The sequence below is a fragment of the Vibrio lamellibrachiae genome, from assembly GCF_050337265.1.
GTDB lineage: Bacteria > Pseudomonadota > Gammaproteobacteria > Enterobacterales > Vibrionaceae > Vibrio > Vibrio kyushuensis.
This window is the reverse complement of record NZ_JAKJSU010000004.1, coordinates 807,399-865,069: the sequence shown is the minus strand read 5'-3', so window position 1 is coordinate 865,069 and position 57,671 is coordinate 807,399. Positions and strand designations below refer to the sequence as shown.

The window sequence follows — 57,671 nt, the reverse complement described above, 5'->3', positions numbered from 1 at the left end:
GCCTTACTCTGCTTTATATTATGAAAGCTCCAAAAATTGATGCCCAAAGTATTCTCCCTAATGCGAAGAGCATCAAAATTCATAGGTATCTTTAGAAGCGGTAATCTAGTGAGACAGATAGCTCACTATGACTTGGAATAGAAAGCTCTGTTGTTTCGCCTTCAGACCAGTTCGTTGCATGTGAGTAAGATTCGAACATATGACGATATTGTAAATCAAGTGACATATTATTCATGATCTTGTATTGAGTACCGACTTGAAGGCCGTAAGTGAAATCACTTTCGCTGCCTTTGTGAGAAAACTCAGTTTGATCACCTGACGTTGGCTTTTCTACGATAAAACCATTCGCTTTGTTATTTACAATACCTGCAGTTGCTCCGGCGAAGATAGACAGTTTATCACCTACGGAGTAGATGTAGTCATATGAAATGAGGTATTCAGTTTGAGCAAGCTCTAGTTGAACATCAATGTTTTCCGGCACATCAGATAAGCGATTGCGGTATACATTTGAATCACCCATGTGATTGATAGTTGTAGTTACACGATGATTCTCAGTTAAATATGCACCGGCTCGAATGTGAAAAGATGCACCATTAGCATTTTCAGTCGCTGTGCCGAACTCTGAGTCGTTTAATTCAATTTTTGCATCGTGGTAACCTGCACCACCACCGATGAAGAACTCTGTTGCAAATGCGGCTGGAGACGTTGCTAAAGCGATAGAAAGTGTAAGTAATACTTTTTTCATTAATATATCCAATTAAACAGGGAGAATGAGAAAGTATTATTGTGATTTAAAACGAAGAGTTCTAATTTGGAATTTGCAACTCGTTAATAAGTACGACTTATTACAGTGCGTTCATTTAATAAGTGAATTTAAATGATATTAAGTGACACGTTCAAGGAAAGTGATGTTTAATAAAGCTTCATCGGTCGTTTTTCCGCAAATATCAGGGCAAGCCTGAAAAATATGACACACCTTAGGGCGTTCCGCTTTACCAAAAAGCTTACAGAGGTTGTCATCGTTTAGCTGAATACAGCGCTGTCCTGCCGGCTTCCCGTTTGGCATTCCAGGAATAGCAGACGATATACTCGGTGCTATACAGCAAGCACCACAACCAAGACGACAATCCATACTAATAACACCAATAATTAACGGATGCGGATAATAGCAAACAATACTCGCCTCGGCACCTTTTGGTTCTAATCTAGCGTTGTACATGGTTTCCAGCTACAGACGCACATATAATTATGTGTGCCACAAACAACAGACCTCTATAGACATAAGCCTTTAAGCTTGTCGAAGTAATCAGGGAATGTTTTAGACGTGCATTTAGGATCGTTGATGGTAACCGCAGTACTACTTAGTGCAATGAGAGAAAAGCACATTGCAATTCGGTGATCATCATAGGTGTCTATACTGGCATGTTTGAAGATGTCGAGTGGCTGCACAATAATGTAGTCATGTCCTTCCTCTACGTTAGCACCCACTTTTCTTAATTCCGTTGCAACTGCAGACAAACGGTCGGTTTCTTTCACTCGCCAGTTGTATATGTTGCGAATGGTTGTCGTACCTTCAGCAAACAGAGCGATGATTGCGATACTCATGGCAGCGTCAGGGATGTGGTTATAATCCATGTCGATTCCCATTAATGTATTGCGGCGACAGGCTATATAGTTATCTCCCCATTCAATTTCTGCACCCATTCTCTCAAGCGCATCGGCAAATTGAATATCACCTTGGATACTGTGTTTTCCGATACCCGTGACTGTCACCTCGCCGCCTTTAATCGCTGCTGCAGCAAGGAAGTAAGAAGCCGATGACGCATCACCTTCGACATGAAACTCCTTAGGTGATTGATATTTCTGACCTCCTTTTATCGTAAAGGCCTGATAGTCGTGGTTTTCAACTTCAACGCCAAACTGCTTCATCATTTGAATGGTAATATCGATATAGGGCTTGGAAACCAGATCACCAATAATCTTAATTTGGCTGTCATTTGTTGCTAATGGTAACGCCATTAGAACCGCAGTTAAAAACTGGCTGGAGATAGTGCCATCAATTGAAATGTTACCGCCGACTAAACCTGTCCCTTTAATCTTTAAAGGAGGGTACTGCTCGCTTTCTAGGTATTCGATTTCAGCGCCAGCTTCACTTAATGCATCAACAAGGTGACCAATAGGTCTCTCTTTCATTCGAGGGTCACCCGTTAGGGTAAACTCGCCTTTACCTAAACATAATATTCCGGCTAGTGATCGCATTGATGTACCTGAATTACCGAGAAAAACCTCCGTTGGTGTAGGTGATGTAAATGGCTTGCCTAAACCATGAATAGTACACGCTGTGTTGTCTTGTGATAGCTGGTAGCTAACGCCAAATTGGGACAAGGCTTTGAGCATATGCCTTGTGTCATCACTGTCTAATAAATTGGTTAATTGGGTTGTACCTTCGGCAAGAGAAGCCAATATCAGTACTCTGTTAGAGATGCTTTTTGAACCTGGTAAATTGATTGTCCCAGATACTTTTTCGATAGGTTGCAACGTTAATTGTTCCATGATGATTATGTAATCCTTTATTGATAAGCAGGTTCCAAAGCGGTGAACCATCAAATATGGGTTACTCAAATTTTACTGCGCAGATATGACGTTTGTATTTGGGATTTATTAATGCTGAATAGTAAGGCATGTAGAGAATTAAAGATTAAGCTTGAAGTTTACTAGCAGCAACGGTATAAAACGCATCCGTTTTGAATCGAAGATAAAAGCTATGACTTCTCCATTTTGGCAATCAAAAACTCTCCAAGAAATGACCGAGCAAGAGTGGGAATCTCTTTGTGATGGTTGTGGTAAGTGTTGCTTACATAAGCTTATGGATGAAGACAGTGATGAGGTGTATTACACCAACGTAGCGTGTAGTTTACTAAACGATAAAACGTGTTCATGTAAAGACTATCCAAATCGTTTTAAGTCAGGCGAAGAGTGCCTGAAATTGACTCGCGATAAAATTGAAGAGTTTCATTGGTTACCGGATACATGTGCGTATCGTCTGTTGGCTGAAAATAACCCACTTCCAGTATGGCACCCGTTGATTACTGGTTCTAAATCCGAGATGCATGCAGCCGGTGAAAGTGTACGTAATAAAGTCGTGTACGAAATAGATGTTCAAGATTGGGAAGACCACATCTTAAATCATCCTTCTAGATGATTTCATTAAATCTATGCTTTGAGTAGACGTGAAAAATGGCAAACCAAGAATAGGTCTGTTGTTGAATGTTTGGCATAGCCGTTAGCGAAAAGCTGTTATGCCAACATTAAAATGATGCCGCCAATGGTTGCCGCTGCGGAAAGATATTGCCCCGCCGAGTACGACCCATCTGACTCTTCTTTGATTTTATCTGGATGATCCATTCCCAATGCACCGTGGGCAAAAGACTCAACCTTAGAGGTGGTTGTTTTGTCTGAATCAATTCCTTCTTTTTCTAAATCCTTAAGCGCAGCAAGTAACGCCTTGCCTTCATCCGACAAAGTTACTTTATTCTGTTCAACTTTCAGAGGGGCAGGGCCGTTCTCTGACGTTGCTTGGCTTCCTTGAGGCTTGACCTGTTGGGCTTGAGACAGCTGAGCTGGCCCCATTCCTACTGGTGTCATACATATCTCCTTTACACGCTACTGTCACTATATCGACCACGATATGAAAAACTTGTGTAAATTTATCCATAATTTGTATAACTAAAAGCTAAGCAAAATCCGAGCCTATTTTTTAGGAATGGTTTTCGTCAGGTAGGAACGTTGAGAAGTGATTGAAGGTTGCGATGCAGAGTCAATTTTGACGCTGCATCTTAGTCATTGAATATTTATTTAATTATAGCTTTTTGTACACGCGAAGCATGAAATCAGCCTCACAATTGAATACTACTAATGCAGCCAGTTCAGCTTTTAGTTCTTCGTCTGCTTTCCATGCAAATGGTGTCATTTGAAGTAGCTGTAAGGAATCGCCTTTTGCCAGCTCCATCGTGTAGTTGAGCTGTTCTTGGTGGACTAATTCAAACCCTTCTAATTCTTCAAGTTCTTCACTGTGAAGGTGGACCTCAGAATAGATTTTTTCTCTTAACTGATAGAGGTGTCTTCCTGCCGGTGTTACCGTGATAACTTTACCATCGTCGGTTAAACAGCGAGCTAATTCATCGGCTTTACACGGCGCATATATTCTTAAAATAGCGTCGAGAGAGTTGTCTGAAAAAGGTAGGCGATGACTAGACGCGACGCTAAAGTCACACTGAGGGTATTGCTTCGCCGCATAACGAATTGCGACCTTTGATATGTCTAACCCGTAGACTTCGGCATTGGCGACTTTTGACTTAAGTGTAGAGGCAACTTGATCGGTGTAATACCCTTCACCACAGCCAATGTCGAGTAATTGAGCTTGGTCTGATTCTATGTGGTCTTTACATAGATTTGCTATAGCTTGACGCATAGGGTCGTAATAACCCGCTTGTAGGAAGGCGCGACGTGCTTGCATCATCTCTTTATTGTCGCCCGGGTCTTTCGAACGTTTATGGTGAGCTGGCATCAAATTCACATAGCCTTCTTTGGCTAAATCGAACTGATGGTTGCTGCCACACTTGAAAGTGCGTTCCGAAAGTATAAGGGGCTGGTGGCAAAGTGGGCATTGGTAAGCCATAAAGACCTCAAAAGAGTAGTGAAGGCGGTAAGTCTATCGGTTATAGATACAAATAAAAAGAGCAGCGATTGCTGCTCTTATAGTAACAAAGAGAATCCCTATTATTTTGCAGAGATTGACGTCACGAGTTGATGACTTTCATTTGGTTGTAGTGTCTTTCCGGACTCAATAGTTGGCGCGTGTAGAGTCGACTCAACACATAGAAATCCTAGATAACCGTCGTCTGACATATCACCCATTGCCGTTGCACCTTCCGCCCACGGATTCCATAATACCGCTGAGTTATGACCTTCATTTTCAACTGAGATTGTACGTTGAAGTTTGATGTCTTTAACGTCAATAGATGTTGTTGGGCGAGTGTAAACGCGGTCGATGGTATCTGTTAGAACGAGCTCAGAATCACCAAGGCATATCTTGTTTGCTTGCAGGCTATCGATGTATTCGTCACCCATGCCCGTTGTAGAGGACTCGCGAACATCGCCTAGGTTCAAGTAGGTATGTAGTGCGCCAGAGAATGTCCAAGCATGGTCGTCAGTGTTGGTCACATCAAGCGTTACTTTTAATGTGTCTGAGATTTCAACATTAAGTCTCGCTTTGAATTGGTGTGGCCAAACATTCAGCGTTGCTTCACTTGTTGCTAGACCTAAGCTAACAATCACGCCGTTGTCATTCTCACGGTGCTCAACAAGCGCCCACTCACTTGAACGTGCAAAGCCATGTGCAGGTGCTGCGATACGACCAAACCAAGGCCAACAGACAGGAATACCGCCTCTTAGCGCCGCCTTGCCATCAAAGGTTGCTTTGTCACTCATCCATATAAGCTCTTCTTGCCCTTGAGGCTTGAAGGAAACGACGTGACCACCATGTAGAGCAATGCCAGCAGTTGCTTTTTCGTGGATGACTCGAACAATTCTAACGCCATCTTTCTCAACAATAGTGACGTTGTCTGAAAGTACGGTTAACGCGGGTAATGATAATAAGTCCATCGATATGTCCTCAATTTGAGAAATTACAGTCCAATACTCAATGACGGAAAATGTAAGAGTTTTAAAGAAAGTATTGGGTTGGAATCTGGGGTAGACAAAATTTAGATAACAAAAAGGCGACTCAAGAGCCGCCTTTTTTACGTCTTATGTTTCAAACACAAGTATCGCTAATTGTTTACAAATCTAATTACTTAGAGATGTGTGCAACTAGGTCAAGAACTTTGTTTGAGTAACCGATTTCGTTGTCGTACCAAGATACAACTTTAACGAATGTGTCAGTTAGAGCAACACCAGCTTTAGCATCGAATACTGAAGTTTGAACTTCACCGATGAAATCTTGTGATACTACTTGGTCTTCAGTGTAACCTAGAACACCTTTAAGCTCGCCTTCAGATGCTTCTTTCATAGCAGCACAGATTGCTTCGTAAGAAGCTGGAGTCTTAAGGTTAACAGTTAGGTCAACTACAGAAACGTTAGCAGTTGGTACGCGGAAAGCCATACCAGTTAGTTTGCCGTTTAGCTCTGGAAGTACAACGCCTACTGCTTTAGCAGCACCAGTTGATGATGGGATGATGTTTTGAGAAGCACCACGGCCACCGCGCCAGTCTTTAGCTGAAGGACCATCTACAGTTTTTTGAGTTGCTGTAGTAGCGTGAACTGTAGTCATAAGACCAGATTCGATACCGAACTTGTCGTTAAGAACTTTAGCAACAGGCGCTAGACAGTTAGTAGTACAAGAAGCGTTAGAAACAACATCTTCACCAGCGTAAGTGTCTTGGTTAACACCCATAACGATCATTGGAGTTGCGTCTTTAGAAGGACCAGTAAGAACAACTTTCTTAGCACCAGCAGTGATGTGCTTACGTGCAGTCTCGTCAGTTAGGAAAAGACCAGTTGCTTCAGCAACAACGTCTACGTCGATTGCATCCCACTTAAGATCTTCAGGGTTACGCTCAGCAGTTACACGAACTGTTTTACCGTTAACGATTAGGTTTCCGCCTTCAACTTCAACAGTACCGTTGAAACGTCCGTGAGTTGAATCGTACTTAAGCATGTATGCCATGTACTCAACATCGATAAGGTCGTTGATACCAACAACTTCGATGTCATTGCGCTCTTGCGCTGCACGGAATACAAAACGACCGATACGGCCAAAACCATTAATACCTACTTTGATAGTCATTATAGTTGCTCCACAACTTAATTTCTGAATAAAGATAACTGGTAGTAAAATTACAAAATCCAGTTTGCATCTGCAACTGATAATCAGGCTTTACTTGTTTAATGTCAAAAAAAACTGTCGCTTTTTTTCACATTTTGTCGCAAATGATGGTTTTTTGTACTTAATTACAGATTGTATGTAACTCAGCTATCGAAAAATGTTTTAAAATATTAAAGCGATCTATTAATTCGTAACGCTCTTGTTACGGCAAGAAAGTATGTGCTACAACAGTCTGGTTTCGCAAGTCTTTCGAAAAAAAAGTTTGTATAAAATATGAGAGTAAGAGAAGTTTTTTATGAATAACGAGAACAAAAAAATTGTTAACAAGTCAGATGAGGACTGGCGCGAGCAGTTGTCTGATGACGAATTTGGTGTCTGTCGCTTAGGTGGAACAGAAGCCCCTTTCAGCGGTGCTTTGCTACATAATAAAGATACAGGTATATATCATTGTACTTGCTGTGAAAAAGCATTATTTAACTCTGACAGCAAATACGATTCAGGTTGTGGCTGGCCAAGCTTTGATGCCCCTGTCAGTGCAGAGGCTATTCGTTATATTGAAGACCTGAGTCACGGTATGAAGCGTGTGGAGATACGATGTAGCCAGTGTGAAAGCCATTTAGGGCATGTTTTTGAAGATGGCCCTGTGACAACCGGTGAACGTTACTGTGTGAATTCAGTGTCGTTAATTTTCAACAAAAGTAATAAAAGCGGTGAATAGTCACCGCTTTCTGTTTCATTGTTACATAATTTTAAATTGGTTGGTTTATTTCAAATTTTGAGGAATTACGTTTCTATTGAACGATCCTGAGCTAATAGAATCTTCGACTGAATCTGCAATATCATCCAATTCTTGGTATTTATCTTTTGTAAAACCGTATAAAAGCTGTATTTCTTGATCGGAAGCGATAGGGACATCAAAATCTTTAGCCACCATAGCCCAGATGTAGGCACGTTCTTTGTTTTGAACTCGATAATGGGTGCTGGCAAGAGTTTTGAGAATTTCGGTGTTCACAGAACCTGATCGGGTAAGTTCAAGTGATCGTTTTAGTAGGTCGATGGTTTTTAAATGATCTCGGCTAGTATAAAAAGTCGCGAGCGCATATTGCATTTCGGCTGTGTCTAATTGGGGGGAGCCTTCTAGTTGCAAAAACTCTCTGCGAGCTTGCTCATCGCCAACCTGGCTCCATAAGAAATAGAGCGTTTCAGGAGAACGAGACTGCTTCAGCTCTTCAACAATACGTTCGAGTTCGTCACCCGAATGAATTAATGCATTAAATCGGCGTTGCTTGAGCCCACTTTGATCAATGGGTTGTATTTGTGCGGCAAGCTCTAAACATCTTCTATATAGCCTTGCAAATTCGTATTCTTGAATAACATTGATATCGCTTGGATCTTTGAACACTTCGTAGCGGTGCCAAATCAAATCTGTTCTTGGAAGGCGGCATTGACCATCGTTCATGTTAAGTAGCTCACAACGAAGTGCGGGTGTACTTTCACACAGTTGATCAGTGTTTTTAGTGATTTCGAAACATCCAGACAAAGAGAGCGTTGCAAAGATGGTAATTGTTATTTTAGATAAATTCATACGTTCGCTTGTGATCGATTACTCTTATTCTTCTAACTAACCTTGACTCAATTGATGAGCGTTATATTTTGGTACAGCCTCATAACGTAAGGATAGAACATGGATGCTGAAATATTAATTGATGCTATTACACCTGAAGTTTATCAGCGATTAATTTATGCTGTTGAAACTGGAAAGTGGCCAGAAGGTGGTCGTCTTTCTCAATCCCAACGAGATTCTTGTATGCAAGCAGTGATGCTCTATCAATCTAAGCATAATGTAGACGCGCCACATATGACAGTCGCAGCGGGCGGTGAGATCAGCTTCAAGTCAAAGTCTGAACTAAAAAAGCAGTTTAAAAAGAACGAAAGTGACATTTTACGTGTAAACCCTAACGAAGAGCAGGGCATAGGCGCCAAGTAAACGGAACAACAGTTGTCGGAACTGAAAAAACAAAAAAAGCTATCTTAGTGAAGTACTAAGATAGCTTTTTAAATTTTTAGGTATTGATAGAGCAAGTAGGCTTTAGTTTAAGCTCAAACTACAGACTCATCTCACCGTGTAGTACTTTTTGCATCTGCTCTTTGACTTCTTCATATGACAGCCCTTGGCTAAGCAAGTAATGTAACTTCGCTAGCGCCGCTTCAGGGGTCATATCAAAACCACTGATAACACCAGCATCTTGCAGTGCGCAGCCAGTCGCATAGCCGCCCATGTTTACTTTTCCGGCTAAACACTGAGTTAAGTTAACGACAATAACACCACGTTCTGATGCTTCTTTTAGGTGCGCCAATAACTCAGGGTTTTGCGGCGCATTACCTACGCCAAAGGTCAGCAAAATCATCGCATTAACGGGTTGAAGCAATGTGTTTCGGATCACTTCGTGTGAGATTCCAGGATACATTGTGATCACACCAATAGGTTGTGGCGTAATGTTATGCACCTTAAAAGCCCCTTCAGGTTTCTGGTCTACCGTTACATCGTTACTGACCTTAATGCTGATCCCTGCTTCAAGCAGTGGTTGCATATTTGGGGAAGTGAACGCGCTAAAACCATCTGCGTGAGATTTGGTGCTACGATTTCCTCTCATCAGTTGGTTATTGAAGAAAAGAGTGACTTCGTTGATTGGGTAGTTTGCCGCAATATGCAGTGCATTGAGCAGGTTAGCTTGGCCATCTGATCGCAACTGAGCCAACGGTATTTGTGAACCTGTCACGATCACTGGCTTTCCTAGGTTTTCCAGCATGAACGACAGCGCCGACGCGGTGTAAGCCATTGTGTCGGTACCATGTAAGATGACGAAGCCGTCGTACTTATCATAGTTGGTTCGAATATCATCAGCGATCTGTTGCCAATCCATTGGAGTCATATCAGACGAGTCAATTAGCGGGTCATACTCATGGATAGTGTATTCCGGCATTTCTGGGCGATGAAACTCAGGCATACCTGCAAGTTGTTTTTCCATAAAACCGGCCACAGGTATAAAACCGTGATCAGATTTTTGCATACCGATAGTACCGCCTGTGTAGGCGATATAGATGTGTTTTCTCGTCATGATGAAAACCGTTTAGTAATTTGGGAACAGGCGGCGATTATAGACCGTTGCATTCCATTAATTCTACGCATATATGCACAATTTATTGGTTAAACTTGGTTATTTTTACTCTGGTTCGGTTAAGAGTGCTAAGGCAGCGTCGAAATCAAAATTATTGATCTCTTTTTTAAGCGCTGTGAACTTAGCACTGTCAACTCCCAGTTCACTGTGATATGACATATTGTTGATAAGGTCAATAGCATCAGCATCTGCGTCTTTTAGAACCTGGATCAGATTGGATTTCTGTTGTTTAGCTTGATCGATTGATACATTAACAGGCTGATCTTGCGTAGTTTCATCGGTTTGAATTGCATTTAAATAGTGAGAAAGCTGTAAGTGCACATCGTTAAACTCTGTGAGCAATTCAGCTTTTAATTCCTCAACTTTTGCAAAGTCTAGAACGTGAATAGCACTCTCTAAATTACAACATATTTGATGCAGCGTTCGAGCGCCGATATTTCCGACAACGCCTTTTAATGTATGTAAATAGCGCTCTTCAATGGACTGGCTATCAATTTGTTCTGCGACGTCTCTCGGTAAATAGTGGTCTACAAATTGGCTTAGTAATGTGTGATACAGCGCGGTTTGATCATTGCAACGCTTTAGCCCATTTTTCCAGTCGATACTGGTTAAGTTTGTTAATGGGTCGACTGACGAGGCATCAGCATCACTATCGGAAGGTTTTGCTTGCTCAACTTGCTCTAGGTTAGTCACAATTTCATCAGAAGTAGTAGGGCTAGCTGGCGTAATCCATTTACGCATAATTGCGAACATGTCGTGTATATCAATAGGTTTCGAGATAAAGTCATTCATGCCAGAATCGATAACTTTTATTCGATCGCCTGCCATATTACTTGCTGTCATTGCGATAATCGGCAATTTCACCAAACCTAGATCAGATCTGATTTTGTACGTCGCTTGATAGCCATCGACTATAGGCATTTGGCAATCCATCAAAACGCCATCAAATGTTTGAATTTCTAATAAATCTAGTGCTTCTTGCCCATTATTGGCGATAGCGTAAGTGATGTTAGCGGTAGAGAGTAACTCACAAGCCAGCGTTTGGTTCATCAAATTGTCTTCAACTAATAAAACGTGGCTCCCTGCTAGCCTTGATAGGTTATTTTGGTGGATTTGTTCTTCGTTCTCTTTCGCGGTGGTTACTTGATCCTCTGGGCTCCATATTTTTGCAAACGCATTAAATAACTGGGTTGTGTTCGTGGGCTTATTTAGAATCTTTTCGACCGATAAATCTAGTCGTAAGAGTTCAGCCTTAATATCGTCTCGCTCATACGCGGTGATCATGATGATAGGAGGGACAGTGAAAGCATTATCGTTAGCATTGAGTTTTTCAATCAGCGCAACACCACTCTCTTCAGGCATTTTCCAATCCAATAATATCGCATCAAAAGCGTTGTTTGTTTTGTCAGCGTCTATGATAGCGGCCATTGCTGTATCTACACTATTGGCGCAGCTCGAGTTGATTTCTAATCGTTCTAGTTGTTTGGTTGCAATTTTCCGAGCTGAGTCGCTGTCGTCAACAACGAGAATTCGTTTATCGTGGAATTGACGGATGTTATCCTTGCTGGCTGAATTTGTTTGAGTACTGGGTTTCACGAATATCCAGAAGGTGAAGGTTGAGCCGATATTTGGTTCACTCATTACTTCAATTCCTCCACCCATCAATTCACTCAGTTGTTTGGATATAGCAAGACCTAGCCCAGTACCGCCATATTGACGAGTAATAGAGGTATCGGCTTGTTGGAAAGAGTGAAACAGTGCTTCTTGTTGCTCCTGATTCATCCCTATCCCAGTATCTCGAATAGAGAACTGGAGTATAGTATGTGCCGGTGTTTGTTCTTTTACACAAGCGGAAAGCTCGACTTCACCTTGTTTGGTAAACTTCACCGCATTGCTTCCTAGGTTAAGCAGTATTTGCCCTAGCCTGAGTGGATCACTGACAATATGCTCTGGGAAATTAGGGGCAATATCGATACTAAGTTCAAGCCCTGTTTCCTTCGCTTTTAAACCGATAATATTAGAAAAATCGTCGATAACCGTTTGCACTCTAAAATCGACTTGTTCTATTTCCAACTTTCCCGCCTCGATTTTGGAAAAATCAAGAATATCATTAATAATGCCAAGCAGTGATTTCGCTGATCGATGAACAATTTTTATATGGCTTTTCTGTTTTGGTTTTAACTCGTTAGACTCCAATGCGAGATAACTCATTCCTATAATCGCATTCATTGGTGTTCTAATCTCATGGCTCATGTTCGCTAGAAAATCAGATTTACTTTGATCTGCAAGCTCCGCCTTATCGCGTGCTTCTGTCAATTTATTATTGAGGGATACGAGAGTGATCTGAGAGCGGTGCACTAGATAAGCCAATAGAAATAGGCTGACTAAAAAGGCGATGCCACTAATAGCAAGAAGCTGTGATGATGTTTTCGTCTTATTCATTAACACTGCTCTCGCAGTGCGTACTTTACTTAATGAACGATCAGTCGCCAGTATGTTATAGACCATATCATTACCAACTTCGGTAGCCTGCTCTCTGACATCAACCATTCTCGCAAAGTTACTTTTATAGAAGCGTATATCTTCTACAACGCTTTTAAACACTAAGGATTCATCTTGCTCAATGAGGAGTTTTTTGATTCGTAGTGCCGTATAGAGCGCATCATCAATCAGCCCTTTAACTTGATTGGATAATACTTTTTGGGCTTCACCAGAACGTGCCATTAAAAAGTCTCTATCAAGTTGTCTAGCGTTGCCGATGGTTGTCGTTAAACTATCAACCTCTTGTGACAGTACAAGCCGAGCGTTTAATATGTCCTGTATTGTTTTAATTTGTCGCTGGTAGATCGCAAATTGAAACTCTTTGTCATAGCGTAAATCGATGGCATTGCTCTCGAGTTCTAACAAATTGTCCTCAAGTGCCCTAATATCATTTTGCGATAGACTTCCGCTCTCTCTTTTACTAATCAGAGTATTTAACATATCAAAATGGAGTTCAGTAATAATCTGCATCTCTTCAATGATCATTTTATTCTTCGGTGTTGGAGAGAGCTTAATTAGTGACTCTAGCTGGTGGATAATTCTACTTTCTTGGTTTTGCAATAATTGGCTATCAATAGCTTTATTACTATTCAAGTAAATGGCATCGCGAATCTCGAGCTCTTTGGAAAGAATGAGCAATTCATGGGAAATATTAACTGACTTTGAGGCTCTATCCATTAAAATACGGTAACGTTCAATCTCACCTTTATCGTAACGAATATATTTGATTTGCAACTCTTTAAGGGCATTAGTACTAGAGGTCGCCTTTCGTGCCGCTCTTACCATGTACCGGTGCATCTGCTCGCTGTTGAGGCGTAAACTAGTATATTGAGAAAAACCTTTTTGGAATGTTTTTAGTCGCTCATTCAGTGCTGCAATAATCTCCTGTGAAGCAATACTGTTGCCGCCCTTATTTTCGAGCAACTTTATAGACTCTTTTATTGCTTCTGTTGCATTGTTAGCGGCACTTAGGTCAAGATCACGAGTGAAGACCAGTTCATTGATCCGAGCGTCATCCAATAGACTCTCTAGCAGGCTCGCCCCATTGTATCGATCCATGGTTTTAAACAGAGTGTTTAACGTTCCCCAACCAAAAGCCCCTATGGCAATGAGTGCCATACCTAAAACAACAAACCCTATTAAAACTCGGTTGTTTTTGTCTTTTAGCTTGAGCCAAATTGATGATGGGCGATCTTGGGTTGATTCCATCGAATAATTTTCCTTAATCGAGTAACGCATTACGCTCTTCTAATATCTCTGGTAGGCACCTGATAAATGCTTGAACAACAGCAGGGTCAAAGTGTTTCCCTGACTCTTCTTTTATCAGGTCTGTCGCCCGTTCTATACTCCACGCCTTTTTGTAAGGGCGACAACTTGTCAGTGCATCAAACACATCGGCGACCGCGACGATGCGAGCTGATAGTGGAATGTCTTCTGCTTCGAGTTGGTGTGGATAACCACTGCCATCCCATTTTTCATGATGAAAAAGTGCCACTTCACGCGCTAAAATAAGCAATTCACTGCTGTCGATACCAATAATATCAGCGCCTATTTTCGAGTGTGTTTGCATTATTTTACGCTCTTCATCGGTCAACTTTCCAGGTTTTCCTAAAATGGACTCAGGAATGCCAATCTTACCCACATCATGCATTGGCGCTGCTTGATAGAGAAGCTGACACCATCGCTCGGGGGCATTGAGTTGTTTGGCGATCAATCTGGCAAATCGAGCCATACGAATAACATGTAAGCCAGTTTCATTGTCTTTAAATTCAGCGGCTCTACCTAATCGCTTAATGATTTTTAGCTGTGTTTGCTTGAGCTCACTAGTACGCGTGTCGACTTGTTGCTCCAAATCACGCTGATGATTAAGTAGGGATAAATGAGTTTTGACTCGAGCTTTAAGGATAGGCGGGCTGATGGGTTTGGTAATGTAGTCCACTGCGCCTAGATTAAACCCTTTTTCTTCGTCTATGGTTTCACTTTTAGCGGTGACAAAGATTATAGGGATCATTTGTGTCAGTGGGTTGGCTTTTAAAATGCCACACACATCAAAACCATCGAGATTGGGCATCATGATATCAAGGAGAATAAGGTCTGGCTTGATTTTACCATTCGCAATTTCAATCGCTTTATGACCATTAGGCGCGACAAGCACTTTATAGTCAGGTGAGAGTAACTCCTTGAGCAGCAATAGGTTTTGAGGAGAGTCGTCAACGATTAGTATTGTGGTGCAATTATCCATGCGTAGCCTTGTTTCACATCCAGTTGTAATGAATCTTATGCTATTTATAGATTGATAGGGAAGATGTCGCTCACAAAGCGGTCAAAAAGCGCTTAAGAATCATTCTTTTAGGACGCTTTCTAAAATGTGATATGGTCTGGCCATTAAGCGTTTGTTTATTGAAAACTGCCCTGAAAGAGGCTAATGATCTGCAAGTTAGTATTGTCAGGCTATAGGGGTAAATACAGCGAGATTGTAGTGGTGTTAAGCTCATCATCAACCGCCATTTCGATCTTTCCTTTTTGAATCTCTGTCATAAGCTTCATGATATAGGTACCAAAACCAAGATTATGATTAGCATCTGATGTGGCGTATTTTTGCCAAAATATGTCCCTCATCTCTTGCGATACCGCGCCAGTGTTTTCGATTTGTATACAGCAATAGCGTTTATGGTTCGATAACTTCAGTGACACTCTAGATCGAGTAGAGGCGGCGTGGCATGCATTTTTGAGGATATTGAAGATGATGATCTGTGCGAGTTTCTGGTCGCCTCGAACTGAAAATTGATTGTCGATATCTTCATCAGGCTCACTGTAGATAAGAAGGCTTTTATTTTTGTATACCTCTTGCATGATAGATAACGGCGTAGCGAGCAGTGAGTGCAAAGAGAAGCGTTTTCTTTCTGGTGTATATTGACCCATCTCGATTTGTTCTAACGCTTTTGACTGGTCGAGAACAAGCGCAGTTTGGCAGGTCAGAGATTGCAGAATACCTACTTTATCTCTAACGTACTCGTTAATTTTTCTATCAAATGACATATCGTTCAGCATTTTTGACGAGACTTCGAGTGGGCGCCTTAATTCATCAAACAACATTTGATTAGCGTGCTGTTTTGATTTGGACTCTTGCAGCATCTGATCATATTCATGTTGTAAAGATTTACGAAGGTTAATGCCTGCTAACAATGATTTAATGCGAAGCTTTAATATGGTGGGTTGAATAGGTTTCTTTATGTAATCAACTGCTCCATATTCTAATCCCTTTATTTCGTCATCTTGCTGGCTTAAAGCTGTAACAAAAATAACGGGAATATGCTCTGTCATCGGATTTTCACGAATTCTTTTTAACACTTCAAACCCATCCATTTCAGGCATCAGTATATCAAGCAAAATTAGATCAGGTGGGGTATCTTCCGCGCACAGCTTAAGTGCTCGTTTGCCATTTTTAGCAAATATAACGTGATAATCATCTTTCAGCAGGCCGCGAATTAGAGTGAGGTTCTCAGTCGTATCATCAACAATTAGAATTTTGTTGGTATTTTCTTTTATTACTGATTTTTGTTCGATACTTGTTGCATTAGCCGTAATTTTATCTAATCCATCCTTATCAAATGAGGGTAAAACACAGGGGTGATAAGATTGTTTTTCAAGATAGATAAGCTTTTGTTTCAAAATGGCAGCGCTAAAAGGTTTAACCAACAGCTCTGATACCCCAGCTTGAATTATCGTTTTAATAGTATCCTTGTTAGCTTCGCTAGTAACCATAAGGAATGATATTCCATTAATATCATTTGAACCTCTTACAATATTTAGTAGTTGAATGCCATTAATTTTTTGTAGTTCTAAACCAGATACTATCAATGAAATAGGGTATTCCTTCAATACCTCTATGGCTTTTTGGCCATTACTGGCCTGAATTACATCCCCGTAGCCAAATTGCCTCAGTTGTTCGCTGAGCATTTTTCTCATAAGTTCTGTTTCTTCTACTACAAGTACACTTAATGACTTTATCTTCATCGAAACTCACCGATAGAATATTGAGCTACTCTAAACAGACTAGAAAAGTTCGTTCAGATTTAATGTGATGGTGTTCAAAAAAAGAACCCATAGTTATCCCAATTTTTCATGATTATATTGTTGAGAGAAAGTGACAAGTTTATCAAGTGCTTCTTCAAATTCAAAACTATCAACTAATACCTTTAAAGAATTAAATTCTTTCATGGAGATATTTAGGTCAGAATTATTTATTATACCATTAAATAAGTATAATACATCTACATTATTTTCCTTAAGAAGATTTTTAACTGTAATTATATCTTTGTTGTAATGTTTACCATCCAAAACACTATGGTTATTGCTATTTGAAATTGATTCTAATATTGACTTGTTTACTAGTTCTAAAGCGTTTCCAATTTCTTCATAAAGTAAATGTAATTGTTTTTCCTCGTTTGGTGGATTTAAATCAATACCTTCAATTAAGTAATTCAATTTACTCATCCCAAGGTTATCTGACAATCCACGGATTGTATGAAAGATAAGTGAGTCCTTAGTATAAACTTCACTCATGAATCTAGATTTACTATAATTCTCATTGAGAAAACGGTTAAGCAATCGTATATAAAGATGACTATCTTGATTTAGGTGAACTAACCCCTTCCTAATGTCAAATTGCCCTGTGGATTCAAGGTTTTCAAATATAGTTGATGTCTTGTAAAGTGAAGATATGTTTGGACATATGTTATTAACCCTAATTGGATCTTTTATTTGATTGTGACGCAATACCCACTTCTCTAGGGTTGAGAACATAGAATTGATCTCAATTGGTTTATTTATTACGTCACACATACCAGAATTTTTTGCTCGCTCTAATTCATCGTCCATCATATTTGCTGTAAGTGCGATAATCGGAGCGTCAATAAACGGCATAGTATCCCGAATTAGTTTGGTCGCTTCATAGCCATCTAGAACAGGCATTTGACAGTCCATAAGTATACAATGAAATATATTTCCTACAGTTCCTAATTTTTCAATGGCCTCTCTTCCATTACTAACTACTTCGACGTTAATTGAGCACAAACTCATCAATTCAATAGATATCTCCTGGTTTATTATGTTGTCTTCAACTAATAAAACTCTCTTATTTTTTAAATTACCTTTGTATTTATCAATAATAATCATCGGGTCTAAATTATTAGTAGTTTCTTGACTGAAATTGTGATCCTGTTCGCTATGACATACTTCCCTGATTTTTGTTTTTTCATCACTAATAATTGGATTGGATTTTCCTATTTTTATTCCGAGGCAAAATGAAAATTCAGATCCGTGATTTACTTTGCTCTTAAGTTTAATTTCTCCTCCCATTATTCTAATTATACTCGAAGATATTGATAACCCTAGACCAGTTCCACCATAAATTCTATTAGTGGATGATTCTGCTTGCGTAAAAGAGTTAAATATTTTTTCTTTCTGGTCATTAGATATTCCTATGCCAGTATCGGAAATTGAAAACTCTATCATCGCAATCTTTTCAATTACTTCAATTAGGCTAATCTTTATGATGACTTTTCCATAGTCAGTGAACTTAATAGCATTTGAAGCTAGGTTTATAATTACTTGTTTCAATCTTATTTCATCAAGTGTTAAAGTATCAGGTATGTTGTTATCAAAATAAAATTCTAACAATATATTTTTGTCATTGGATTGAACTTCTAATATGGTTCTTATGTCACTAATTAAATTACTTAACCTGTAATCTATTTCATTCAAGTTGAATTTATTTGATTCAATTTTTGAAATATCTAGTATGTCATTAATAATAGATAAAAGATAATTTGATGAACTGTCTATGTTTTTTAGGTAGTGAGCTTGCTTATTATCGGTTTTTGTGATGGATAATAGCTGGGTCATTCCTATTATTGCGTTCATTGGTGTTCTGATCTCATGACTCATTGTCGCAAGAAACCTAGATTTATGTATATTTGATTTCTGCGCTTTTTCATTAGCACGACGCAATCTCTTGCTTATAGAGCTTATTCTATATTGATTTTTGATCATGATATATGAAAGCCAAATTATTAGAATGAAAAATATCAAACTGCTATACGCTGTATAATTGGCAGTTTTTTTTGATTCTAGCATTTCATTAAATCTATTTTTTCTTAGATATGATAGTTTCTCACCTACCATGACTGCAGTCTTGACCATTTCTTGAGATATTGAATCTAATTCATCTGATATTTCTGAAACTTTATCAAATTTAACTAGGTATAAATTTGAATCTGAAAGGACTGATTTAGATGTCGTTATCGTTTGATCGACTTCTCTTAATCTACTATATATATAATTTGCACGATTGATTGCTGATCCCAATATTTGTTCCAAAAGTGTTTTGTATTTATCTCGATCTGTGATAGGTCTCGATGAAAAAAAACCGATATGAAGCTCTTTAGATTTTAATATATCCTCTAATAGTAATGTAACCAGATCATTAAGTAGGTCAAGTTCTGACTTTTTTATTGCATCCAGTTCTATATTACTAAGTAACGATTCAATAACTAATTGTTTGCTATCTTTATACGCCAATAGATTTGATATTATATTGTCTAATGAGTTAAACGAGTTTAACAAATTTGAGTTATTGTCAGATAAGGTGAATACTTTTTCCATTTCTATAGTGGAATCTTCAATGATTTCACGTAAATCTCGATCGTTAGCTGTATTTTTTATATTTAGAACATCTATTTCAACCCAAGAAGTTAGTACCTTATATTCTGATTGTAAACTATCAATACTGCTTGTGTTTATAGTAAGGTGATTATTTAATAGTGAATTTTTTATTTTGTTTAAATTTTCAATTAATTTATCTGATAAATCAATATCGCTTCTATGGTTGTTGATTTTATTCTGAAGATGTTTGATATTAAAAGTGACGACGTCTGTTGATTTTGATATGGTTTCCTTTAATTTCTTGGAGCTAGAGTGTAATCTATTAGCTACTATGGACATTTTTTGTCTTTGGTCATTTACATAATTGGTAAGGTGTACATAACTAACAAAGCTTGCTCTATACTGCGTAATCCAATTTACAATTTCAGACGTTCCCATTCCATCCTTTAATCTATTTTCATGAAAATAAATGGCAATATCTTTAGCGTTGTCTATATGCCTTATAGTAGTTTCTGAATATTTTTCTATATGATCTCTACTATATATTAGCTCATTTAATCTTGCAGCATCAATTGTTAGTAAGAGATTTCCCGCGACGGAATACCTGTCAATTGAAGTAAATAAACGATAGTTACTTACCATTGATAGCGGCGTTATTATTATCAATGATATTATAACGAAAATAAATGTAACTATTATCTTTCTAGAGTACAAGTATGGTTGGGTATTGTTTATTTTCATGGCTATTTTCTTGTACTGGTTAATAATATAGTGCAAATTAAACGTCATTTATTTAATTGTTTTTAATTAAATATATTATTAATTAAAGCATTACTTGATACTAGTGTGTATATTTTAATTTCCTTTGTTTTTTTCTCTCTCCATTCATTTTGGTACAGTCCTGATATCTCTTTATAGCACTTCGGGCAGCATTCATGCTTGGTTATAAAGTGTGATTTTGGAGTCTGGTTGAAGTATAATTTATGCTTTTTGCACCAAAGTATAACTTTGGTCCTACTATTTATATAAATTAAGTTTTCGTATCCAAACTTGTCTCCCCATCTATCAATAGATTTAGATATGAATATTTTATCAGTATGCTTTCTTATTGACATTATGATTAACCTTATAGACAAAATTAGCTCAATATATTTACGATGGTCGTATCAAAGTATATTTAATTCAACTCTTCGATTTTTTATTTTTCCTTCTGTCGTTAGATTGGTAGATTTAGGAAAATGTTCACCATAAATCAAGGAGGAAATTCTATTTGGTTGAATGCCATAATTTATAAAATATAATTTGGTAGAGTCAACTCTTTGTTTTGAAAGTCGATAGTTATGCTCCATGCTACCAATGTTATCAGTATAGCCACTTATTATGATCTCACTTTTTACATTTGTCCTTAATATGTTTGCTATTTCTTTTAATATACTGAAGTGTTCCGTTAGTATACTGAATTGATTAATATCAAATTGTATCGATGAACTTGATTTTATATATTCATTTGGCATACTTAATCCTTATTAAACAATTCTTTATAGCTTAATATAACTGGTTATCTCTGTTTTATGAGTCTAATGAGATAGGTATCTAAGCATTTATCTGGTTTATTTTATTTTAATCTGATGGTGTAGTTTAAATTCCGGAGATGAGGACTGCCGGAATTTAAACCTATTTTAATATTTATCTGGTTTGTTATTATAATTAATTTATTTTATCTGATTCAACTTCTTGTTTCGGTAATAATATGTGATCAATATTCGTAGTGTCTATACCATACTCTTCGTCAGTATTGCCCCAGGTTATATATGTACCATCGTATTTTAGAGCAAAGAAACCTCCTTCTGTGGATTCAATCTCAGCTATATTATTCAACTGGTCTCGAACTGAACTAGAATCTCCGCCCCCAGTACTATTTCCCCAAGTTACAGCAGTTCTATTTTCTTTAATTGCCGTATAACCGATTGGACTTGGAAAGATCTCTGTAATATTTTCTAACTGATCCGCAACGTGGCCAGACTCTCCGCCAATATCAGGTCTTCCCCAGGTATAAACAGTCCCATCAGTTCTTATTGCCGCCCAAGTATTTGAGTTCGAAGCGACTGACAAGGTATTTGAGACAGTAAATTCATAGCTTGGCATCCATAATCCCCACGATACGGCATCCTTATTTTTTCTTATTACAGTGAACGATCCTGCATTAGAGTGTATTGATTTAACATTGATTACGGCATTATCACCACCATATGCGAAGTTCCCCCAAGTATAGGCAGTACCACCGGAAGTTAATGCCATTACTGCCCCTTCATTTACAGTAATATCTATGACGTTTTCTACGCCGGCTGGTAAATTATTATGGTCCCCACCTAGGGTAAGATCTCCCCAAGGCACAACCGAGCCATCTTCTTTCAAAGCAACAAAAGTTTTTCCATTAACATTTGAAAAGATCGAATTTACTTGTGTAAGTTTATGATCGACGAAAACTGTAGAAGAACCATGATCGGAGGAGCCCCAAGCAACGACTGAACCGTCCTTTTTTAGGGCAGCAAATGCACCCGCATTTGCTACTATGTCAATTACATTACTAAGCTTATCGCTAACATGATCGCTATATCCACCGTAATTTGGATTACCCCATGTGATGACGGTTCCATCATTTTTTAGAGCCACCATAGCCGACTTATTGGAGTATATCGTTCTTACATCTGTAAGCTGAGATTGTACGCTAGATGAGTCCCCACCTGAGTCCGAATCTCCCCAGGTTTCTACGGTAGAGTCATTTTTGATTACAGCAAAAACAGAATTGTTATTTGAATGTATTGACTTGACGTTTACAATGAATTTTTCAGGATTGTCAAAGCCGCCTCTATTTTCTTTTCCCCAAGCAACGACGGTACCATCTGATCTTAAAGCTGCAAAAGCGCTGTCAGTAGAGACTAAGTCAGTAATTATTGAATTTGGTGTATAGTACTTAATAAGTGGTGATGTCATTTGCGGGTGTTCTACGATTAACTTCACTACTTTGTTATAAGAATTTTGGTTAATTGAGAATTCGGCCATATTCACAACATAGTCTGTATTCGGGTCAAATATACCATCATTATTGCTGTCAGATATCCAAGTGTAAGTGAACTCATCTGTAGTACAAGTTGAGCAAATTACTTCGAGCTCTCCTGCTGTCGCCTCTGTACCATACCAAATACTATTTTTGTTTACCGAGTAGACACCGTCGTCTTTTTTTGGTGGTGGCGTATTAGTAGGTGAAGTATCTGAACCACCACAGGCAGTAAGGAGCATTGATGTTATTGTTGTAAATGTTAGAGTTTTGTAATTCATCGCACGATATCGCTATACAGTAAAAGTGTAGGGAATATCTTAAATTTTATATAACTGTCTATTGTATCAATTGTGTATCACTGTCCGATCAAATAGTTTTGGACACTGAGTCAAGTGAGTACAATCACTAACGAGATGAATAATGACAACTCAGAAAACACGTATCAAGCATGCCCCTTAATTTAAAGAAGAAGCATTCAAACTAACCGAAAAGTGGGCGTCGCTGTGGCGGAAAACAGCTACCCTTATATGAATATCAAATCGATGGATGGCGAAAAGCTGTCAAAAAAACACGAAAACCAGCGATGAAGAAAAAGAACTCGCCATTGAAAATGCCAATCTTAAACGATTATTAGCTAGGCAAGCCGAAGAGTTCGACTTTGAAAAAAAGGCCGATACCTACTTCGCGTGAAATCTCTACTAGATTGCTATGAGTTTATGCTCGAACACCTGGAGCGATATAAGATTGTCTGTATGGCTAAGGTGTTTGGGGTTTCGAGAAGTGGGTTTTATTATTGGGTCGATAATCGCAATAAAGTCACTCTACGTAACGAGCACCGCGGCAACTGGTAGTAAAGGTCGTGAGGTTTTTGATGTTTAAAAAGAACGTGATGGTGTAAGGCGTATTCAAAAAGAGCTTGAAGAAAATGGTAACAAACACGATGTAAAAACCATGGCGGCTAGCATGAGGCTACGGGACTTTGTGGCGAAGGCCGCTCGTAAGTACAAATGTACAACAGATTAGTAGGCATAAGCTTCTCATTACCCCTAACTTGCTTGGGTAAGATTTCAATGTAACTGCACAAAATCAAAAATGTGCTGGAGACATAAACTATCTTGCAGCAAGTGAAGGCGGGATGTACTTCGACGTAATTATTGATCTTTATTCTAGATAAGTCATAGGTTGGTCTATGAGTACAAGAATGACATCAACTTTGGTTTGTGAAGTGCTCTCAATGGGTCTGCCAGCAGGTTTACCTGCGGGTGTGATTATTCACAACGTCGTGGTAATTAATACTGTTTTAGGGATTACCGAGAGTTGATAGCAGCTACTAAACTAGAGCAAAGTATGAGTAGGAAAGGAAATTGTTGGACAACACTTGTATCGAAAGCTTCTTCCACTCAATGAAAATTGAAGCTATCCCATATGAGCCTGTTATGACGCTAGAAGAGATCAGCCGACCGTTTTTGGAATACATAGAAGTTGATTTATAATCGAACAAGAAGGCACAGGGCTCTTGGGTATCTAAGCCAAGCTAACTTGGAAAAAAAACATGTCGCTTAACAAAGTATCCAGTCTAATGAGTACAGATCTCTTGTCTCTATCTCGACTCGAAGAGTGAGATTTATTAATAAGTTAAAATCGGCTATTTTGATGTGTATATCCGTAATTGGCGATAATAATGAGACTTTTATCCCAGTTCATTAATGTTCATTCCGGATTGATTGCATTGCCCATCATTACTTAACTACAACTTGTGTTTTCCGGTTAATTCACTTGATACAGTGTGAAAATCCGTAGAACGGAATTATCCATATATTAGTTAGGTCGAATTTAATATGAAAATTGACAATAAGATAATGATTGTTTCTGTAGTTATGTTGTTCGGTTCTGTATCGAATATAGCAATGGCAAACGTGAGTGAAACTATAGGAGGCGGTGTCGAAAAAATAGAAATAATAAATGATAACAATAATATTAGGTATATAAATGCTAATTATTGGTTAGATGGCAAAGAAGAACCGCCCACTTTACTTAAAATTAAATCTGATGTTCTTAAGTCAGGGTATAGCTATTTAGTTGATTTTACTAATATCTATAATGAAGATGAAAGGTATAATTTAAAAGAATTACTAAAAGGTAGACTTGGTTTTTCAGTTTCCAGCGATATGTTTATCATTAGTGAATATAAAAATGAACTAATGTATACAATTATAGACAATGAAATAGACATGGGGGTTGGTTTACTGGAAGAAAAGTACCCACAATTTAATAAAATTCGCAATAGTAATTTATTTATGGGAGCAAGTGATTCACGAAAAAAAGAAATCAACCAAAACAGTGTTGAGTTAGTTAGAGAGCGAGTAATTTCCAATGAATCTGGAACAAACGTATTACCACACATATCATTCTATTTGAATGTAAACCGTTTAATTACAGAGGATGAGTGCACATTTAGAAATTCTTATTTTTGGGGGGAGGAGAGTCGTAACTTTTGTGATAATCCTAATATTTCTTTGATCTTTAGAGTTACTATAGAGCGATCTTTACAATATGGAACTATTGGTGGGGTGACGCCCGATGCTAAAATTGTAAGGATAAGTTTAGATGATGATACGGGTGGTACTGGTATTCATTTAAACGACAGGCTAGACTACCGTACTAGCAAAGCAGGATATAAAACGTTAGTTGGTTATTTTCGCGATTGGTCGACTGATGCGATAGCCCAAGATTATCAGTTTGTTTTTGACGCTTCAAACGACAAAGCTCAGATACTTAAGACATATCCGCGTGAAAACTTGAATAAAGAATTTACACATAGGGAGGTTTCCGGATTTGAACTAGGGGTTGGTGCTAGCGCAGAGGCCGGAAAAGGTGGACCCAAAGCGAAACTAGAGGCTAGTGCCAGTTATAGCCAAAGTCGATGGTTAACGTACAATACTTCTGATTATCGGGTCGAAAGAAGCTCAAATAATCCTCAACACGTCAGTTTTAAATGGAATAGAGACCAGTATGCGACAGCAAAGTCTATTCTGAAGCACTCGACAAACCCGCTGTGGGAAAATAAATATCCAGTAGACACCAGAAAAATAAATCCTATTGGTTACGCGAGTTTTGTTCCTAAAATGGATGTTATTTATAAAGCAAATTCAGATGTAACAGGCACAACGGAATTCACAATAGATTCTTCAGTTAATATCCGCCCTATCTACAATGCCGCATACAAGCACTATTATGTTATCGGTGCTCATCAGTCTTACCGCGGATTAGAAGACTCTTCACGCCGAAGGGTGGGTAAAGTTACTAGTTTTACAGTTGACTGGGATCATCCGGTTTTTACGGGAGGGAGGCCAGTTAACCTTCAGCTTGGTAGTTTCAACAATCGCTGTATTAATGCAAATGTTGAAGGCTTTCTCTCGAACAAGACTTGTGAGGAAACTAGCAGTTCACAGTCATTTATTTATGATCATTTAGGTCGCTATGTAAGTGCGATTAACACACGTTTGTGTATAGACGGGCAATTACTCAACCAATTGCAAAAGTGTAACTCTAGTTTAAGTCAGCGTTGGGAGTGGGCTAGCAATGGTGATGAGCTCAATAATATCGAAACTTATAAGATTTTAGGGCATAACAAAAAAACAGGTGATCTAGGTTTATACTTTACGGAACAAGAAGAAGTGAGTACTAGAACGTTGACGTCCTACACGAATGTGTTTGGTCCCAAGCATGATACACCGGTATTTGGGGATGCTGTAGGAGACATTTTTATACAAAATATTGACGAAAGTGGTCAGTTATATATAAAGCATGGAGCTGCAATTGACTCTATTGGCACTAAACCCACAGCGATGGCTGGCGGAACTGGTGGTGACTATCTAACCGAAATTGATTTGAATCGCGTTGCTACTATTTCGGTAATCTCTGGAGAATTTAAGTATGGTGGAAGGCATTTATTGGCTATTAAATTTACGTATGATGATGGATCGTTGAAGTTAGTTGGGTCAACTGATTATGCAGTAAGTTCGTATGAAGAAACTTTCGATCTTTCTTCGGGCTCTTCAATCAGCCAAGTAAAGGTATGGACCAACGGATGGTTAGTCGAAGGAATTCAATTCAATTTAAATTAAGGTGTATAAAGTGGATGATATAATTATATACACTAATTAATCAATGTTAATATAATACGGCTGATAGATAATTGATGAAATATCTATCAGTCATATGGTTAATAATCAGAACTTTCTTCGCTATCTTTTAGCTTGTAACCTTTCCCCCTGATGGAGTCAATGTTTAAATGACTATCAGCTTTAAATAGTTTTTTTCTTAACCTACTAATCAATAAATCAATTCCTCTTGAAAAACCATCATAGTTAGCCCCTTTTGTTGCATTGGAAAGCTCATCTCTAGTTACAATATTAGGGTGTTTAGCTGCCAAATAAAATAAAGCATTGAGTTCAGTTGAAGTCAGTTTTATTTCGATGTTTTTCTGTGTATTTAAGCAAGTACTTGTGGTGATATTTATTTCTAAATTTGATAGTTTTATAGAATCTCTGGACTCTATATTTCTTTCTACTTTAGTTGTTTTAAGTAAGTTGCTTAAGCGGCTGTAAAGTACATCAGGACCGCGGGACTTATTTATAAAATCGTTGCCACCATTAGATATGGCTTGAATCTCTATGGAAATCTTTTCATGTGATGTATAAAACAAAACTGGAGCACTTGAAATACTTTTAATTTTCTCGATGAGGACTAGGCCGGACTCCGTTGGAAGGTTGATATCTAGGACTATCGCGTCTGGATTGTAGCTCAAAATGTGATTTATTGCTGATCCTGAATCGAATGCTTGGTACGTAATAAGTCCTTTGTCATCCATATAATTTTTTAGGGTTCGACTAATAAAAATATCGTCTTCAACCAATAAGATAGAAAAAGCGGTCATAAAAAGCTATCCTTAGTCATTCGATTTATGAAAAGAATGGAACTCGATGTATAAAGTCATAGTAAGTAAGTCTGTTGATACTATCAAGAGACTTATAAATTATTTCAATTCAATCTCACCGGAATCAAAGATTTTCGTCGTAAAATCAATTGATAAGTTAGATCTATCTTATAGTAAAGGCAAGCAGAATACTGACTATTTTATAGACATAGCTATAATTGTAAATTCAGATGGAGTAATTGACCTTGATAAAGAGTATATATATTTATTTTCCTGTAATGCTGAGGGGAAGATTAATCTATTTAAAAGTTGTCATTCTATCGAAAATAAACCACGTAAGAAAATACTTATAGTTGATGATGACCCTCTTACAATTGAGTTACAAAAAGGTCTATTATCCAAAGATTTCGAAGTGAGCACTTGTGATAATGCTTTTTTATCGATTGATAAATCTAAATCTGAGGAATTTGACTTGATTCTTCTCGACTGTTTAATGCCCGGAATCAACGGTGGGGAATTAGCTAAAATTATGAAGTCAGATCGACCATCTTCTGTTTTATATGGTATGACCGCAGGCATAGATGATAAGCAGAAATTGCTTTTTGAGTCTAACGGCATGACTCAAGTATTGAATAAACCCGTTTCATCTAGAGATGTGTCTAGAATATTAAGCGTTAACGACTCTGATTGTTATAATAAGAAGGTTCATCAAAATCGTGCGTTAAGGAGGAGTGATTTTTCAAATTTTATTTCAAAGAATAGTTCTTTAGATGACTTGTTGTTCTTATTGAATGAAAAAATAGGGAGAAATATAGATATTTCTTTAAACGAAATTGACGATGATAAATTTAAGAGAAATTTACACTCAGTTAAAGGCACGTTCTCGTATATAAATGCTGAAGACTACATTATTGAGGTGGAAAATATTGATAAGAATTATAATGATAAATCGCTGATAGAGTCAAATTACGCGTTACTTTCTCTCCTTTTTAAAGCTCTACGGGATATAGAAACGTTGAAGTTTATGGACTCGAAGAACTCTCGCAATAGTTGATGCTAATATATATATTTCCTAAGCTATTCCTCAATAGCTAATGTATCTAACGCTAATCGAATCATTTGATCAAAGCTCGCTTGGCGCTCTTCTGGTGACATTTCACCGCCTTTTACAACGTGGTCAGAAACGGTAAGAATACTCAGCGCTTGAATTCGTTTTTCTGCTGCAATGGTAAACAGCGCTGAGGTTTCCATATCCATGGCGAGGATGTTAAAGCGTTGTAGAGCAGGTAGTAGCGCTTCTGGATCGTCATAGAAAAAGTCGTTGGTGAAGATATTGCCAAAGGTCGGTTTAATACCGAGTTTATCTGCGCTCGTCCAGCACTGACGAAGAAGATTAAAATCAGGCGTAGCGGGGTAATCATAGCCTGCAAATTTGGCTCGGTTCATTGCGTTGGCTGTGCCCGCGCCAGTCACCACAATAATATCTTTAAGATCTAAGTGATCCGCGACACCGCCACAACTGCCGACACGTATTGCTTTTTTTACGCCATATACTGTAATGAGTTCATGTAGGTAAATAGAGATAGAGGGTGTCCCCATACCATGTGCCATGATGGATATTGGGGTTCCTTGGTATTCGCCAGTGTAACCAAGAACATTGCGTACATCGGTGACGAGCCTTGGGTTATCTAGATAGTTCTCTGCGATAAACTTGGCTCTTAGAGGATCTCCTGGCATGAGTACGGTTTCAGCAAATTCGCCAACTTTGGCTCTAATATGTGGGGTCATTATTCGGTCCTTATGTCTTAAAATGTTAGATTATTAAAATGACGAAGTACCGAGTAGGACATTTGTCCGTAATGACCGTTTTAGCTCTAAGTTTGAGAGAATATGAATGATATAAACACACTAGCCTCAATCGGATTGAAGACCTTTTTACAGGAAATCAATAAAAGGATGTTACCGTCAATTACCCTTGAAGAAGGGGATACCTTGTTAAGGCAGGGACAGAAAATCGATCACTTGTATTGGGTCGAGTTAGGTGAGTTTGGTCTAGATTGCGTGGCTGAAAACGGAAGAACCTATAGTCTCGGTCGACATTTCGTCTCTCAGCACCTCTTTGGGGAAGTCGAATTCTTGAGTAAACAAGCGTGTCAGTTTAGCGTTGTAGCAAGCGAGGCGGTGGAAGCTTTTGTTCTTCCTGTGAATGTATTTACATCGATTCTTTCTGATAACCCGCAAGTATCATGGTGGTTGAGCCAATCTTTGGCTTGTCGCTACCAAGAAGGGATGAGCTTGACGATGAAACGGTTTTTACATCCGTTGATCTATAATATCGCTTGGGATATTAAGCAAAGAGAGCAAGGGTTAGCAGAGCCTGTTAACTTTGATCTAGTGTGTAAAGAAGCGCACAGGTTTGGTTGTTCAGAGAGAGTGTATCGCCGAGTGCTAAAGCAGCTAATTGATATGGATCTGCTTGTAAAGCAAGGTGGACTAGTCGCAATCAGAGATCCCCAAGCGTTAGACGACTTTCTAACGAATTAATTCCGATGATCGCTTTGAATGAAAAAGGCCAACTATCAAATGATAATTGGCCTTATTATTAGCTTATTTGACGGAAGTTAAACGGCTACTGAACTTGGCAGTTTAAGCAAAAAGCGTATTGCCCTTTAGGGTCGTTAAAGCTATCAAGCAAAGATATGTCTGTCGCGACTTGATTCATCATTGGTTGCCATGATGCTGGAAATAGGTTCGAAGAGAACAGGCTACTCATATCAATATCGAATCGAACAGAGACCTGATTCATCATCTCTTGGAAGAATTTCTGAGCAGGTGATAGCGGTTCTTCAACCCAGTAGACGTTGTAGTTTTCTAGCTCCGCAAGTTCTGCAGCTAAATTGATGGCATCATCAAAATCGCCCATCTTATCAACAAGGCCATGCGCCAGTGCATCCTGACCGGTCCAGACTCGGCCTTCAGCAATGGATTCCATTGTCTCTAGCGAGATATCACGGTTAGCACTTACTAGACCAACAAAGCGGTTATAGCCGTGTTCAATGCCAAGCTGGAAGGCATCAGAGGCGCCTTGTGACATACCAGTGGTGACGCCAACACCAGAGAATGGTGAAGTACCAATTCCATCGCTGTATACGCCAAGGTTATTCAACCCTTTTTCAAAGGTAGTGATAACACTGAAAATACCAATCGAGCCAGTTAATGTAGTGGGTTGTGCAACTATCTTGTCTGCGCTCATTGAGATCCAGTAACCGCCCGATGCCGCAAGGCTCGACATAGAAACAACCACAGGTTTGTTTGCAGCTCGTAGTGCGTCTATTTCGTTACGAATAACTTCGGAAGCAAAAGCGCTTCCGCCTGGACTATCGACACGTAACACCACGGCTTTTACTTTGCTGTCATTACGCGCTTGGCGAAGCAGGCTAGCAGTCGTATCACCGCCAACGTTATTACGTGACTGTTTACCATCCATGATCGCGCCACTAGCCACGACTACCGCGATATCATCGGATTCGAGATTAAATTGTGGAGACATGGTTGTACGATATTCGTAGTAACCCATCGCTTGGTAACTGTCTTTGCCGTCGCTTCCGAATACGTCAGCTAGTTCACTTCGAATTTGTTGCCTCGTTGCCAGTTCATCAACTAGCCCAAGCTGTAGAGAAAGTTCAGCCAAATTACCGTTAACAGCTTTAAGCTGTGCAAGGAACTCATCCATAGAGGGGTTCAGAGCTTTCGCATCCATCTGGCGATTGGTTGCCACATCATCGACATATGCACCCCAAAGTTGCGTTAACCAACGAGCGGCAGACTCTTTTGCTTCGTCTGACATGTCATCTCGAATGAAAGGCTCAATGGCTGATTTGTAAGTACCCACTCTAAAGACATGCGTGTTGACATCAAACTTCTCTAATAGTGTCTTGTAGTATAGAGAGTATGCACTGTAGCCCTTGAGTAGCACTGCACCATCGGGTGAAAGGAATATTTTATCAGCGTAGCTTGCAAGATAATATTGGCTTTGATTATAAATCTCACCCGCTGCATAAATAGGTTTACCCGATGCTTTGAATTCATTCAGCGCTTTAGCGATATATCTGAGTTTAGTGAGATTTGTCTCTGGGAGGTTACGCAGTGAGAGTACCAATCCTTGGATTTGGTCGTCATTTTGCGCATGTCGAATCGTATCCACAATATCGAACAAAACGTTCTCTTTAGGCATGTCTTGACCAAAGATTGATCCAGTGATCGAATCCATTGGATTATTGTAGCTTCGCTGCTCAACGATAGGGCCAGAGAGATTTAGAACCAATGCCGATTGCTGCTTCACCTCTGGCGTCGGTGTATCGACACTTGTAAACAAAAAGTAAATAACAACAAGGCTGAGAATAAAAATTAGATTTGTTAACGCAAGGCGAATAAAGGTAATGAGTTTCCAAATACCTTTAAAAATCAAACCAATAAATTTGAATAGTTTTTTCATCGAGTCTTCACTGTAGTTGACCTAACAGAGTCCATGATGCTGTTTGAAGGGCTGATTCACATCCTACGCCATCTCAAATTAGCAAACAACCGCATGTTGTTATGGCATTGATAGAAAGTAATTAGGGCATTAGTAGAAAGTCATTAGGAGATAAGCAGGAAAATACCTAATGACAGTACTTAGTGTAGAGGTATTTCAAGTTCGATGTTGACGAGTGTTGCAAAAATGTAAACGGTTGTTTGATTTTCACTTGAAGTGTGAATATTCTGGTCAGACCACGAATAATAATAGATATAGTGATGTCAGCCATGTACTCAAACTTATTACAACCACTTGATCTGGGATTTACTCAATTGAGAAATCGCGTTTTGATGGGATCAATGCACACTGGGTTAGAAGAAGACAAACAAGGTCTGCATAGGCTTGCTGCTTTTTATGAAGAGCGTGCGAAGGGCGGTGTTGGGCTGATTGTAACTGGAGGCTTTTCGCCGAATCTACGTGGCCGATTGACGCCTTTCAGTGCTGAATTTAGTAAGCCTAAACATGCTCAATCGCATAAAGTTGTAACCGAAGCTGTACACAAGCATGGCGGTAAAATCGCACTGCAACTGCTTCATGCTGGGCGCTATGCCATGCACCCGTTTGCTCAAAGTGCATCTGGAATGAAAGCCCCGATTGCGAAGTTCACTCCAAGTGAAATGAGCCCAAGGCAGATTAACAAAACCATTGATGCCTTTGCTAACAGCGCTGAACTGGCGCAACTTGCAGGCTATGACGGCATTGAGATCATGGGTTCTGAAGGTTATCTCATCAACCAATTCATCTGTAAACGCACCAATATGCGTTACGACGAGTGGGGTGGTAGCTATGAAAAGCGTATGCGCTTTCCTTTAGAAATTGTCCGTAAAGTTCGTAAAGCGGTTGGTGACGATTTCATTATTATCTTTAGGCTGTCGATGCTCGATTTGGTTGAGCAGGGCAGTACGTTTGAAGACGTGGTGTTACTCGCGCAAAAACTAGAAGAAGCGGGCGTTACTATTATAAATACGGGTATCGGCTGGCATGAGGCGCGAGTCCCGACTATCGCAACACAAGTACCTCGTGGCGCATTCACTTGGGTAACAGAGAAAGTAAAACCCTACGTAAATATCCCAGTCGTTACCTGTAATAGAATTAATACCCCAGAGGAAGCGGAGAAAATCTTAAGCTCTGGTCAGGCCGATATGGTTTCTATGGCAAGACCGTTTCTCGCAGACCCTGAATTTGTGGTCAAAGCAGAGAAAGACCAAGCCCAGTTCATTAACACCTGTATTGGTTGTAACCAAGCGTGCCTCGACAACGTATTTAAAGGTAAGCGTGCAAGTTGTTTAGTGAACCCTCGTGCTTGTTATGAAACTGAAATCGTTGTTCAGCCTGCGACTAATAAGAAGAAAATTGCTGTAGTCGGCGCTGGGCCTGCTGGACTTTCATGCGCGACGACCTTAGCGCAGCGTGGACATGATGTGGATCTGATTGAGAAAAATGACCGTATCGGTGGCCAATTCCGGCTTGCAATGCAAATCCCAGGAAAAGAAGAGTTTAGAGAGACGATTCGATATTTCGCCAATCAGATTGATGCAACAGGCGTTAATTTAATGCTAGATACTGAAGCGTCATTTGAGTGCTTAAAGGAGTACGATGAGGTTGTCATGGCCTCAGGTGTCGAACCAAGAAAAGTGAAAATTTCTGGTATTGATGACACGGATAAAGTGATTGATTATCAAACGCTGATTCGTGAGAAAACCCCAGTGGGTGAAAAAGTGGCGATTGTTGGTGCTGGGGGCATTGGTGTCGATATCGCAACGATGATCACTGAACCTGAAGACAATACTCTTGATGACTGGCTTCATGAATGGGGTATTGATAAAGAGATCGGTCATTCTGGTGGGCTGTACCCTTATCCGCCTTCAGTGAGCGATAAAACCGTTTGGGTTCTGCAAAGACGCCAAGGACGTGTTGGTAAAGGCCCAGGGAAAACAACGGGCTGGATTCATAAGCGAACGCTTGAGAAGCGAGGTGTGAATCTATTTGGTGGTGTTGAATATAAGAAAATTGACGGCGAAGGTTTACATATCGTGATGAAAGATAAGCCTCAACTGTTAGATGCTGACAAAATCGTAATTTGTGCAGGGCAGGAATCGGTTCGTCCGTTTGAAGATAAATGGTCACAGCTCGGAGAGAAACTGCATGTCATTGGCGGCGCAGACCATGCTGGTGAACTTGATGCAGTACGAGCGATTAAGCAAGGCGTTGAATTGGCGATACGCTTGTAATTCAATATCGCATATTTATCGCTACGTCTGAGATTGAAGACTAAAATGGCGCATTGATTGAGAGACAATCGATGCGCCATTTTTACATCTACGTTAAGCTTAAATTTTAAAGAATGACGGTTTTGTTTCCGTAAACAAAGACATGGTCGTTCAATACTTTGTTGAGTGCTTTGCTTAATACGTTCTTCTCTACGTCACGACCAGCACGAGCCATATCTTGTGCGCTAAAGTTGTGATCCACAGGGATAACGTCTTGTTTAATGATAGGGCCTTCATCGAGATCGTTAGTCACAAAGTGAGCGGTTGCGCCAATGATCTTTACACCACGCTCGTAGGCTTGTTGGTAAGGTTTTGCACCAATAAATGCCGGTAAGAAACTGTGGTGGATATTGATTATTTTGTGGTTGAACTTCTCAACAAATCCTGGAGTAAGTACTCTCATGTATTTAGCCAGAACTAAGTAGTCAGCGTCATATTGCTCAATCACTTCGAGCACTTTTTCTTCATGCTCTTCTCGATTTAGCCCGACATGCGAAACAGCATGGTATGGAATGTCAAAACGCTCAGTCAGAGACTGCAAAGTATCGTAGTTCCCAACAACGGCTGCGATGTCGACATCCAAACTACCATCGTAATTCTTCATCAAAATATCACCCAAACAGTGCGACTCTTTGGTTACTAAGATGACTATGCGCTTGCGTGTTGAATTCACTAAGTTGCGCTTTGTTCCTTCAGGCAGTGCTTGGTCAAGGTCTGCTAGTAGAGTTTGGTCATTGAAATAGCCTTCAAGCTCAGTACGCATAAAGAAGTGGCCACTGGTGTTATCAACAAATTCATTGTTATGAATAATATTGAGCTGATGCTTATAACAAATATTGGTGATTTTAGATATCAGCCCAGGTGCATCTTTGCAGTGGGTTAAGAGTGTTTTTTTTTCCATTTGTGTCTTGCTTCCATGAATTATTTTTTTTGGCTTAAAACTAATTTCAGGTTCCGTGAACGGTGACGTAACCCGCAATATACCTGCTATAATTAATCTATTATCGAGCATGTTTCAACAAAAGATCGTTGCCAAAATCAAGGTTTTTTCCTTTTGTTGTGGATTCTGTCGTAAGAAGTATCAAAGGTGCTGTCATATGGATAAAGAACTACTAGCGCGAAAATTGTATGTTGAACGAGTGAATGCCCTTGTTGGCGATCATGAAATTGATGAAGCAATGTTAATTGAACTGTGGGAAAACAAAGCCTCGCCAAGCGACGCAGCGAAAGCAATACTCAGTGAAGATAACGGATTTGATGGGCCAGCGTGGCTATCACGTTATTTAAATAGAAAGTAACCAATTTCACCTCGCCTTAAACCAAACACCTCCGGTGCGGGTCATAATCTGATTCGCGCCGGCTCACTAAAGCTGACATAATCTCTCCATCTCTTTTTTCTAGTCTTTTTACATGATCTTAAAAACTTTCTCTGCCGACGGTGCTCTGGGTAAAGCTATTCCTGGTTTTCAACCAAGGCAGCCTCAACTTGATATGGCACAAGCGGTTTATGACGCCATTGATAAGCAAAGCCAACTGGTTGTGGAAGCGGGTACCGGAACCGGTAAAACCTTCGCGTATCTCGTTCCGGCGTTGATGAGTGGCAAGAAAGTGATCATCAGTACCGGTTCTAAAAACCTTCAAGAGCAGCTCTTTCACCGCGATCTCCCATTAATGGTGGATGCGCTTGGTTTTTATGGGCAAGTGGCTCTGTTAAAAGGGCGCTCAAATTATCTCTGTTTGGATAGGTTAAGCCGCCAAATGGTAGAGAGTCATACCAATACAGCAGATCCGACTTTACTGGCTCAGTTGATTAAAGTTCGTAGTTGGGTATCTCAAACTAAAAGTGGTGATCTTGGTGATTGTGATGAAATCGCAGAAGACAGCCCAGTCATTCCGACCATCACATCTACCAATGACAACTGCCTTGGCAAAGAGTGCCCAAGCTTTACCGATTGCTTTGTTTTAAAAGCGCGAAAGCGAGCCATGGATTCCGATGTGGTCGTTGTCAACCACCATCTGTTTTTAGCCGATTTAGCCATTAAAGAGACGGGCTTTGGGGAGCTTATTCCTGAAGCAGATGTATTTATCTTCGATGAGGCTCACCAACTGCCAGATATTGCGAGCCAATATTTTGGTCAGTCAGTTTCAAGCAGGCAAGTACAAGAGCTCGCTAAAGATATTGAAATCGCTTACCGAACTGAAGCGAAAGATATGCGCCAGCTGCAAAAGGTGGGCGATAGCCTCATTCAATGCGCGATGGAGCTGCGTATTATGTTGGGTGATGCCAATTTCCGCGGAAATTGGCGTGAAGCGGTGAGCTCTCCAGTGGTTGCGCGAGAGTTACGTCGACTACAGGATGCGCTTGATTTTGCAATAGAAGTGCTCAAACTTGCTCTAGGAAGAAGCCAATTGTTGGATACCGCTTTTGAACGAGCGAATACAATCAAAGCCAGAATTGAGCGGGTATGTGATGTGTCTATCACTGGGTATTCCTATTGGTTTGATACCACGCCTCGTCATTTTACGCTTCATATCACACCGCTTTCGGTTGCTGATAAGTTCCATGAGCAGATTGAACTTAAACAAGGCTCATGGATTTTCACCTCTGCAACGCTTGCTGTGAATGAGGACTTTGGTCACTTTACTGCTCGTTTAGGTTTGCAGCCAAAACAAAAGCTCGCCTTGCCCAGTCCGTTTGATTACCAAACCCAAGCAAGGCTTTGTGTACCTCGCTATTTACCAGAACCAAACAGTCCGGGGATGGCAGATAAACTGGTTGAAATGCTTGGCCCCGTGATTGAAACAAACGGAGGACGCTGCTTCTTCTTATGTACATCTCACAGCATGATGCGAGAGTTAGGATCGCGATTTAGAGAAATATTGTCTGTACCTGTCCTGCTTCAAGGTGAAACCAGTAAACAGAAAACACTGGCGGAATTTATGGAGCTTGGGAATGCGTTACTGGTTGCCACAGGGGCATTCTGGGAAGGGATAGATGTTAGAGGTGACGTATTAAGCTGTGTTATCATCGATAAATTGCCGTTTACCGCACCTGATGACCCATTATTGAAGGCTCGAATCGAAGATTGCCGATTAAAAGGCGGTGATCCTTTTGCTCAAGTTCAACTGCCCGATGCTGTTATTACGTTGAAGCAAGGGGTAGGTCGATTGATTCGAGATAACAGCGATCATGGGGCATTGATCATTTGCGATAATCGCTTAGTGACCAAAGATTATGGGCGACTGTTTTTAGCCAGTTTGCCACCCATTCCGAGAACTCGGGATTTAGATAGTGTTCAAGCGTTTCTCAAACAGCTTGATCAATAAAAGTTAATCAGATTAATTAAAAAGATAGAGTTATCAATGACTGTAAAAATTCTTGCTTTAGATACCTCAACAGAGAACTGTTCTGTTGCCCTGACTGTTGGCGAACAAATATTCGCACGAAGTGAAGTGGCACCGCGTGACCATACCAAGAAAATTTTACCTATGGTTGATGAGGTATTAAAAGAAGCAGGCTTATCGCTCGCTGACGTCGATGCATTGGCGTTTGGGCGTGGACCGGGTAGCTTTACGGGTGTTCGTATTGGCATTGGTATTGCACAAGGTTTAGGGTTTGGTGCAGATCTACCAATGATTGGCGTTTCAACATTGGCGGCAATGGCGGAAGGTAGTTACCGTAAGCTAGGTCATACCAAGGTTGCGTGTGCGATTGATGCACGAATGAGTGAGGTTTATTGGGGACGTTATAGTCGTCAAGAAAACGGCACTTGGATTGAGCTTGATGCTGAGTGTGTTATTCCACCAAGTGAGCTAGTGCAACAAATTGAAAAAGATGATTCGGTTTGGTACACAGCAGGCACCGGTTGGGCTGCTTACGAAGAAGCGTTAACCGCGTTACCTTTAGAACGTGTAGAAATAGCGAGTGATGAAGGCACGGTTCTCTATCCAGAAGCGATTGATATTGCCTATTTAGCACAGTTCGAATGGGCTAATGGTAATACGGTAAATGCAGAGCACGCGAGCCCTGTTTATCTGCGTGATAAGGTCACGTGGAAAAAACTACCAGGAAGAGAATAAACAACGAAGCCTGTTACTAACAGTTATGAGTGAAATAAGGCTAGTTCGCTAGCCTTTCATTAAGGAAGAGTATGGTCTCAATCAATGGCTTACCTCCTTCGATAGTCCCGGCGGCCTCTAGTAAGACAAAGGCGACTAAGACTAGCAAGGCGAGTAAAAATAGTGAGGTAAAAAAAGGGCAAACTACGACATCAGTTGGTCAAACGACCCAAGTCGCGGATGCTGTTTCCAATTCTATTCGTCATGTTAACGAGTCCGATATTCATCGAGCGCAAGTCCAATATGACCTTCCTGAAGGGCAAGGCCGAAAAGCGATGCAAGAGTACCTTTCTGTCATGACTCAATCAAAACGTGATGAACTTGCCAAACTACTCGGTGTCGATATCTACATCTAACTCTTTTTTTTGCTAATTATCTTGAGTTAAAATGGGTTATGCCAAACTCAAATTAGTGACATTCTTTGTATCCTCACAAACAAAAGAGCGCAATATGAATACCTCTCTATTTAGAGCAGCTTTGATTTCCACGATCTTACTGTTTATCAGTGCCTGTTCAACGCTTCCTGAATCACTAAGCTCTTCAGATGAGGCGTTAGTGTCTGACTACGAAACATGGGTTAATGTCGATCCTGTCACAACACCTCAAGTACGTCTCGGCGGTGTGATTGCCAGCGTAACCAACCTAGCAGATAAAACGCGTATTGAAGTGGTGAATTTGCCAATCAGCTCATCAGGCAAGCCCGATATTAATCAGCAGCCCAATGGGCGATTTGTTGGCTATGTCGACGGTTTCTTAGAACCTTTGGCCTATGGAAAAGGTCAGTTGATTAGTGTTCTTGGTCAAAGTAAAGGAACTGAGAAGATTATGGTTGGTGAATCAGAGCAAGTTGTGCCAACTATGAAGGTAAGCGGTCACCATCTGTGGAAGATTCAAGAGCGTGTGCAAATCAATGACGTCAGAATTTATCCATACCCTTGTCGAAGCTTACATTGTCGTCAATCCTACTTTGGGCCTACCGATGGTCGAGTGATCCAAGAAGTTAAATAATGCGAAATAATAGAATATCTATTGCCAGTGGTGATATCGCGACTTTAGAGTTAGGGAACGCAGACACGGCCCATACCACGATGGTCTTTTTGCATGGCTGGCTAGACAATGCCGCTAGCTTTCACTCAATCCTTCCTAAACTGTCTCAGCTTGATGAGAATTTGCATCTTTGTGCGATCGATCTGCCGGGTCATGGCTTGTCTAGTTACAAAGGAACTGACTCATTTTATCCTTTTCATGACTATATTGACGATCTTCACCAGATTTTGTCTACTTTATCACCGAACAGATTGATATTGGTGGGACATTCACTTGGTGCATTAATCGCAAGTTGCTATAGTGCCGCGTTTCCTGAGCAAGTCGCAGGATTAGTGCAAATAGAAGGCTTTGGTCCATTAGCTGAATCGACCGAAAATAGCATCGATAGATTACGAAACGGAGTGCTTAGTCGGCAACGAACTAGGCGTAAGCCAATTCGAGATTTAGGCAGTATTGAAGAGATGGCAAAGCGTCGAGCAACCATAAACCATCTAGACGTTCATTTAATACAGCCCGTGGTTGAGCGTGGCATGGTGAACCTAAATGGTATTTGGCAATGGCGGCATGATAGTCACCTTCAAAGTGACTCGTTATATCGCATGTCTTTTGAACACGCAGAAGAAGTCATCAAAAGCATTCAATGCCCTCAACTGGTCATCTTAGGTGATAAGGGGTATGAGCGCTTAAAGTACTCATTACACAGACCTAATAAAGGGTGTGATGTAGTGACAATTAGTGGCGGTCATCACTGTCATCTTCAACACCCTTCTACCGTAACTGATCTGATCTTTGGCGCGCTTAACAAAATTTAAACAAGTGTTTGAGTCTTTCGTGCTCATACGCTTTGGCTGTGCTGTAATAGACGAATAATAATAATGGTCGAACCAGCCTGCCAATAACAAGGAGTAATACCGTGGAAAACCCTTGGCTCTCACGCTACCCAGAAGATGTACCTGAAACTATCAACCCAGATCAATACTTATCGTTGGTTGAAATGTTTGAACAATCGGTACAAAAATTTGCCGATCAGCCTGCGTTTATGAACATGGGCTCTGTCATGACATATCGCAAATTGGAAGAGCGTAGTCGTGCTTTTTCTGCATACTTACAAAACGAATTAAAGTTGAAGAAAGGCGATCGTGTTGCGTTAATGATGCCAAATTTACTTCAATATCCAGTGGCGCTATTTGGCGTGCTTCGAGCAGGTATGATTGCGGTGAATGTAAACCCGCTGTACACCCCGCGTGAGCTTGAACATCAATTAAACGATGCCGATGCAAAAGCCATTGTTATCGTTTCTAATTTTGCTAACACATTAGAGCAGATTGTCGACAAGACACCGGTTAAACACGTTGTTCTCACTAGCCTTGGGCAAATGCTCCCAAGAGCAAAAGGAACAATCGTCGATTTTGTCGTGAAGTACGTAAAAGGCATGGTGCCTAAGTACAATTTGCCGGGTGCGATTTCTATGCGTCAGGCACTCCACAAAGGACGTCGACTTCAATATGTAAAACCGCATATGTCAGGTGATGATATTGCATTTTTACAATACACAGGCGGTACTACCGGTGTTGCGAAAGGCGCTATTCTTACTCACCGCAATATGATTGCGAATGTGATGCAAGCAAAAGGCGCTTACGGTCCAGTATTAACCGATGGGCGCGAGCTTGTTGTAACGGCACTGCCGCTTTATCACATCTTTGCGTTAACGGTGAACTGCTTGCTGTTCTTAGAAATTGGCGGCAGCAACTTATTGATCACTAACCCAAGAGATATTCCGGGCTTTATTAAAGAGCTACAGAAATACAAGTTCACGGCTATTACTGGGGTGAATACGCTCTTCAATGCACTAGTGAATAACGAAGACTTTAATGAGCTTGATTTCAGTAACTTGCGTTTATCTGTCGGCGGTGGCATGGCGGTTCAACGAGTCGTTGCTGAAAAATGGAATAAAATTTCAGGTTGTTACTTACTTGAAGGTTATGGTTTAACTGAGTGTGCCCCACTGGTTTCGGCGTACCCTTACGACCTTGTTGAATATAACGGTTCGATTGGCTTACCTGTACCATCAACGGAAGTTCGAATTGTTGATGATGAAGGTAACCCAGTAGCAAATTCAGAGGTCGGTGAATTGCAAGTTCGTGGCCCGCAGGTGATGCAAGGTTACTGGCAGCGTCCTGAAGCAACCAAAGACGTGATAAATGCGGAAGGTTGGCTATCTACGGGTGATATCGTTAAGTTTGATGATGAAGGCTTCTTACATATTGTTGATCGTAAAAAAGACATGATTTTGGTGTCTGGTTTCAACGTTTACCCGAATGAGATTGAAGATGTGATCGCATCGCACGGCAAGGTATTAGAAGTTGCTGCGATTGGTCAAGCTCATGAAGTGTCAGGTGAAGTAGTGAAAATCTATGTTGTTAAGCGTGATCCGAGCTTAACTAAAGAAGAAGTCATTGCTCATTGCCGCGAACAACTAACGGGTTATAAGGTTCCAAAACTGGTTGAGTTTAAAGAAGAGCTGCCGAAAACTAACGTAGGTAAAATTCTTCGTCGCGTTCTTCGAGAAGAGAATGACGCTCAAGTCGCGCAGCGAGAAAGTGCGTAAGCTTTTGCCATCTTGATGAATGCAAATTAACAATGCAGAAACTCAATAGCAATTAGTGCTAGAATGCCGACATAAACGTCGGCATTTTATTGTCTATCTTAAAGGTCAACTGACCGTAAAAATCAATAGCGAGCACTTTGTGAACTATCAAATCATTACCCAAGCGTCCGATTTAGAACGCGTCTGTCACCAAGCTAAGCAGTCTGATGTTGTGATGCTTGATACAGAGTTCGTGCGAGTTCGCACCTTCTATCCGTTACTGGGCTTGATACAGCTGTTTGATGGAGAGAACTTATCTCTTATCGATCCGACAGTGTTTGATGATATGTCACCGTTTGTTGACTTATTGCAAGATACGTCAGTATTAAAAGTTCTACATGCGTGTGGTGAAGATCTAGAAGTTTTCCAAAATGCCTTTGGTTGTACGCCGTTTCCTATGGTCGATACTCAAATCATGGCGGCCTTTTTAGGTTACGGATTATCTACCGGCTTTGCTGCGCTAGTTAATGAATATATTGGTGTTGAGTTGGATAAAAGCGAGTCTCGCACTGACTGGATGGCACGTCCTTTAAGCGTGAAGCAATTAGAGTATGCCGCTGCTGATGTATTCTATTTAATGCCGCTGTATGAAAAGCTACTTGAGAAACTACAAGAAGCAGACTGGTGGGACGCTGCGTTGCAAGAGTCAGAGCTATTGGTTAGCAAACGAATTAAAAATATTGATGCCAATAACGTTTATCGCGATATTAAAGGTGCTTGGCAATTAAAGCCAAAGCAACTGGCGATTTTAAAGCCACTGGCAACATGGCGATATAAAGAAGCGATGAAGCGTGACTTAGCCTTGAACTTTGTATTTAAGGAAACGGACTTATTGCTTGTTGCTCGTGATGCGATTAAAAGCTCGCACCATATGGAGCAAGAAGGTATTGATAGCCGAGCAGTACGCCGTCATGGAAGCCGTATCATCGCTATGATTAAGTCTGCAGAGCAAACACCTGAAGATGAGTACCCAGAAGCCATCGATCGCTTAATGGATTACCCTGGGTATAAACAGCTATTTAAACTGCTAAAAGATGAAGTGAAACATGCGTCTTCAAAGTCGGGTCTTGCTACTGAATTTCTCGCTTCTAAAAAGCAACTTAATCAGCTTTTGACGTGGGTGTGGAAAAAAGATCGAAATCCAAGTGCGTTACCTGATGTTATGCAGGGGTGGCGTTTAGAATTGATGGGTGAAAAGCTAGTTGATTTAGTGAAGTAGCTATCTCTGTCTCTGTTAAGGTTTTTTAGAGACTTAAATTGAATATCAAGAGTCAATCAGCATTGCTGTTTGGCTCTTTTTTATTTTTATACCTTCTTGCCTGCCACATATAAAAGACAAAAATTCACCGGTATATCCCCCTTCTTAATAAATATTTCTTGTCGTGATGACTAAAACTATTCGTTGTATTTAAGCTGAAATAACTCTTAAAGTTCGCGCACTTTCCGAAGGGCTGAACCGACGGGTTAATTCATCATAAAAGGATACTGCCATGCGCATTGCGGTTTTGTCACGCAACGAAAATTTGTACTCAACTCGTCGTTTGAAAGAAGCTGGCGAAGCGAGAGGTCATCAAGTCGATATCATCGATACTTTACAGTGTTACATGGATATCACTAGCAATAACCCTAAGGTTCGTTATATGGGCGAGGATCTACCTCACTATGATGCAGTTATCCCGCGAATTGGTGCTTCCATTACCTTTTACGGAACCGCAGTAGTCAGACAGTTTGAAATGATGAATGCGTTTTGCATTAATGACTCGACAGCGATTACCCGTTCGCGTGACAAGTTGTCTTCGTTACAACTGCTTTCACGAGAGGGCATCGGTCTACCAAGAACAGGCTTTGCAAGTAAGCCAGACAAGATCAAAGACGTGATCAAAAATGTTGGTGGTGCGCCGGTCGTGATCAAGCTACTCGAAGGTACTCAGGGTATCGGTGTTGTATTAGCTGAGACCAATAAGGCGGCAGAAAGCATCATCGAAGCGTTCATGGGGTTGAAGGCCAACATTTTAGTTCAAGAGTTTATTCAAGAAGCAAAAGGCGCGGATATTCGCTGTTTCGTTGTTGGTGGAAAAGTTATTGCAGCCATGAAACGTCAAGCGGGCGAAGGTGAGTTCCGCTCAAATTTACACCGTGGTGGGACTGCGCAGCTAGTGAGGCTAACAGATGAAGAAAATGCAACAGCGGTAAATGCAGCTAAAGTCATGGGACTTAATGTTTGCGGTGTCGATATTTTGCAATCGGCTCGCGGCCCTGTGGTTATGGAGGTGAACTCTTCCCCTGGCCTTGAAGGGATTGAGTTAGCCACTGGTAAAGACGTAGCTGGTTTGATTTTCGATTTCATCGAAAAGAACTCTCAAGGTATTAATAACATGGATGATATGGCTTTGGGATATGAAGATTTTGAAAGTCGTGTTTTTCATAATGACGGTGATGTCTTTAATGGCGTTAATAGCGGCAAAAAGGAGGTGGCCTAATGGCTAAGAAGTTGATGATTGCTGGTGTTGAAATTTCTCCTGGCGAGAGAAAAAAAATCGAAATACCAGTAGCTAAACTCTATACCGATGCTGAGATGAGCCTTCCTATTCAAGTTATTCGTGCAAAAAAAGAAGGACCGATTGTGTTTGTCAGTGCGGCGGTACATGGTGACGAGATCAACGGTATCGAGATTATAAGCCGATTGATACAAGAGAACCTAAAGCTGCAAATAGGAACATTAATATTGGTGCCTATGGTGAATGTTTATGGCGTGCTCAACCAAAGTCGTTATATGCCAGATCGACGAGATCTAAACCGATGTTTTCCCGGGTCTAAGACGGGATCATTAGCTGGGCGATTAGCGTATACGTTTTTAAACAGTATTGTCACTCATTGCGACTATGGAATTGATTTGCATACAGGTGCTATTCATCGCTCTAATTTACCTCAGATTAGAGCCAATTTAGATGATGCAGAGACAAAGCGTCTAGCTGAAGCATTTGCTGTGCCTGTGCTTCTTAATGCCAACATTCGTGATGGTTCGTTACGAGGGGCTGCGGTCTGCAATGACACTAGAGTCTTGCTTTATGAAGCAGGTGAAGCCCTTCGTTTTGATGAGCTGTCAATTCAAACTGGGGTGAAAGGGGTCATTCGCGTATTAAGAGCTCTTGGCATGATCCGTAAGAGAATGAGTAAAGTAAATATTGAACCGTTTGTCGCTAACCGCAGTGATTGGACTAGGGCTAATGCGAGTGGCTTTGTGAAAGAGTTTGTTGCACTAGGCTCTATGGTTGAGAAAGGGGATATTTTGGCAGATATTAATGGTCCGTTAGGCAATCATATTAGCCAAATAATATCGACACGTTCAGGGATCATTATTGGCAAACAAAATATCCCACTTGTTCAAGAAGGTGAAGCGATGTACCACATTGCGTATTTTGGGGATAGTGCTGACGATGTTTATGAGCATATTGAGATGATGCAAGATGCGATCGTAGCCATAGAGCCCGCAAGTTAGGCACTCTTGCCAACTCAATTAGTTGAGCTAAGCGATTTATTTAGAAAGATAAGACAGAGGCAATTATGCCAGATACATTTAAGAAACGAATGATTATTGGAAATCTAGAGCTGTGCTCACTGCCCGATTTAGGTATCCGTGATTTAGAGGTACGTATTGATACCGGAGCGAAAACATCGTCGCTTCATGTGGACAATATCGAACGAATTGTTAAGGGGGGCAGATTGTATGTTCAATATGATCTTCACCCTGACGCCTATCAACTTGATGAAGTGGTACGTTGTGAGTCACTCGTTTATGACTCTAGACGCATTAAATCATCGAACGGTAAAGTAGAGCAGCGTGTTGTGATAGAAACAACGTTTCAGCTAGGGAATAAGTCCTGGCCTATTCAGCTTACACTGAGTAATCGAAATGATATGACGTATATGATGCTATTAGGGCGTGAAGCGATGGGCAATAAAGTGTATGTCGACCCAAGCCACACATTTTTGGTCGGGGAATAGTCGGAAAAATAACGCTCTAATCTCATTGGGGGAAAGAATGGAGCGTTATCAGTTTGAATGCGTGGAGCGCATCAAGTCAAAGATTGTTTATTTCATTACGCCACCTCGGTTACTTCGTCATCATTGGTCTCAAAATCGAACTCTGGCAGCGAAACATGAAACTTTGTCCGGCTATTTAGTGTGTGAAATGACTTTCGACCACGAGCTAGGTGGGTATATTTAACCCATGTATGCTCCAGTTTGGTTTTTGCTTTCATTGGGTGTTTTATGACTTTTAGAAAGTGTTTTTCCTCCGAGTTATCTGGTGTGATATCACCTATTTCCAATGCAAGCATTGTTTCTCCAAATGTCATTAAGATCTCACTCTCTAGGAGTGTGAAATCACCCGATTTAGCAAACCCGTGCGGAAATTTCACCATATCGTAGTAGCGTTTTTTGCCGTGGCGAAACTGAGTATCAAACATGCTAACCTCAAAAGAAGCAGAATAAATATTGAATGGAAAACCAACCGATGTGGCGCCGCTAGAGCTATTAACTCTCTGGGACAAGAATAGGACACAGACGCTTGTCATAAAAACGAATAATTTTTATCGCAATGACAAAACATTTTTTGTTATTGATCAGTGTGTTGATATTGCTTAGCTAGTGACACCATAATATAACGGGGATTAATTACTAAACTCTCTGTTTCTAAACTCTTTGTTTCTAAACTCCTTATTTCTAAATAAGTAAACGTTGCACCGGAATGGGCGTAAATAATGGACATAAAAGTATTTCAGACATTTTTAGAAGTCGCTAAAGAGAAGCACTTTGGAAGGGCTTCAGAAAACCTCTATATTACTCAAGCGGCGGTGAGTGCTCGCATCAAACAACTAGAAGAGTACTTTGATGTGCAGTTGTTCATTCGTCACCGTAACAATATTCAGCTGACATCTGCCGGACAGCGTCTATTGAGTTATGCGGAAACGATGGTATCTACACTAAAGCAAGCGAGGTTTGAGTTATCTCTAGAGAGCAATAAAGTGATGCAGTTGACCATCGGCGGTACACCGAATATTTGGGATGCATATTTACAAAACTGTTTGAGTGTCGTGACTGGTGCTTTGCACGGGTACGGATTTATGGCTGAATCGCAAGGCCGTGAACAGCTGCATCGCAATTTACTTGACCATTCACTTGATATTGCTTTCTCATTTGATCCATTCAAGCTTGATGAGTTTATTAGTGAGCAAATAGCCGATTTGACCCTTGTATTAGTATCGACTGAGCCAGTATCGGTTGAAACTGCTTTTGATAGTAAATATGTATATATCGATTGGGGGACGCTCTTTACTTTTGAACATGCAGATCGGCACCCGAATATACCGGCACCGTATTTAAGAACATCGACAGGTCGTATAGCGTTAGACTTTATTTTGGAGAAGGGTGGCTGTGCGTATTTACCATACTCTCTGGCAGAGCCATTTATTGAGGCTGAACAGCTGTATAAAGTGGATGGTGCGGAGCCGTGGTCAAGGGCTATATATATTAGCTACCGAAAAAATAGTCATGCGACAAACTCGATTGAAAAGGTTAAGTCATTGGTGGGAACCATCGAGCCAGCAGGATCATACTTAGTTCAACAGGTGAGTGAAGGAATGGATTAAAGCAGAATCAACATGGTATAGCTTCCTTTATACAACGACACTAAATACAACAAAGCCTCCCACGTTACTAATCTAGGTTAATAACGTGGGAGGCTTTTTGAGTATTTAATACTTAGCTCCAGCTACGTGAAATCGCCAAGTAATAAACGGCTATTTCTCTTCGTCTGGCAGAGTGACATTCAGTTCTAGAACAGAGATATCATCATCTTTATGCTCAAAGCTAAGATCAACCATTGATGGGTCAACTTCTACGTACTTTGCAATGACCTTCAAGATGTCTTCTTTTAACTGTGGCAAATAAGAAGGCGCAGGGTCATTATGGCTACGTCTTTCTGCAACGATGATCTGTAAGCGTTCTTTCGCTAGGTTTGCAGAGTTTTTTTTCTGTGGGCGGAAAAATTCAATTAATGACATAGTGTTAACCTCCGAATAATCGCTTAAAGATTCCTTTCTTTTGCTCGACTAAAAAGCGGAAGTCCACTTTTTCACCGAGTAAGCGCTCTACCGTATCATTGTAGGCACAACCCGCATCTGACTCATCATCAAAGATAACTGGAACACCTTTGTTCGATGCGTTCAATACTGCTTGGCTTTCTGGGATAACACCTAGAAGTGGGATGTGCAGGATCTCTTCTACGTCTTCCACACTTAGCATTTCACCCTGAGTTACACGAGCAGGATTGTAGCGTGTTAATAATAGGTGCTGCTTAACAGGAGGCAGGTTTTCTTCTGCACGTCGAGACTTAGAGTCTAAAATGCCAAGAATACGGTCTGAATCACGAACAGATGAGACTTCTGGGTTGGTGGTAACAATCGCTTCATCAGCGAAGTACAACGCCATTAGCGCACCTTGCTCGATACCCGCAGGAGAATCACAGATGATGAAATCAAAACCCATTTCATCTAGGTCATCAAAAACTCGACGTACGCCATCTTTTGTTAGCGCGTCTTTATCACGTGTTTGAGAAGCCGGTAAGATGAATAGGTTCTCTGTACGCTTATCTTTAATCAGTGCTTGGTTTAATGTGGCTTCACCATTGATCACGTTTACAAAGTCGTAAACGACGCGGCGTTCACAGCCCATAATAAGATCGAGGTTTCTCAAGCCAATATCGAAGTCGATAACAGCGGTCTTTTGTCCTTTGAGTGCCAGTCCTGATGCGATGGCTGCGCTTGAGGTTGTTTTACCAACGCCGCCTTTACCTGACGTGACTACAATAATTCGAGCCATGGTTATTCCTTATTATTTATATAGTTAGAGTTTCAAGCTTTAAAGAATCATCATCCATGCTTATCATGACTTTCTTTTGCCAAAACGTCTCTTCAATTTTATCGCTTAACCAGTAATTCCCAGAGATAGAAATAAGCTCTGCTTGTAAGTCGTTACAGAAAATACTGGCTTGTTTTTGACCACTAGCGCCCGCTATTGCACGGCCTCTTAGTGTGCCATGAATATGGATAGAACCATCGGCAATGACTTCTGCGCCCGCACTTACATGGTTTAGTATCACCAGATCACCGTCTTTGGCATAGACTTGCTGCCCAGAACGAACTGGCGTGCGAATAACTTTGGTTGGTGCCATTTCGGCAGGGGCTTGCTTGCGTGTGTTGGTTGCAGACATAACGGCAAAACCGGCTTCAGATGCTAGGTTTTGAAGGCGCTTATCTTTACACCCTGTAATTCCAACTGGAATCATACCAATCTGCTCAATACCATTTTTTAGTGTCGCAAAGTCAATGTCGCCTTCAACTTTAGCTACATTAATGACAACTGGAGCAGAGGTAAAAAACGCAGGTGCTTGCGCAACTTTTTCTTTAAGAAATGTAACAGATTTGGTGACTTCACTATCAGAAAGGTGTAACACTGACAAAGTGAAGCTGCTGCCTTTTAAGTCGGGAGTATTTGACATTTTATTTGCGGCCTTTACTGCAAGGGCGTTGCCGGAAGCTAGGGATATCATGTTATATTCCATAACTAGCAACGGCAAGCGCTGTAGCTGTTAATTTTCAAAACTTTAACGTTATTTTTCTGAATGACTCAACATTTAATCAAAAGGCGACTTATGCTTTGTTCTATATATAAAAGTTCTAAGAAAGAAGGGACTTACCTGTACATTCCGAAGAAGGACGATTTTTCACAAGTTCCTGACACCTTGATGCAAATGTTCGGTAAACCTATATTCGTGATGGTGATTAAATTAGATAAACATAATCTTGCTCAGGTGAATAAAGAAGTTGTGATTCAATCTTTGGCTGATGAAGGATTTTTCTTACAGTTACCGCCACGACAAGAGAACTTGTTAGAAGAGTATAAAGAACGAAAAGCTCAACAAAAATAGTCGAGATAATTGCTCAAGGAGGGCAGTTTGAAAAAATTTCTGTCAGTAATATTAGGTTTAGGTCTGTCTTGTTCAGCGTTTGCAAATGAGGCGAGCTTTGAAGAATACGTCGAAGGATTAAAGAAACAAGCGGTCGAGCAGGGGGTTTCTCAAGCAATAGTTGATCAAGCTTTTGAAAACGTCACCTACAGACCAAGAGCCGTCAGTTCGGACAGAAACCAGCCAGAGAAAAAACTCACGTTGGATGAGTATATTCCCCGTGCAGTTCCTGACTGGAAAGTGAAACAGGCTAAAGACTTATACAACAAGCATTATGCAGAGTTGAAACGCATTAGTGATGAGTATGGCGTACAACCTCAATACATTGTTGCTTTGTGGGGGGTCGAAAGTAATTTCGGTGCTTTAACAGGTGGCTATAGTGTGATTGATGCATTATCAACGCTTGCATATGAAGGGCGCCGAGAAGAGTTCTTCCGTAAAGAAGCGATGGCCGCATTAACTATATTAGATGCAGGGCACATTACAGCGGATGCAATGAAAGGCTCTTGGGCTGGAGCGATGGGGCAGCCTCAATTTATGCCGAGTTCATTTTTAGCATACGCTGCTGACGGTAATGGCGATGGTAAAAAAGATATCTGGAACACTAAAGCGGATGTTTTCGCTTCAGCTGCTAACTACTTGAGCCAATCTGGTTGGGACGATACCTATACTTGGGGACGTCAAGTTCAGGTGCCTGAATCGGTGGATGTTGAAATGCAAGGCCGCGATGCGGAGAAGGGCAAATACCTTCAGCAATGGGGTGAGCTTGGAATTACCCGCTATGATGGTCGCCCATTACCAAAGCTTGATGAAGATATCAAAGCATGGCTCATCATGCCTGATGATCACCATGGCAGAACCTACCTTGTTTACAACAATTATAATGTGTTAATGAAGTGGAATCGCTCGTACTACTTTGCATTGGCTGTGAGTCATTTAGCTGATCGCATTAAGTATTAAGCGAACTTTCCGATGCACGACATAGACAAATACTAAAAAGGCTCCTGTTCTAGGAGCCTTTTTATTTAATCAGGAATTGAATCTATTTCTTAGTATGGAACTGCTCACACGCCATCATGGTATTCTCAATTAGGCTAGCTACAGTCATTGGGCCCACACCGCCAGGAACTGGAGTAATGAAGCTGGCTTTTTCTTTGGCGACATCGTATTCAACATCGCCAACGAGTTTTCCAGACTCTAAACGGTTGATACCCACATCGACCACGATAGCGCCTTCTTTAATCCACGCTCCAGGAATGAAGTTTGGTTTACCTACCGCAACAACCACAATGTCAGCTTGGCGTACGTGACCTTCAAGATCTTTGGTAAAGCGGTGACACGTTGTTGTGGTACAAGCCGCTAATAGAAGCTCAAGTGTCATTGGGCGACCAACAATATTTGAAGCACCAACAACAACAGCGTGTTTGCCACGAAGATCGATATTGTAGCGATCGAGCAACGTGATTATGCCCTTAGGCGTGCAAGAACGTAACTTTGGCATACGCTGAGCAAGTCGGCCTACATTATATGGGTGGAAACCATCAACGTCTTTTTCTGGGATGATACTCTCTAGCACGTGAGTAGTATCAATACCTGCTGGAAGAGGAAGCTGAACGAGGATACCGTCAATCTCAGGGTCTTCATTAAGCTTGCCTACAAGCTCAAGCAGTTCACTTTCTGAAGCAGTAGCAGGTAAGTCGAAAGATTTAGACACAAAGCCGACTTCTTCACATGCACGACGTTTACTTCCAACATACACATGAGAGGCAGGATCTTCACCAACGAGTACTACAGCGAGCCCTGGAGCTCTTAAACCAGCGTTAACTCTTGCTTTGACTCGAGCAGCAACTTCAGAGCGTACGGTTTGAGAAATAAGTGTGCCGTCTATATTTTGAGCAGTCATGACGTTCCTTGATTAGGATGGTTAATACTTATAAAACTATTGTCGCAGAATTTGTTAACAAACTCCATAAGCAAACGTTTGCGTCGGCGTTGAATTGTAGGAATAATAGTCGCATGACTCTTTTTTAGGCACTTGAACAACAAAGTAAGATAAACCCGTTGCTTTACTCAATCCAATTCGTATAATCCTTTCCTGTAGCGCGCCCTTAGCTCAGCTGGATAGAGCACGTCCCTTCTAAGGATGTGGTCAGAGGTTCGAATCCTCTAGGGCGTGCCATATTCGATAAGGCGCTAGCAGTTAGTAACTGCTAGCGCCTTTTTCATTTCTGGCGTTTATAGTCAAGTAACTAGTCAAGTAACGATGAACCTATAACGAACGTTACGAACCATGATGAAACAGATAGTGTTACATAGAATGATCTGAAATTTATTTTAACTAAATTTAGATTATTTCGTGGTTGTCGAATCTTAAGGCTGATATCATCAATTTCGATTACACTTTAAAAATCTTACACTGCCTTTCTTTTAAAAAACGACATTTAAAGCTAGATATATTTTCGTGCCAGGACTGGTAGGCTGCTTTGTTGTGTTTGTCCAGTTTTTCAATCTAAAAATTGTGGGTAATACTAAGATATTTGACTACGTACTGACTAGGACTGCCTTTGAATGATTGTTTTTTGTGCGATAAAATAGCACCAAAGACAAACATAGCCAGTTTAGGGGTTAGAGCCATCCTGGAGCTAATTACTGTAGGTTATGAGAGGTACATTATGCATGATCAATTTACTTACTATTAATGATGTAATTGACGCTTTAGGCATCAGTCGAACAACCTTTTGGCGCCTTCGCCAAGACAAGGCATTTCCAAGGCCGGTTTTTGTCTCGCCACGCTGTCCGCGTTGGATTGAACACGAACTCCTACACTTTGTTCAAAATAATAAGTTAAACGCGTGAAAACGCTGCATAAATCAAGTTGGCCGCGAGGCTAACTTGAGCATTAGAAGATGACACCTCAGATTCAACTTACTATTTTATGATGTTGTAAACCTATAGATATTTGTGACTTAGTAATGGATCGGCAGGTACATATTCGGTAAGAGAAGTTGTCTATGCTAGCCAGGGGGGCATACAAAAGCTGACAGTATAGATTGAACACTTTGGTAATACCTTTTATAAGACGCTGGTTGTCACACTAAGTCTGACGTTAGTTAGAGGAAGATATCTCCCTCAACTGACTAGATTCAAGTTGGGGTGAATCTATTTGTAACAAATTGCACAGGCGCCACCGCCTTCTTCACGGTCATACATCGCATCCATATCTAAAGTATCAATCAGCATGTTTTCATTGACTATTGCATGCATACCTAAGCGACTTTTACGTTCGCGAGCTTTTTTCTTCTCGAAGCGCTTTTGGACTTTTTCATGGTTAGCTTTTATTTGGGCGATTCGCTCTGGATTTTCAAGTGACTCTAGAGGGTCATTTAGCCCCATCCAGAAGAAGGTTTCACCATTCGCACTTGTCTCTGCACGTTTTTCGTATGACTTCGCCTCTGCAAACGATTCAGGGTGACGTTCCATAAGGCGAACCCATTCTATTTTTTGTTGGAAGAAACAAAATGTGCAACCAGAGCGTGACCGCCATTCATAGTACTTTGGTAGGCCTAGTCCAGCGCTATCGAGGATATCAAGAACGCCTTGCTTCTTGATGCCCTCGTCAGCAAATGGCATTTTGATTTTCAGATACTTCTGGCTTTCATTTGGGCGATAACCTTCTAGCCTCGGTTCATCAGCGCGAATACCTACGTAAGATACGACTTCATAACCGTCATCTAAAAAGGTTTTGACCCATTTTTCAAATGGCTCAAGCTTCATTCGAACTGTACACCAGCGTTGTTGAGCGGCTGGTAAGAAATTATTGTACTGCTCAAGCCAATAGTCGAAGCCTTTTTTATCACGGATATGTAAGATTAGCTTACCTAGTACAATCTCGAGCTGCTCTAAGTAATCGTATACTTCGGGCAACTCTTTTCCGGTATCTGTAAAAAAATAGTCAATGTCTATCTCAGGATAGTTTCTTGCCATGTAGACCGCCAAGGCGGCACTATCTTTACCACCTGACAGCCCGAGAACATGTTTTACTTTACGTTGTTCATTCATGGTCAATACCTACAGCTGGACTAAATTAAGTGCATACAATCACTAAGGAGGTGATAAAAGAATTGAGATAATATGAGTCAAACATATGAAGAACTTTAGCAGTAGCACTTAAATAAGCCGGGAAAGCATAAAGCTAGAACGAATATTGGAGAACAATCTAAGAGTTAGACATCGTAAAAAGGCAGTTAATTACGTCGTTCTTTAGCCTCGTTCAAAGTTAGTTTTGGCTGTAAAGCTTCAGGCCAGCATGCAGTGTTTGAATTATCTTATTTCTCAATGATGATGGAGATATAACTTCAACAATATTGGCATTCTTCATTAGCCACCATTCAAGGGTTAGGCTATCACGAATTTCGGCTTCTATGATTGTGTACTGATCATTTTGAATAATTATTTTCTGATTTGGTGATAGTAGTGTCTCTTCAATTAAATGCAATCCTCTTAGGTTTTCAATTCTCAAGACAATTTTTTTCTTGTCACCACCAGAGAAGTGACGTGCGTTCTGTTCCACATATTTTTTGACATTAAATTCAGCCAAGGTTTTGGCACTGCTAAAGCTTATTTTTAAAGTGTGTACCCTGTGTAGAGCATAGGTACGAATATCATTTGGATCATCTGGTTTTAGACCGACTAAATAAAAACTATTTCCGTGAAGAAAGAGACCAAGAGGAGTGATTATATAAGCTTTTGGTTTTGTTGCTCCTCGCTTTTGATAGGTGAATTCAATATCTTTTTTGTCAATCAGCGCTTGCTCAATTTGTTTGAAAAACTCTTTGCCTACTTTGGGGGCTTCAAGTGGTAGTTCTCGTTGAAAGTAACAGAAACGTTCACTCCAGAGCTTAGTTTGTTTCGTATCTTCTTGTTTAAGCGAAGAGAATATGGCGTCTACATCTAAGCGTAGTGTAGGTGGCAGCATAGACTTTATTTCTTTCTCTATGACTTGCAGTGAAACTACAGAAGACATTCCGTCAGGCTTAATTGGGTGGCGATGACCTTTGGCAATTTGATAGCGATAGGGGCGGAATTCATCTTCAGTCTCGATACTAGTGTAATCTTCCGCAACGCTGTTAATGCAGCGTTGGACAGTTCGAAGCTGGCTTTTTTCTTCTGTGGTTGCTGGTAATAGATCTGCCGAAAGTAAAATATCTCTTAGCTCTATGCTTGAAATAGAGTCAGGGTAGCAAGGGATAGACTCTAATACTTTTTGGTATCGCTGAATTTGTTTACTCATACTTTACTGCCGAAAAAAAAGAACAAGCGACACTAATTGTCGCCACCTTAATTAGTATAACGTTCATAGGTTGGATTTAGGAGCGTTAGATGCAATATCAAACACACTTTGATAATTACAATCACGACAATTTTGTTTTCCTCAAAGACGGATTAAGTGAGCTTTATAAGCAAGCCGTACTAGCTGATAGTTACTACTTCACCGACCCTCAATCGAGTATGGTGAAAATACGTCTATTTGTTGAGTTAGCATGCCATGAGTTAGGTAAACACTTCAAACTGCGTCCGCCTGTACATGGTGAACTATCCAACAAGATTAAAATGTTACAAGCATCAGGCTGTATTGAAGCGTGGGTAACCGATGAGATGAACGCACTACGCCATGATGGAAATCGCTCTGTTCATATGACAGAAGTGAATGGCGCATTTGTGGCTGAGATGAAGGTATCTCGCTCACGTATGCAAAAGAACATGAATAGCCTTTATGAAATTGCACGATATGTTGGTCAAGCTATTTTAGGTAACAAACAAGAGTACTCATACATATGGAAAGAGCCAGTTCCATGTGAGCTGTCGTCATTTATAACCAGTGCGTTGCAAGGATCCAAAGACGCAAGCTACTACCTTGCAAACAAATTCTACTCAGAGCTACTAGAAATGAGTAAACAGACTGGTGTGGATCGTTGGTGGCAGAAACAACAGTATTTTGATAAGCAGGCAGACCTTAGTTACTGGCTAGAGAAAACACACCGTCAAGGCCATTCACAAAGCTGGCTATTGTTTGCTAAATGTTACTCCAATAAATTGCTCAAAGAAGAGACAGGTCGTAATGCAAAAGAATGTTTTAAACAGGCGTTAAAGTCAGATGAAGAAGGTGAAGCCGCATTTGAGTTTGGTTCACACCTTATTCGTTGTGAAGAGTACAAACTTGGTGAGGGCTATATCCATCAAGCCTCAGCAAAGGGCAATCATGATGCTCTTTCGTACCTGCTGAACAAGGCTTTTAGAACTGGCCATGATATTGAACATTGGTTAGCCATTTCACTGGAACACCGTCTACCAGAGTCGTTTACCGCTGATACCTATATTAAACTTGAAAAGTATGAAGGCGAGCAGACCGATGAATCACTAAAAGCGCTACGATCAGCACTGGTTTCAGGTCAAGCCCGCCAAGCGCCGGGTATGGCTTTCTTCAAGAGTTACGTTGAACTTACGGTGTATGAGACTGAAAACGTCAAGAAGTCAGTAACGGTACTAATAGACAACTATAAATATCTACCAGTGTACCTAAGTGTCGAACTTCGTCTGTTTAAACAGATTTCTAATGATGTTGAGCACTATGAGATCATGACGGACATATATCATGAGGCATTAAAACAGTCGAGTGACGAACTTGAAAAAGCGGATGTAAAGTACGCAATTGTTAAACAAGCTCTAGTTAAAGCAGCAGAGAAGTTCAAAATGCTAGAGGGTGTTAATACCCCAAAGCCTATCCCAACACTACTACAAGAAGCAGCTGATGCTGGGCATGCCGAAGCACGTAAGTATATAAACAGCACAGAGGGCAAGGCAGTACTTAAGAAAACTGGTTTTACTAGTCTAGGTAAGATGAAGAAGAACGCTGCTGAAAAGAAAAAGACTAAACAAAAGCGCAAGTTGGCAAAGAAGGCTCATCGAAACTAATTACACGTGACTAGGCGCTCCAACAATCCTAGCTGTAATAGAGTACTTTTTTGTGATTCCATGAGTCTTGAGTGATCCTACAGTCTAGACCTAGTGGCGCAAATTGGTAAGAATAATGAGTGTTTATCTTACATAATAGATGAAAAGGAATAGGTAATATTCCAAGAAAAATTATTCTCACAATATACTAGGCCATCTTATAGAAAGGGGGTTCATTGACCAAAAATCCGGTTGTGTCAGAGAACTAGATAAATAAAATGATCCGGAAGTGGCAACTGTTTCAAGGGTTAAGAAAAAGGTTTCTACTAGTTCCTAAATGAACCTTACAGTATGATGTGCGATTACTATCTAGTGACGACAAGCATGATGATTTTGTGACCTAGCCTTGTTTTTTTGTTTTTTTCAATTGAAAGAGGATGGCTTTTTGTATGAAAACTAGCTACGTGGACAAAGATAAACTAAGTTGGTAACTGATTGGAATTCGTAAGTTTTATCCATTTTTTATATGTTTTAAATAACTTTTCACATACGCTTTAATCGAGCACGTTTCTTGGAATAATTAAGAATAGTCATTATGAAATTAAATGAGCTAATAAGTGAAGTAACTGAAAACGGATATCATGTCTGTGAGTTTAGCGATCTCTATGCCAACTCAGATATCGATGTTGAAAGCAAAGCTGGTAGGCTGGAGTTTAATCAACTGTTGGATGAGGCCAATCTTCAAATTTTACCTAAGATT

General features: G+C 40.4%; 50 protein-coding genes, 1 tRNA gene and 3 pseudogenes (2 of these 54 cut by a window edge). 27 read left to right on the top strand and 27 right to left on the bottom strand.

Features of this window, described 5'->3' with window-relative positions; all coding sequences use genetic code 11:
* A pseudogene (locus tag L4C54_RS04105) lies at positions 1-24 on the top strand (PhnE/PtxC family ABC transporter permease); its annotated part reaches 225 nt to the left of the window's first position; the annotation flags it as partial.
* A gap of 67 nt (positions 25-91) precedes the next feature.
* Here the strand turns inward: L4C54_RS04105 and L4C54_RS04100 are convergent.
* From L4C54_RS04100 to aroA, 3 genes are all read right to left on the bottom strand, one after another.
* Complete coding sequence (locus L4C54_RS04100) at positions 92-745, bottom strand: outer membrane beta-barrel protein (RefSeq protein ID WP_428807184.1); 654 nt, start codon at positions 743-745, stop codon at positions 92-94.
* Positions 746-883: 138 nt separating this feature from the next.
* Positions 884-1,132: a YkgJ family cysteine cluster protein gene (locus L4C54_RS04095; protein WP_428807398.1), complete on the bottom strand. Its 249-nt coding sequence runs from the start codon at positions 1,130-1,132 to the stop codon at positions 884-886.
* Between the two features lie 140 nt (positions 1,133-1,272).
* Positions 1,273-2,553, bottom strand: a complete 1,281-nt coding sequence (aroA, locus tag L4C54_RS04090) for a 3-phosphoshikimate 1-carboxyvinyltransferase (protein ID WP_428807183.1) — start codon at positions 2,551-2,553, stop codon at positions 1,273-1,275.
* Between the two features lie 211 nt (positions 2,554-2,764).
* Between aroA and L4C54_RS04085 the strand changes: the two genes are divergently transcribed.
* Positions 2,765-3,202 (top strand): YcgN family cysteine cluster protein, encoded by a 438-nt coding sequence (locus L4C54_RS04085; RefSeq protein WP_428807182.1) that lies wholly within the window; start codon positions 2,765-2,767, stop codon positions 3,200-3,202.
* Between the two features lie 95 nt (positions 3,203-3,297).
* Here L4C54_RS04085 and L4C54_RS04080 read toward each other — a convergent pair whose 3' ends face one another.
* The 4 genes from L4C54_RS04080 to gap form a co-directional block, all read right to left on the bottom strand.
* On the bottom strand, positions 3,298-3,645 hold the full coding sequence (locus L4C54_RS04080) for a hypothetical protein (RefSeq protein WP_428807181.1): 348 nt from the start codon (positions 3,643-3,645) through the stop codon (positions 3,298-3,300).
* A gap of 214 nt (positions 3,646-3,859) precedes the next feature.
* Positions 3,860-4,678: a 23S rRNA (guanine(745)-N(1))-methyltransferase gene (rlmA, locus tag L4C54_RS04075; protein WP_428807180.1), complete on the bottom strand. Its 819-nt coding sequence runs from the start codon at positions 4,676-4,678 to the stop codon at positions 3,860-3,862.
* Positions 4,679-4,779: 101 nt separating this feature from the next.
* Positions 4,780-5,664, bottom strand: a complete 885-nt coding sequence (locus L4C54_RS04070; protein WP_428807179.1) for a D-hexose-6-phosphate mutarotase — start codon at positions 5,662-5,664, stop codon at positions 4,780-4,782.
* A 187-nt stretch (positions 5,665-5,851) separates the two neighbouring features.
* Positions 5,852-6,847, bottom strand: coding sequence for a type I glyceraldehyde-3-phosphate dehydrogenase (gene gap / locus L4C54_RS04065; protein WP_428801385.1), 996 nt, complete (start codon positions 6,845-6,847; stop codon positions 5,852-5,854).
* Between the two features lie 334 nt (positions 6,848-7,181).
* Between gap and msrB the strand changes: the two genes are divergently transcribed.
* The gene (gene msrB, locus L4C54_RS04060) at positions 7,182-7,604 is read left to right on the top strand and encodes a peptide-methionine (R)-S-oxide reductase MsrB (RefSeq protein ID WP_428807178.1); all 423 of its coding nucleotides are present in this window, start codon (positions 7,182-7,184) and stop codon (positions 7,602-7,604) included.
* Positions 7,605-7,649: 45 nt separating this feature from the next.
* Here the strand turns inward: msrB and L4C54_RS04055 are convergent, their stop codons facing one another.
* Entirely contained in the window at positions 7,650-8,471 is an 822-nt protein-coding gene (locus L4C54_RS04055) for a DUF2989 domain-containing protein (protein WP_428807177.1), read from the bottom strand.
* A 99-nt stretch (positions 8,472-8,570) separates the two neighbouring features.
* Here L4C54_RS04055 and L4C54_RS04050 point away from each other — a divergent pair, with 99 nt between their 5' ends.
* The gene (locus L4C54_RS04050) at positions 8,571-8,873 is read left to right on the top strand and encodes a YeaC family protein (protein ID WP_428801388.1); all 303 of its coding nucleotides are present in this window, start codon (positions 8,571-8,573) and stop codon (positions 8,871-8,873) included.
* A 118-nt stretch (positions 8,874-8,991) separates the two neighbouring features.
* Here the strand turns inward: L4C54_RS04050 and ansA are convergent, their stop codons facing one another.
* The 8 genes from ansA to L4C54_RS04015 form a co-directional block, all read right to left on the bottom strand.
* Positions 8,992-10,005 carry an asparaginase gene (ansA, locus tag L4C54_RS04045; protein WP_428807176.1) on the bottom strand — a complete coding sequence of 338 codons (1,014 nt, stop codon included), beginning with the start codon at positions 10,003-10,005 and terminating at the stop codon, positions 8,992-8,994.
* 105 nt (positions 10,006-10,110) lie between these two features.
* Positions 10,111-13,815, bottom strand: a complete 3,705-nt coding sequence (locus tag L4C54_RS04040) for a hybrid sensor histidine kinase/response regulator (RefSeq protein ID WP_428807175.1) — start codon at positions 13,813-13,815, stop codon at positions 10,111-10,113.
* Between the two features lie 13 nt (positions 13,816-13,828).
* Complete coding sequence (locus L4C54_RS04035) at positions 13,829-14,848, bottom strand: HD domain-containing phosphohydrolase (RefSeq protein WP_428807174.1); 1,020 nt, start codon at positions 14,846-14,848, stop codon at positions 13,829-13,831.
* Positions 14,849-15,057: 209 nt separating this feature from the next.
* Positions 15,058-16,623, bottom strand: a complete 1,566-nt coding sequence (locus L4C54_RS04030; protein WP_428807173.1) for a response regulator — start codon at positions 16,621-16,623, stop codon at positions 15,058-15,060.
* Positions 16,624-16,716: 93 nt separating this feature from the next.
* Complete coding sequence (locus L4C54_RS04025) at positions 16,717-20,013, bottom strand: ATP-binding protein (protein ID WP_428807172.1); 3,297 nt, start codon at positions 20,011-20,013, stop codon at positions 16,717-16,719.
* A 62-nt stretch (positions 20,014-20,075) separates the two neighbouring features.
* Positions 20,076-20,387 (bottom strand): DUF723 domain-containing protein, encoded by a 312-nt coding sequence (locus tag L4C54_RS24145; protein ID WP_489686476.1) that lies wholly within the window; start codon positions 20,385-20,387, stop codon positions 20,076-20,078.
* 51 nt (positions 20,388-20,438) lie between these two features.
* Positions 20,439-20,786, bottom strand: a complete 348-nt coding sequence (locus tag L4C54_RS04020) for an OmpA family protein (RefSeq protein ID WP_428807171.1) — start codon at positions 20,784-20,786, stop codon at positions 20,439-20,441.
* Between the two features lie 193 nt (positions 20,787-20,979).
* Positions 20,980-22,611 carry an RCC1 domain-containing protein gene (locus L4C54_RS04015; protein ID WP_428807170.1) on the bottom strand — a complete coding sequence of 544 codons (1,632 nt, stop codon included), beginning with the start codon at positions 22,609-22,611 and terminating at the stop codon, positions 20,980-20,982.
* A gap of 142 nt (positions 22,612-22,753) precedes the next feature.
* On the opposite strand from L4C54_RS04015, the pseudogene L4C54_RS04010 reads away from it, so the two are divergent.
* Positions 22,754-23,896 (top strand): annotated as a pseudogene (locus L4C54_RS04010) (IS3 family transposase).
* Positions 23,897-24,171: 275 nt separating this feature from the next.
* Positions 24,172-26,460, top strand: a complete 2,289-nt coding sequence (locus L4C54_RS04005) for a leukocidin family pore-forming toxin (RefSeq protein WP_428807169.1) — start codon at positions 24,172-24,174, stop codon at positions 26,458-26,460.
* A 98-nt stretch (positions 26,461-26,558) separates the two neighbouring features.
* Here the strand turns inward: L4C54_RS04005 and L4C54_RS04000 are convergent, their stop codons facing one another.
* Positions 26,559-27,272, bottom strand: a complete 714-nt coding sequence (locus L4C54_RS04000; protein WP_428807168.1) for a response regulator transcription factor — start codon at positions 27,270-27,272, stop codon at positions 26,559-26,561.
* A 46-nt stretch (positions 27,273-27,318) separates the two neighbouring features.
* Here L4C54_RS04000 and L4C54_RS03995 point away from each other — a divergent pair, with 46 nt between their 5' ends.
* Complete coding sequence (locus tag L4C54_RS03995; protein ID WP_428807167.1) at positions 27,319-28,326, top strand: response regulator; 1,008 nt, start codon at positions 27,319-27,321, stop codon at positions 28,324-28,326.
* A 23-nt stretch (positions 28,327-28,349) separates the two neighbouring features.
* Here the strand turns inward: L4C54_RS03995 and deoD are convergent, their stop codons facing one another.
* Positions 28,350-29,063, bottom strand: coding sequence for a purine-nucleoside phosphorylase (gene deoD, locus L4C54_RS03990; RefSeq protein WP_428807397.1), 714 nt, complete (start codon positions 29,061-29,063; stop codon positions 28,350-28,352).
* A gap of 99 nt (positions 29,064-29,162) precedes the next feature.
* Between deoD and L4C54_RS03985 the strand changes: the two genes are divergently transcribed.
* Positions 29,163-29,816, top strand: a complete 654-nt coding sequence (locus L4C54_RS03985) for a Crp/Fnr family transcriptional regulator (RefSeq protein WP_428807166.1) — start codon at positions 29,163-29,165, stop codon at positions 29,814-29,816.
* An 85-nt stretch (positions 29,817-29,901) separates the two neighbouring features.
* Here the strand turns inward: L4C54_RS03985 and sppA are convergent, their stop codons facing one another.
* A complete protein-coding gene (sppA, locus tag L4C54_RS03980; RefSeq protein WP_428807165.1) occupies positions 29,902-31,767 on the bottom strand; it encodes a signal peptide peptidase SppA in 1,866 nt (621 codons plus the stop codon).
* A gap of 299 nt (positions 31,768-32,066) precedes the next feature.
* Here sppA and L4C54_RS03975 point away from each other — a divergent pair, with 299 nt between their 5' ends.
* On the top strand, positions 32,067-34,079 hold the full coding sequence (locus tag L4C54_RS03975; protein ID WP_428807164.1) for a 2,4-dienoyl-CoA reductase FMN-binding domain-containing protein: 2,013 nt from the start codon (positions 32,067-32,069) through the stop codon (positions 34,077-34,079).
* Between the two features lie 106 nt (positions 34,080-34,185).
* Here the strand turns inward: L4C54_RS03975 and purU are convergent, their stop codons facing one another.
* On the bottom strand, positions 34,186-35,019 hold the full coding sequence (gene purU, locus L4C54_RS03970) for a formyltetrahydrofolate deformylase (RefSeq protein ID WP_428807163.1): 834 nt from the start codon (positions 35,017-35,019) through the stop codon (positions 34,186-34,188).
* A gap of 196 nt (positions 35,020-35,215) precedes the next feature.
* Between purU and L4C54_RS03965 the strand changes: the two genes are divergently transcribed.
* From L4C54_RS03965 to L4C54_RS03915, 11 genes and pseudogenes are all read left to right on the top strand, one after another.
* Positions 35,216-35,416 (top strand): hypothetical protein, encoded by a 201-nt coding sequence (locus L4C54_RS03965; RefSeq protein ID WP_428801397.1) that lies wholly within the window; start codon positions 35,216-35,218, stop codon positions 35,414-35,416.
* 112 nt (positions 35,417-35,528) lie between these two features.
* The gene (gene yoaA / locus L4C54_RS03960; RefSeq protein ID WP_428807162.1) at positions 35,529-37,445 is read left to right on the top strand and encodes a DNA repair helicase YoaA; all 1,917 of its coding nucleotides are present in this window, start codon (positions 35,529-35,531) and stop codon (positions 37,443-37,445) included.
* 36 nt (positions 37,446-37,481) lie between these two features.
* Positions 37,482-38,198, top strand: a complete 717-nt coding sequence (gene tsaB / locus L4C54_RS03955; protein ID WP_428807161.1) for a tRNA (adenosine(37)-N6)-threonylcarbamoyltransferase complex dimerization subunit type 1 TsaB — start codon at positions 37,482-37,484, stop codon at positions 38,196-38,198.
* Between the two features lie 71 nt (positions 38,199-38,269).
* The gene (locus L4C54_RS03950) at positions 38,270-38,593 is read left to right on the top strand and encodes a chromosome partitioning protein ParA (RefSeq protein WP_428807160.1); all 324 of its coding nucleotides are present in this window, start codon (positions 38,270-38,272) and stop codon (positions 38,591-38,593) included.
* 94 nt (positions 38,594-38,687) lie between these two features.
* Positions 38,688-39,245: a Slp family lipoprotein gene (locus L4C54_RS03945; protein WP_428807159.1), complete on the top strand. Its 558-nt coding sequence runs from the start codon at positions 38,688-38,690 to the stop codon at positions 39,243-39,245.
* Positions 39,245-40,096 carry an alpha/beta fold hydrolase gene (locus tag L4C54_RS03940; protein ID WP_428807158.1) on the top strand — a complete coding sequence of 284 codons (852 nt, stop codon included), beginning with the start codon at positions 39,245-39,247 and terminating at the stop codon, positions 40,094-40,096. The genes L4C54_RS03945 and L4C54_RS03940 overlap by 1 nt, the downstream gene beginning before the upstream one ends.
* Positions 40,097-40,197: 101 nt before the next feature.
* Complete coding sequence (gene fadD / locus L4C54_RS03935; RefSeq protein ID WP_428807157.1) at positions 40,198-41,892, top strand: long-chain-fatty-acid--CoA ligase FadD; 1,695 nt, start codon at positions 40,198-40,200, stop codon at positions 41,890-41,892.
* Positions 41,893-42,031: 139 nt separating this feature from the next.
* Positions 42,032-43,150 (top strand): ribonuclease D, encoded by a 1,119-nt coding sequence (gene rnd / locus L4C54_RS03930; protein ID WP_428807156.1) that lies wholly within the window; start codon positions 42,032-42,034, stop codon positions 43,148-43,150.
* A gap of 271 nt (positions 43,151-43,421) precedes the next feature.
* A pseudogene (gene rimK, locus L4C54_RS03925) lies at positions 43,422-44,294 on the top strand (30S ribosomal protein S6--L-glutamate ligase); the annotation flags it as partial.
* 116 nt (positions 44,295-44,410) lie between these two features.
* Positions 44,411-45,430 carry a succinylglutamate desuccinylase/aspartoacylase family protein gene (locus tag L4C54_RS03920; protein ID WP_428807155.1) on the top strand — a complete coding sequence of 340 codons (1,020 nt, stop codon included), beginning with the start codon at positions 44,411-44,413 and terminating at the stop codon, positions 45,428-45,430.
* 65 nt (positions 45,431-45,495) lie between these two features.
* Positions 45,496-45,936 carry an ATP-dependent zinc protease family protein gene (locus tag L4C54_RS03915; RefSeq protein ID WP_428807154.1) on the top strand — a complete coding sequence of 147 codons (441 nt, stop codon included), beginning with the start codon at positions 45,496-45,498 and terminating at the stop codon, positions 45,934-45,936.
* 95 nt (positions 45,937-46,031) lie between these two features.
* Here L4C54_RS03915 and L4C54_RS03910 read toward each other — a convergent pair whose 3' ends face one another.
* Positions 46,032-46,400, bottom strand: coding sequence for a MaoP family protein (locus tag L4C54_RS03910; protein ID WP_428807153.1), 369 nt, complete (start codon positions 46,398-46,400; stop codon positions 46,032-46,034).
* A gap of 294 nt (positions 46,401-46,694) precedes the next feature.
* On the opposite strand from L4C54_RS03910, the gene L4C54_RS03905 reads away from it, so the two are divergent.
* The gene (locus tag L4C54_RS03905; RefSeq protein WP_428807152.1) at positions 46,695-47,582 is read left to right on the top strand and encodes a LysR family transcriptional regulator; all 888 of its coding nucleotides are present in this window, start codon (positions 46,695-46,697) and stop codon (positions 47,580-47,582) included.
* A 150-nt stretch (positions 47,583-47,732) separates the two neighbouring features.
* Here L4C54_RS03905 and minE read toward each other — a convergent pair whose 3' ends face one another.
* Genes minE through minC form a run of 3 tightly spaced genes read right to left on the bottom strand, consistent with a single transcriptional unit; the run spans position 47,733 to position 49,492 of the window.
* Entirely contained in the window at positions 47,733-47,996 is a 264-nt protein-coding gene (gene minE, locus L4C54_RS03900) for a cell division topological specificity factor MinE (protein WP_428801408.1), read from the bottom strand.
* Between the two features lie 4 nt (positions 47,997-48,000).
* Positions 48,001-48,813 (bottom strand): septum site-determining protein MinD, encoded by an 813-nt coding sequence (gene minD, locus L4C54_RS03895; protein ID WP_428801409.1) that lies wholly within the window; start codon positions 48,811-48,813, stop codon positions 48,001-48,003.
* Between the two features lie 16 nt (positions 48,814-48,829).
* Positions 48,830-49,492: a septum site-determining protein MinC gene (minC, locus tag L4C54_RS03890; protein WP_428801731.1), complete on the bottom strand. Its 663-nt coding sequence runs from the start codon at positions 49,490-49,492 to the stop codon at positions 48,830-48,832.
* A gap of 153 nt (positions 49,493-49,645) precedes the next feature.
* Here minC and L4C54_RS03885 point away from each other — a divergent pair, with 153 nt between their 5' ends.
* Both L4C54_RS03885 and L4C54_RS03880 read left to right on the top strand, forming a co-directional pair.
* Positions 49,646-49,921 carry a YcgL domain-containing protein gene (locus L4C54_RS03885; protein ID WP_428801410.1) on the top strand — a complete coding sequence of 92 codons (276 nt, stop codon included), beginning with the start codon at positions 49,646-49,648 and terminating at the stop codon, positions 49,919-49,921.
* Positions 49,922-49,948: 27 nt separating this feature from the next.
* On the top strand, positions 49,949-50,920 hold the full coding sequence (locus tag L4C54_RS03880) for a lytic murein transglycosylase (RefSeq protein ID WP_428807151.1): 972 nt from the start codon (positions 49,949-49,951) through the stop codon (positions 50,918-50,920).
* Positions 50,921-51,002: 82 nt separating this feature from the next.
* Here L4C54_RS03880 and folD read toward each other — a convergent pair whose 3' ends face one another.
* Complete coding sequence (folD, locus tag L4C54_RS03875; RefSeq protein WP_428801412.1) at positions 51,003-51,863, bottom strand: bifunctional methylenetetrahydrofolate dehydrogenase/methenyltetrahydrofolate cyclohydrolase FolD; 861 nt, start codon at positions 51,861-51,863, stop codon at positions 51,003-51,005.
* Between the two features lie 199 nt (positions 51,864-52,062).
* Here folD and L4C54_RS03870 point away from each other — a divergent pair.
* A tRNA-Arg gene (locus tag L4C54_RS03870) sits at positions 52,063-52,139 on the top strand.
* Between the two features lie 479 nt (positions 52,140-52,618).
* Positions 52,619-52,816 carry a helix-turn-helix transcriptional regulator gene (locus tag L4C54_RS03865; protein WP_428807150.1) on the top strand — a complete coding sequence of 66 codons (198 nt, stop codon included), beginning with the start codon at positions 52,619-52,621 and terminating at the stop codon, positions 52,814-52,816.
* Positions 52,817-53,119: 303 nt separating this feature from the next.
* Here the strand turns inward: L4C54_RS03865 and L4C54_RS03860 are convergent, their stop codons facing one another.
* Positions 53,120-54,019 (bottom strand): phosphoadenosine phosphosulfate reductase domain-containing protein, encoded by a 900-nt coding sequence (locus L4C54_RS03860; protein ID WP_428807149.1) that lies wholly within the window; start codon positions 54,017-54,019, stop codon positions 53,120-53,122.
* A gap of 217 nt (positions 54,020-54,236) precedes the next feature.
* Positions 54,237-55,250, bottom strand: a complete 1,014-nt coding sequence (locus L4C54_RS03855) for a helix-turn-helix transcriptional regulator (RefSeq protein ID WP_428807148.1) — start codon at positions 55,248-55,250, stop codon at positions 54,237-54,239.
* 89 nt (positions 55,251-55,339) lie between these two features.
* Between L4C54_RS03855 and L4C54_RS03850 the strand changes: the two genes are divergently transcribed.
* Together L4C54_RS03850 and L4C54_RS03845 are read left to right on the top strand one after the other, a co-directional pair.
* The gene (locus L4C54_RS03850; RefSeq protein WP_428807147.1) at positions 55,340-56,932 is read left to right on the top strand and encodes a DUF4145 domain-containing protein; all 1,593 of its coding nucleotides are present in this window, start codon (positions 55,340-55,342) and stop codon (positions 56,930-56,932) included.
* 574 nt (positions 56,933-57,506) lie between these two features.
* A protein-coding gene (locus L4C54_RS03845) for a hypothetical protein (protein WP_428807146.1) crosses the window boundary here: on the top strand, positions 57,507-57,671 show its 5' end (the start). The gene runs 582 nt beyond the window's last position; the window shows 165 of its 747 coding nt (coding positions 1-165); it begins with the start codon at positions 57,507-57,509; its stop codon lies beyond the right edge, outside the window.

Bases quoted from the DNA above. Each gene is read 5' to 3' on its own strand.
- L4C54_RS03965 (WP_428801397.1), top strand. From the start codon at position 35,216: ATGGATAAAGAACTACTAGCGCGAAAATTGTATGTTGAACGAGTGAAT.
- L4C54_RS03850 (WP_428807147.1), top strand. From the start codon at position 55,340: ATGCAATATCAAACACACTTTGATAATTACAATCACGACAATTTTGTT.
- L4C54_RS04085 (WP_428807182.1), top strand. From the start codon at position 2,765: ATGACTTCTCCATTTTGGCAATCAAAAACTCTCCAAGAAATGACCGAG.
- L4C54_RS04080 (WP_428807181.1), bottom strand. From the start codon at position 3,645: ATGACACCAGTAGGAATGGGGCCAGCTCAGCTGTCTCAAGCCCAACAG.
- L4C54_RS04000 (WP_428807168.1), bottom strand. From the start codon at position 27,272: ATGACCGCTTTTTCTATCTTATTGGTTGAAGACGATATTTTTATTAGT.
- L4C54_RS03865 (WP_428807150.1), top strand. From the start codon at position 52,619: ATGAGAGGTACATTATGCATGATCAATTTACTTACTATTAATGATGTA.
- folD (WP_428801412.1), bottom strand. From the start codon at position 51,863: ATGACTGCTCAAAATATAGACGGCACACTTATTTCTCAAACCGTACGC.
- L4C54_RS04030 (WP_428807173.1), bottom strand. From the start codon at position 16,623: ATGAAGATAAAGTCATTAAGTGTACTTGTAGTAGAAGAAACAGAACTT.
- L4C54_RS03905 (WP_428807152.1), top strand. From the start codon at position 46,695: ATGGACATAAAAGTATTTCAGACATTTTTAGAAGTCGCTAAAGAGAAG.
- L4C54_RS24145 (WP_489686476.1), bottom strand. From the start codon at position 20,387: ATGTCAATAAGAAAGCATACTGATAAAATATTCATATCTAAATCTATT.
- L4C54_RS03920 (WP_428807155.1), top strand. From the start codon at position 44,411: ATGGCTAAGAAGTTGATGATTGCTGGTGTTGAAATTTCTCCTGGCGAG.
- L4C54_RS03855 (WP_428807148.1), bottom strand. From the start codon at position 55,250: ATGAGTAAACAAATTCAGCGATACCAAAAAGTATTAGAGTCTATCCCT.
- rlmA (WP_428807180.1), bottom strand. From the start codon at position 4,678: ATGGCTTACCAATGCCCACTTTGCCACCAGCCCCTTATACTTTCGGAA.
- L4C54_RS03945 (WP_428807159.1), top strand. From the start codon at position 38,688: ATGAATACCTCTCTATTTAGAGCAGCTTTGATTTCCACGATCTTACTG.
- L4C54_RS04040 (WP_428807175.1), bottom strand. From the start codon at position 13,815: ATGGAATCAACCCAAGATCGCCCATCATCAATTTGGCTCAAGCTAAAA.
- purU (WP_428807163.1), bottom strand. From the start codon at position 35,019: ATGGAAAAAAAAACACTCTTAACCCACTGCAAAGATGCACCTGGGCTG.
- tsaB (WP_428807161.1), top strand. From the start codon at position 37,482: ATGACTGTAAAAATTCTTGCTTTAGATACCTCAACAGAGAACTGTTCT.
- L4C54_RS03885 (WP_428801410.1), top strand. From the start codon at position 49,646: ATGCTTTGTTCTATATATAAAAGTTCTAAGAAAGAAGGGACTTACCTG.
- minC (WP_428801731.1), bottom strand. From the start codon at position 49,492: ATGTCAAATACTCCCGACTTAAAAGGCAGCAGCTTCACTTTGTCAGTG.
- msrB (WP_428807178.1), top strand. From the start codon at position 7,182: ATGAATAACGAGAACAAAAAAATTGTTAACAAGTCAGATGAGGACTGG.
- L4C54_RS04055 (WP_428807177.1), bottom strand. From the start codon at position 8,471: ATGAATTTATCTAAAATAACAATTACCATCTTTGCAACGCTCTCTTTG.
- L4C54_RS03975 (WP_428807164.1), top strand. From the start codon at position 32,067: ATGTCAGCCATGTACTCAAACTTATTACAACCACTTGATCTGGGATTT.
- L4C54_RS04005 (WP_428807169.1), top strand. From the start codon at position 24,172: ATGAAAATTGACAATAAGATAATGATTGTTTCTGTAGTTATGTTGTTC.
- sppA (WP_428807165.1), bottom strand. From the start codon at position 31,767: ATGAAAAAACTATTCAAATTTATTGGTTTGATTTTTAAAGGTATTTGG.
- L4C54_RS04035 (WP_428807174.1), bottom strand. From the start codon at position 14,848: ATGGATAATTGCACCACAATACTAATCGTTGACGACTCTCCTCAAAAC.
- L4C54_RS03860 (WP_428807149.1), bottom strand. From the start codon at position 54,019: ATGAATGAACAACGTAAAGTAAAACATGTTCTCGGGCTGTCAGGTGGT.
- minE (WP_428801408.1), bottom strand. From the start codon at position 47,996: ATGTCATTAATTGAATTTTTCCGCCCACAGAAAAAAAACTCTGCAAAC.
- L4C54_RS03950 (WP_428807160.1), top strand. From the start codon at position 38,270: ATGGTCTCAATCAATGGCTTACCTCCTTCGATAGTCCCGGCGGCCTCT.
- aroA (WP_428807183.1), bottom strand. From the start codon at position 2,553: ATGGAACAATTAACGTTGCAACCTATCGAAAAAGTATCTGGGACAATC.
- L4C54_RS04100 (WP_428807184.1), bottom strand. From the start codon at position 745: ATGAAAAAAGTATTACTTACACTTTCTATCGCTTTAGCAACGTCTCCA.
- L4C54_RS04020 (WP_428807171.1), bottom strand. From the start codon at position 20,786: ATGCCAAATGAATATATAAAATCAAGTTCATCGATACAATTTGATATT.
- L4C54_RS03910 (WP_428807153.1), bottom strand. From the start codon at position 46,400: ATGTTTGATACTCAGTTTCGCCACGGCAAAAAACGCTACTACGATATG.
- L4C54_RS03995 (WP_428807167.1), top strand. From the start codon at position 27,319: ATGTATAAAGTCATAGTAAGTAAGTCTGTTGATACTATCAAGAGACTT.
- minD (WP_428801409.1), bottom strand. From the start codon at position 48,813: ATGGCTCGAATTATTGTAGTCACGTCAGGTAAAGGCGGCGTTGGTAAA.
- L4C54_RS04015 (WP_428807170.1), bottom strand. From the start codon at position 22,611: ATGAATTACAAAACTCTAACATTTACAACAATAACATCAATGCTCCTT.
- L4C54_RS04025 (WP_428807172.1), bottom strand. From the start codon at position 20,013: ATGAAAATAAACAATACCCAACCATACTTGTACTCTAGAAAGATAATA.
- L4C54_RS03985 (WP_428807166.1), top strand. From the start codon at position 29,163: ATGAATGATATAAACACACTAGCCTCAATCGGATTGAAGACCTTTTTA.
- yoaA (WP_428807162.1), top strand. From the start codon at position 35,529: ATGATCTTAAAAACTTTCTCTGCCGACGGTGCTCTGGGTAAAGCTATT.
- L4C54_RS03940 (WP_428807158.1), top strand. From the start codon at position 39,245: ATGCGAAATAATAGAATATCTATTGCCAGTGGTGATATCGCGACTTTA.
- L4C54_RS04070 (WP_428807179.1), bottom strand. From the start codon at position 5,664: ATGGACTTATTATCATTACCCGCGTTAACCGTACTTTCAGACAACGTC.
- gap (WP_428801385.1), bottom strand. From the start codon at position 6,847: ATGACTATCAAAGTAGGTATTAATGGTTTTGGCCGTATCGGTCGTTTT.
- L4C54_RS04050 (WP_428801388.1), top strand. From the start codon at position 8,571: ATGGATGCTGAAATATTAATTGATGCTATTACACCTGAAGTTTATCAG.
- L4C54_RS04095 (WP_428807398.1), bottom strand. From the start codon at position 1,132: ATGGATTGTCGTCTTGGTTGTGGTGCTTGCTGTATAGCACCGAGTATA.
- L4C54_RS03915 (WP_428807154.1), top strand. From the start codon at position 45,496: ATGCCAGATACATTTAAGAAACGAATGATTATTGGAAATCTAGAGCTG.
- ansA (WP_428807176.1), bottom strand. From the start codon at position 10,005: ATGACGAGAAAACACATCTATATCGCCTACACAGGCGGTACTATCGGT.